Origin of the sequence: Streptomyces sp. NPDC006384, assembly GCF_042870695.1 — a bacterium.
Taxonomy (GTDB): Bacteria; Actinomycetota; Actinomycetes; order Streptomycetales; family Streptomycetaceae; genus Streptomyces.
The window spans coordinates 1-55,845 of sequence record NZ_JBIAHR010000026.1 but is presented as its reverse complement, the minus strand read 5'-3'; the positions used below and the strand labels follow the sequence as shown (position 1 = coordinate 55,845).

Genomic DNA, 55,845 nt, shown 5'->3' with positions numbered 1-55,845 from the left:
CCGGACTGCTCCTGCTGCTCGTCGCCCGGCCGCCGACCGGCCGGGCGGCACAGCCGGGGAACTGCGGTCCGTGGTGATCTTCACCGTCCCCGCCCCCGTCGTGCCGCACGGCGTGACGGTCTCCCGTCGTCTCCCGCCTCGACCGGCTGCGGCCGCCCCGGGCCCGGGCACCGACGGCGCGCCGGGCACCCCTCCCTCCCGGGCACGGGCGTACGCCGTACGGGGTGTTTGCCGCCCTGCCGTCGGGTAACTCCGGAATTCCGGACGCAGGCCCCCGCACGGCCTGCGGCGTCGGCACTGCCGGGCGGTGATTCCAGGAGGCGCGATGTGGAACCGTAAGGGCAGGAAAGGACGCCGGACCGGACGCGTTCCCATGGAACTGTGCGATCTGTGCGCCAAGGTCTTCCCCGAGAACGAGGCCGTGCGCGGCTACGCGCCCGACTCGTCCGCCGCCCACGCCGCCGACGAACGGCTCGACGGGCTGCGGCTGATCACCGCGTGCTGCGACGACCACTTCGACATGGTCAAGGACGGCTACCAGGACCGGCCCTTCGTGGAGGAGGAGCTCTGGGCGGCGAAGCTGAACCGGGCGCTGACCACGGGTCCGCCGGCGCTCTCCATGGACCAGCTCGCCTGCCGGACGGGCCTGCGCGAGCCGCAGATCCGCCGTGCCATCGCCTGGCACAACAAGCAGATGCGGCAGCGGCAGCGTACGGACCCGTGAGCCGGACCGGGTCCCCCGGACGGCGTGCCCGGAGCACGTTTGCCGGGCCGCCGCCGGGTCACTCGGTTCCGCACCGGCGAGCCATCGATGGACGTCCGAGGAGCATCCGTGGACCGGTTCCGGCGCCCCTTCGTCCGCCTGTGGGACCGGTTGGCCGCGTCCGCCCTCGTCCGGCGCGGCCGGGACCTGGAGCTGATGCACCGGGCCATGGGCTTCGCCACGCTGGCCCTGGTCACGCTGGCGCCGCTGCTGATCGTGGTGGCCGCCGCCGACCCGCTGGGACGCGGCGGCTTCGCGTCCTGGCTGGCCGACGGCATGGGGCTGTCCGGCCGGTCCGCGAAGGTGCTGACCGACATCATCAGCCCGCCGACCAAGGTGATCGGCACCACCAGCGTGTGGGGCGGTATCGCCCTCGCCGTGTTCGGCGTGTCCTTCGCCGCGAGCGTGCAGAACGGCTACGAGCGCATCTGGGGGCTGCCGTCCGGCCCGTGGCACCGGGTCTGGCGGCAGCTGACCTGGGTGATCGCGCTGACCGCGTACCTCTACCAGGAGGTGCAGACACGGACCGCCCTGCACGGCTCGGTGCGGATCGCGCTGTCCACGGCGACCGGCGTCCTGTTCTTCTGGTGGGGGCAGCACTTCCTGCTGGGCAACCAGATCCGCTGGCGCGACCTGCTGCCGGGGGCGCTGGCCACCATGGTCGGCCTGATCGGTCTGCGCGGCTTCTCCTACCTGGTCTTCACTCCGCTGATCCTGGACAACACGATCAGTTACGGCACGGTCGGCATCGTGCTCGTGGTCGAGTCGTGGCTCATCGGGGTGGGGTTCGTCGTCTTCGGCGGCGCGATGGTCGGTCACTGGTTCTGCGAGCACCACTGGTGGACCCGCACCATCGACCGGGAACGGGAGTGAGCCCCGGCGCCGCCGCAGGGCGTGCCGGGGCTCAGCGGCGCCCCGACGTCGCGGCGGCGGCGACACCGGCCGCCACGGCGGCCAGCGCCAGCGGGCGGCGGTGGCGGGAGAGCCAGAACTGGAGGCTGCGCGCGTGCGCCTCCTCGTCGAACAGGCCGTGGGCCCCGTGGTCGGTGTCCGCGGCGTCGTCCACCGGCTCGTAGAGGTTGACCGGCCGGGACGGGTCGACGGGGTCGTCGGTCTGCTGCGAGTCGTAGCCGGTGCGGGCCAGATAGCGGTCGAGCAGGCCCGGGGCGAACTTCTGCCCGAGGAGGGTCGCGACGGTGGAGCCGCCGACCCAGTACATGCGCCTGCCCGGCCGGCCGGCCGCGTGCAGCACGGCCTCGGCGGCGACCTCGGGCTGGTAGACGGGGGCGACCGGGCGCGGGTGCCGGGGCAGCCGGCTGAGGACCCAGCTGAACTGGGGCGTGTTCAGGCCGGGCATCTGCACCATGGTGACCCGCACCCCGCTGCGGTCGTGCAGCAGCTCGCAGCGCAGGGACTCGGTGAAGCCCTGGATGGCGTGCTTGGCCCCGCAGTACACCGACTGCAGCGGCACGCTGCGCTCGGCGAGGGCCGAGCCGACCTGCACGATGGTGCCCCGGTCACGCGGCACCATCCGCCGCAGCGCGGCCTGGGTGCCGTGGACGAAACCGAAGTAGGTCACCTCGGTGGCCCGCCTCAGCTCCTCGGGCCGGACCTCCATGACGGGTGCGAAGACGGTCGTGAAGGCGGCGTTGACCCAGACGTCGATCGGGCCGAGCTCGTCCTCGATCCGGGTCGCGGCGGCGTCCACCGCCTCGGCGTCGGAGACGTCCACGACCAGGGGCAGTGCCCGCCCGCCGGCCTCCCTGACCTCCTCGGCCGCCCGCTCGAGCGCGTGCTCGCCGCGCGCGAGAAGCGCCACGGCGGCGCCGCGCGCGCCGAAGGCGCGGGCCGTGGCCCGGCCGACGCCGGCGGTGGCACCGGTGACGACCACCACCTCGGCGCCGTCCGCCCGGCGGTGCCGGCCGCCGCGCCCGTACCGCCCCGCGCCGGTCACTTCTCGCCCCGGCCGGGCAGGTGCCCGGTGGTGCCGCCCGGGCAGTGCTCCGCGTGCGGGACGTTCCTCGCGGGCAGGTGCCGCAGCATGTCGTCGGCGTCGTGGATCATGAAGCTCTCCTGGGCGGGTACGAAGGTCTCTCGGGGATGCCGAAGGTCTCTCGGACATGTGGAGTGCCTTCCCCGGCGGGTCGTAAACCGGGCGGTGCCCGCCCGTCCGGCCGCCCGTGCCCCGTTCCCGCCCGTGCCCGATGCGCGCCCTCAGCGTCGGCGCGGTGCGCGCGCCGGGGGCGGTGCGGTGCTCGCGCGGGTCACCAGCCGGGTGGGTACGAGCGTCGTCCCCCGCTCCGGGCCCTCCTGACGCATCTTGCGCAGCACGGCCCGCACGCACAGCCGTCCCACCTCGGCGAAGTCCTGGTGAACGGTGGTCAGCGGCGGCAGGAAGGAGCCTGCCTCCGGGATGTCGTCGAAGCCGATGACGCTGACGTCCTCGGGCACGCGCCGGCCGTGTTCGTGCAGGGCGCGCAGCAGGCCCAGGGCCATCTGGTCGTTGGCCGCGAAGACGGCCGTGCACTCCTCACGGACGGCGAGTTCCAGGCCGGCGCGGTAGCCGGACTCCGCGGACCAGTCGCCCCGGACGAGGGGCGGCGGAGTGCGGCCCGCCTCGGCGAGAGTACGGCGCCAGGCGTCCGTGCGGCGCTGGGCGGCGAAGGACTCCTCGGGCCCGGCCAGGTGCCACACGGTGTCGTGGCCGAGGCCGAGCAGGTGCCGGACGGCGGCGCGGGTGCCGCCGGCCTGGTCGGTGTCGACGACCGTGTAGTGGTCGCCGGCGTCGGAGTCGACCACGACGACCTGGACGTGGGGCGGCAGGGTGACGGTGGCCGCGTCCAGGAGGTGGACCTCCATGATGACGATCACCGCGTCGACGGCGAGCTCCTCCAGCCGGGAGAACGCGCCCCGCACCTCGTCCTGCGTGGGCACGGCGACGGGCAGCAGCGTCACGGCGTAGCCCTCGCTCGCGGCGGAGGTCGCGATGGCCTCCAGGGTGCGCACGTTGCCCGTGGTGGACAGGGAGAAGGTGATGACGCCGATGGTGCGGAACTCGCCGCGTTTGAGCGCCCGGGCGGCGCTGTTGGGGCGGTAGCCGAGCTCCTTCATCGCCGCCAGGACCTGCCGCCGGGTCTCCTCCGTCACCCCGGCGTAGCCGTTGGAGACGCGGGAGACGGTCTGCGAGGAGACCCCGGCCAGCCGGGCCACGTCCGCCATGGAGGCCGTGCGCCCCCGGACGCGCCGGGACCGCGCGGGTGCGCCCGTCGGGACTTCCTCAGCCGTGCTCACTCCGCGTCAGCCACCTCTCTGTCGCTGTCAGGCCTTGGTGCGCAAAGACCCTTGACCGTCGTCATCGGGGCAGTGTAGACATGCCGCCATCAGATGTTTACGTAAACATAACAGCCGGGGCGTCTTTTCGCGGCATCCGATGTTTGCGTAAACATCGCCAGGTTCCCAGGACGTGGACGAGCGAGGAACGACATGACGACGCTGCAACCGCCGGCCGCCGAGCCGCGGCCGGCACCGCCTCCGCCCAGGGGGAACCGCCGCTCCTGGACGGGATGGGGGTTCCTCGGCCCCTTCGTGGCCGTGTTCGCCCTGGTCTTCCTCGCGCCGATCGCCTACTCGGTCCATCTGAGCCTCTTCCGCGACCGGCTCATCGGCGGGACCACCTTCGTCGGCCTGGACAACTACGCCCAGGCTCTCCAGGACGACCGGTTCTGGGCCTCGCTCGGCCGGGTCTCCCTCTTCCTGGCCGTCCAGGTGCCCGTCATGCTCGGCATCTCGCTGCTGGTGGCGCTGGCCCTGGACAGCGGACGGCTCTACGGCCGGGACTTCTTCCGCATCTCGGTCTTCCTGCCGTACGCCGTGCCCGCCGTGGTGGCCACCCTGATGTGGGGCTTCATGTACGGCACCCGCTTCGGCCTGGTCGGCGACATCAACGACGCGCTCGGCGTCCCGCTGCCCGACCCGCTCTCCCCCGACCTCGTGCTGGCCTCCATCGGCAACATCGTGACCTGGGAATTCGTCGGCTACAACATGCTGATCTTCTACGCGGCGCTGCGCGTGATCCCGCACTCGCTGTACGAGGCCGCGGAGATCGACGGCGCCGGGCAGATCCGCGTGATCACCGCCATCAAGCTGCCGGCCATCCGCGGGGCGCTGGTCATCGCGACGATCTTCTCGATCATCGGCAGCTTCCAGCTCTTCAACGAGCCGAACATCCTGCAGCCGCTGGCCCCCAACGCGATCAGCACCGACTACACGCCGAACTCCTACACGTACTCGCTCTCCTTCAGCGGGCAGCAGCACAACTACTCCGCGACGGTCGCCATCGTCATGGGGCTGATCACCATGGTCATCGCCTACGTCGTCCAGCTGCGCGGCATGCGCAAGGGAGTGTGATCCGGCGATGACCGGTCCTGTCGTCACCGTCTCCGGCCGTCCCGCGTCCGCGCCCTCCGGCGGCTCCCGCCGCGCCGCGCCCAGGCTGCGCGCCGCACGCCGCCGGCACACCCCGGGCCGGCCCCGGCGCAGCGTCCTGCTGACCCTCCTCACCGGCCTGGTGGTGCTCTACAGCCTGGTGCCGCTGCTCTGGCTGGTCATCAGCGCCACCAAGACGCAGGAGGGCCTGTCCGACTCCTTCGGCCTGTGGTTCGACGGGGACTTCGCCCTGTGGGACAACATCACGCAGACGTTCACCTACGACGACGGCGTGTTCACGCGCTGGCTGCTCAACACCGTGCTGTACGTGGTGCTGGGCGCCGGCGGCGCGACCTTCCTGGCGGTGCTCGGCGGCTACGCGCTCGCCAAGTTCCGCTTCCCCGGACGGCGCGCGGTGTTCGCCGTCGTCATCGGCGCGGTCGCGGTGCCGGGTACGGCGCTGGCGGTGCCGACCTTCCTCATGTTCAGCAGGATGGGGCTCACCGACACGCCCTGGGCGGTGATCGTCCCGTCACTGATCTCGCCGTTCGGTCTGTATCTGATGTGGGTGTTCGCCGGTGAGGCCATCCCGACCGAGCTGCTGGAGGCCGCGCGCATCGACGGCGCAGGCGAGGTGCGGACCTTCTTCCGCGTCGCCCTGCCGCTGCTGGCGCCCGGCATCGTCACCGTCCTGCTGTTCACCATGGTCGCGACCTGGAACAACTACTTCCTGCCGCTGATCATGCTCAAGGACCCGGACTGGTATCCGCTGACCCTGGGCCTGAACAGCTGGAACCAGCAGGCCCAGACCGCGGGCGGCGAGGCCGTCTTCCACCTGGTCGTCACCGGTTCCCTCCTCACGATCCTGCCGCTGATCGCCGCGTTCCTGCTGCTGCAGAAGTACTGGCAGTCCGGGCTCGCCGCCGGAAGCGTCAAGGAGTGATCCCGGCGCTCCGCGCTCCGGGTCCCTCCCCCGCACACATCTCCGACCCTCGACGGTGCCGGTTTCGGCCACGAAGAAGTGGAAGCTCGCCCATGCACAAGCACTCGCGCCGCCTGCTGCGCGGCATCGGTCTCGTCTGCGCCCTCGCCCTGGGAGTGACCGCCTGCGGCGGCGAGGACGGTGGATCGAGCGGGAAGCCGGTCTCCCAGGAGGACGTCCGGGCGGCCCTGAAGAAGGGCGGCACCATCACCGTCTGGGCGTGGGAGCCGACGCTCGAGCAGGTGGCGGCCGGCTTCGAGAAGGAGCACCCCGGCGTCAAGGTGAACCTGGTCAACGCGGGCACCAACAACGACCAGTACACGGCGCTGCAGAACGCGATATCGGCGAAGAAGGGCGTGCCCGACGTCGCCCAGATCGAGTACTACGCCATGGGCCAGTTCGCGCTGACCGAGCAGCTCACCGATCTCAAGCGCTTCGGTGCCGAGAAGCTCTCCGCCCGCTACTCCCCCGGCCCCTGGAACGGGGTGAAGGCCGGCGGGGAGGGCGTCTACGCGCTGCCGATGGACTCCGGCCCGATGGCGCTGTTCTACAACAAGAAGGTCTTCGACAAGTACGGCATCAAGGTGCCCACCACCTGGGACGAGTACCTCACCGCCGCCCGCGACCTGCACAGGAAGAACCCGAAGGCGTACATCACCGCCGACACCGGTGACGCCGGCTTCACCACCAGCATGCTCTGGCAGGCCGGTTCGCGTCCCTACACGGTGAACGGCACCGAGGTGAAGATCGACTTCTCCGACGCGGGCGCCGCGAAGTTCACCGGCGTCTGGCAGAAGCTCATCGACGAGAAGCTGCTCGCCCCGGTCACCAGCTGGTCCGACGAGTGGTACAAGGGCCTCGGCGACGGCAGCATCGCGACCCTCGCGACCGGTGCCTGGATGCCCGCGAACCTGGAGTCGGGCGTGAAGAACGCCTCCGGTGACTGGCGCGTCGCCCCGCTGCCGCAGTGGAAGGCGGGCGACAAGGCCGGCGCGGAGAACGGCGGCAGCGCGCTCGCCCTGCCCGAGCTCGGCAGGAACGAGGCGCTGGCGTACGCCTTCGTGGAGTACGCCAACGCCGGCAAGGGCGTGCGGACCCGCCTGGAGAACGGCGCCTTCCCGGCGACCACCGCGGACCTGCGGTCCACGAAGTTCCAGGAGACGAGGTTCCCGTACTTCGGGGGCCAGCAGGCCAACAAGATCTTCGCCGAGGCCGCCGGGAACGTCTCCTCCGACTGGTCGTACCTGCCCTACCAGGCGTACGCGAACTCGGTCTTCAACGACACCGTCGGCAAGGCCTACGTCTCCGGCACCACGCTGGCCGAGGGACTGAAGGCCTGGCAGAAGGCCTCGGCCGAGTACGGCAGCAAGCAGGGCTTCACCGTCGAGCAGTAGCAACCGCACCACGCGATGCGGCGGCCCGCACGGGGCGGCTCGACGCCCGCGCCGCCCCCGCACCGCACGCCCACACCGGAAGGACCGTCATGTTCCCCACCCTTTCGTCCCGCCCGCACAGCGGACCGGACGGCGCGCCCGCGCCCCGGCTCGGCTTCGGCGCCGACTACAACCCCGAGCAGTGGCCCCGGGAGGTGTGGCAGGAGGACGTACGGCTGATGCGCGAGGCCGGCGTCAACGTCGTGTCCGTGGGCATCTTCTCCTGGGCCCGCATCCAGCCGGAGCCGGACACCTGGGACTTCGCCTGGCTCGACGAGATCATGGACCTGCTCCACGAGAACGGCGTCGGCGTGGACCTGGCCACCGCCACCGCCTCGCCGCCGCCCTGGCTGACCACCGCGCACCCGGAGATCCTCCCGGTCACCGACCGCGGGGAGACGCTGTGGCCGGGGGCACGCCAGCACTGGCGGCCCACCTCGCCGGTCTTCCGGGAGCACGCCCTGCGCCTGGTCCGCGAGCTGGCGGCCCGCTACGCCGGTCACCCGGCCCTGGTCGCCTGGCACGTCAACAACGAGCTGGGCTGCCACAACGTCTACGACTACTCGGACGACGCGGCCCGCGCCTTCCGGGACTGGCTGCGCGCCCGGTACACCACGCTGGACGCCCTCAACCACGCCTGGGGGACGGCCTTCTGGTCGCAGCGCTACAGCGACTGGGAGCAGATCCTGCCGCCGCGGCTCGCCGCCTCGCACCCGAACCCGACGCAGCAGCTGGACTTCAAGCGCTTCTCGTCGGACGCGCTGAAGGACCACCTGCGGGCCGAGCGGGAGGTGCTGCGGGAACTCACCCCGGACGTCCCGGTCACCACCAACTTCATGGTGATGCCGGGCATCAAGGGTATGAACTACGCGGACTGGGCGGGCGAGGTGGACTTCGTCGCCAACGACCACTACGTCGTCCCGCGCCCGCAGGACCGCGACGAGCTGTCCTTCTCGGCGAACCTCACCAGCGGCATCGCGGGCGGCCGGCCCTGGTTCCTGATGGAGCACTCCACCAGCGCCGTGAACTGGCAGCCCGTCAACCTGGCGAAGCGGCCGGGTGAGATGGCCCGGGACTCGCTGACCCACGTGGCGCACGGCGCCGACGCGGTCTGCTTCTTCCAGTGGCGTCAGTCGGCGGCCGGCGCCGAGAAGTACCACTCGGCGATGGTCCCGCACGCCGGCGCCGACAGCGACCTGTTCCGCGCGGTCACCGCGCTCGGCGACACACTGAAGACCCTCGCGCCGGTCGCCGGCAGCGAGCGGGAGCCCGCCGGGGTCGGCATTCTCTTCGACTGGGAGTCCTGGTGGGCGAGCGAGCAGGACTCGCACCCCACCTCGCTGCTGGACTACCACCAGGAGGCCCTCGACTGGTACTCCGCGCTGCTCGCCCTCGGCATCCGCGCCGACGTCGTCACCACCGGCGCCGACCTGAGCCGCCACCGGGTGCTGATCGCACCGGTGCTGCACCTGGTCCCCGCCGGCCTCGCCAAGGAGCTCACCCGGTACGCCGAGCAGGGCGGGCACCTGGTCACCACGTACTTCTCCGGCATCGTGGACGAGCACGACCACGTCTGGCTCGGCGGCTACCCGGGCGCCCTGCGGGAGCTGCTGGGCATCCGCGTCGAGGAGTTCGGCCCGCTGCCCGCCGGGCGGACCGTGGAGCTGGACGACGCGACCACCGGCGCCCTGTGGACCGACCGGATCACCGTCACCGACCCCGGGACCGAGGTCCTCGCCCGCTATCGCACGGGCGCTTACGCGGGCCGTCCGGCCGTCACCCGGCGGCCGGCGGGCGGCGGTTCGGCCGCGTACGTCTCCACCCGGCTCGGCGCCGACGGGCTCGCCGCGCTGCTGCCGCGGCTGCTGGAGCCGGCCGGCGTGGCGAGCGACCTGCCCGCCGAGGTGCGCGGCCTGGTCGAGGTCACCGTGCGCCGCGGTCCGGGCGGCCGGTTCGTGTTCCTGGTCAACCGGACCGACGAGACCGTGACCGTCCCGGGGTTCACCGGAGAGGTCCTGGTGGGCGGCACCGGCGACGAGGGCGCCGTCGTCCTCGCACCCAGGGGCGTCGCCGTCCTGCGCACGCCCGCCGGCTGAGCGTACGTCCCGCGCCACCTCTGTCTCCCCGGAGCGGCACGCACCCGCTCCGGGGCCGTCCCCTCCTGCCCGGAACCACGCGGAAGGGGCCACCGCAGCGACCACACCTTCCCGTTGGGAGCACACGATGGCACGACGTACTCGCGGCAGACGCCTCCTCGGAGCCGCTGCGCTCACCGCCCTGGCCACCGGGGCCGCTTCGCTCACTGTCCCCGCGCAGGCCGAGCCCGCCACGGCCGCCGCCTCCGTCACGGTGCGGCCGGACCCGTCGTACCAGCAGGAGGAGTTCGAGGGCTGGGGCACCAGTCTGGTCTGGTTCGCCAACGCCACCGGCGACTACCCGCCCGAGATCCGCGAGAAGCTGGCCCGGCTGCTCTTCGACGACGAGGGCCTCGGCCTGAACATCGCCCGCTACAACATCGGCGGCGGCAACGCGCCGGACGTCAAGGACTACCTGCGCGCCGGCGGCGCGGTCGAGGGCTGGTGGAAGGCGCCCGCGGGCACCACCCGTAAGGACACCGACTGGTGGAGTGCCGACGACCCGGCCGACTGGAACGAGGACGCCGACGCCACCCAGCGCTGGTGGGTCGAGCGCATCAAGGACGACATCGACCACTGGGAGACCTTCAGCAACTCGCCGCCCTGGTTCATGACCGTCAGCGGCTACGTCTCCGGCGGCTTCGACTCCTCCACCGACCAGCTGAAGCCCGATTCGGTCGACGACTTCGCCGCCTACCTGGCGGGCGCGACCAGGCGGCTGGAGAAGGCGGAGGGCATCAAGGTCGACACCGTCGACCCGTTCAACGAGCCCAACACCCCCTACTGGGGCACACGGCTGGGCCCGGACGGCGAACCCGTCGGGGGCCGGCAGGAAGGGGCCCACATGGGCCCCGAGCTGCAGCGCAAGGTCCTCCGGGCCCTCGCCCCCGCGCTCAAGAAGGCAAGGGTCAAGGCAGACATCTCCGCGATGGACGAGACCAACCCGAGCACCTTCGCCAAGAACTGGAGCGCCTACTCCCCGGCCGACCGCGACCTCGTCGGCCAGATGAACGTCCACACCTACGGCACCGCTCAGCGCACCACCGTGCGCGACCTCGCGAAGGCGGCGGACAAGCCGCTGTGGATGAGCGAGGTCGGCGGCGACTGGGGCGACGGGCAGGACTTCGAGGACATGCGGCCCGGCCTCGGCCTCGCCCAGCAGATCGTCGACGACCTGCGCGAACTGGAGCCCCGCGCCTGGGTGTTCTGGCAGCCCGTCGAGGACTACGACAACATGAAGCCCGGCGGCGAGTCCGCGAAGGGCGGCAACTGGGGCAGCATCCAGATCCCGTTCGGCTGCACCGCCGAGGACACCCTGGAGACCTGCCCGATCCGGACGAACACCAAGTTCGACACGGCGCGCAACTTCACCCGCTTCATCAAGCCCGGCGACCGGCTCATCAGGACGGACGACACCTCCAGCGCCGCCGCCGTCACCCGCGACGGCAGGGGTGCCTCGCTCGTCCACGTCAACCGCACCACCGCGCCGCGCACGGTCACCCTCGACCTGTCGAAGTTCCGCGACGTCAGCCGGGGGGCCACCGTCACCCCGGTCGTGACCAGCGCCGACGGCAGGCTCGCGAAGCAGGACCCGATCCGGGTCGCCGGCCGCACGGCCGCCTTCACCGTGCCCGCGCAGTCCGTGACCTCCTTCGAGATCAAGGGCGTCTCCGGCGTCGCGAAGGACGCCCCGGCCCTGCGCAAGGGCCACACCTACACGCTGACCGGTGTGCAGAGCGGCAAGACCGTCACCGTCGCCGGCGACGGCACGGGGCTGGTCCTCGGCGCCGGCACCGGCACGGCGGCGCAGCGGTGGCGGCTGAGCGCGGTCCGCCCCGGCGACGGCGTCCGCGACCGGTACGTCTTCACCCGGCCCGGCGACGGCACGCGGCTGGCCGTACGCGACGACGTCCCGGTGGCCGAGCCCGACACGGGCCGGCCCGATGCGGCCGCCGAGTGGCTCGCGTCGACCACCGGCGACGGCACCTGGACGCTGGTCAACGCCGGTACCGGGCGCCTCCTCGAGGTCGGCGGCCAGGCCACCCACGAGGGCGCCGCGGTCACGACGTGGCCGCCCAACTCCGGCGCCAACCAGCGGTGGACGGTGACGGACGTGTCCGCCGGCTGACCCCTCCTCCTGCACGACCGGCCCTGCCCGCACCGCCGGCGGCGGTGCGGGCAGGGCCGTGACCAGGCATGTGACCACAGAAGGAGACGGCATGACCATCGACCCCCGCGAGCTCGACGTGCGCCGCAGGATGGCGGCGCGGGAGCTCTACTCGGACGGCGCGCCGGGCCTGGAGGGCCTGGCCGAGGAACGTCTGCGGGGCAAGGAGCTGGCCGACGCCTACAACCGGACCGCCGCCCGGGACGAGGAGGGCCGTAGGGAACTCCTGAAGGAGATGCTGGCCTCCGTCGGCACGGGCGTGTGGATCGAGCCGCCGCTGCACGTGGCCTACGGCAGCCGTGTGCACCTGGGCGACGACGTGTACGCCAACTTCGGCCTCACCCTCGTCGACGACGTGGAGGTCCTCGTCGGCGACCGGGTGATGTTCGCCCCGCACGTGACCGTCAGCACCACCGGCCACCCCGTCCACCCGGATCTGCGCAGGGACGGCACGCAGTTCTCGGCGCCGGTGCGCATCGAGGACGACGTGTGGATCGGGGCCGGTGCGCTGATCATGCCCGGGGTCACCGTCGGCCGGGGGTCGGTGGTCGGCGCGGGCAGCGTGGTGACGGCCCATGTGCCGCCCATGGTGGTCGTCGCGGGGACCCCGGCACGGGTGCTGCGCGAGATCACCGACGCGGACCGGGAGTGGAGCCACCGTCCGCCCCGGACCCTGCGCCGGGACGGGAGCTGAGCGCGTCCGCCGGGCGGGGAGAGGCGCTCCGGGGACCGGCGGGGCCGTCGGCTCCCTGACTCCCTCGGCGCCGGGGCAGGGGACGGAGACTCAGCGGCGGCGGCCGCGCGCCGACAGGCCGCCGCCGACACCGGCGACGTGCAGGGCCAGCAGGGCGAGGCCGATGAGCATGACGTTGGTCGAGGTGAAGACGTCGTTGGTCGAGATCTCCGCCGCGTTGATCAGCCAGGCGAGGAGAAACAGGACCGCCGCGATGATGGCGAGCACGGTGTGACCCCCTTCGGATCGGCGGCACCGGGCCGGTGCCGTGTCACGCGTATGCCCCCGACAGGGCGGCTGACACGGCGGTACGCGGGGCGTGTTGCCGGGAACGGAGCCACGGCGGGCGGGCCGGGCACCGGCCCCGCGGGCCCGCCCCGGCGCGCGGCAGGGCGGCGGGGGGCGGCACCGGGTCTCACGCGCCCGGCGCTACCAGCACTTCTTAGGTTAGGCTAACCTTCAGCTTGTGAGATCTGGTGAAGACGCAGCCGGTACGCCGCGCCTGCGCGGTCATGAGCTGTCGGCCACGGGGGTGACCGTGGCGTACGACGGCGTCGATGTCGTGCACGACGCCGCGGTCGGGCTCAGGCCCGGTGAAGTGACCGTCCTGGTGGGCCCGAACGGCAGCGGGAAGTCGACGCTGCTGCGGACGATCGCCCGCCTCCAGCGGGCCCGCACCGCCACGCTCAGCATCGACGGCACCGTCGACGGACTGGCGCTGACGGCCCGTGAGTTCTCGCGGTACGTCGCCCTGCTGACGCAGAGCCGTCCGACGCCGGGCGGGCTGACCGTGCGGGACGTCGTCGAGTTCGGCCGCTATCCGTACCGCGGACGCTGGGGCCGGCCGGACCCGGACGGTCCGGCCGCCGTCGACCGGGCGCTCGCGCTCACCGGGGTCGACGGCCTCGCCGACCGCGGTGCCGACCACCTGTCCGGCGGTCAGCTGCAGCGGGTGTGGCTCGCGAGCTGCCTCGCCCAGGAGACCGGCGTACTGCTGCTGGACGAGCCGACGACCTACCTCGACCTGCGCTACCAGGTCGAACTCCTCGACCTGATCCGCGACCTGGCGGACGATCACGGCATCGCCGTCGGCGTCGTCCTGCACGACCTCGACCAGGCCGCGGCCGTCGCCGACCGGATCACCCTCCTCGAGGCGGGCCGGATCGTCGCCGACGGTCCGCCCGAGGACGTACTGACGCCGGAGCGGCTGACCGCCGTCTACGGCATCCGCATCGACGTCGACACCGACCCCCTCACCGGCCTGCTGCGCACCCGCCCGGTCGGCCGCCACCACATACGGACCGAAAGGCTCGGCACCACCTCATGAGACGCCTCCTGCTCACCGCGGCCGCCACCACCGCCGCGGCGCTGACCCTCGCCGCCTGCGGCACCACCGAGCCCGCCGCCGACAAGACGGAGAAGAAGGCCTCCGGGGCCATCACCCTCAAGGACGGCAAGGGCGCCGAGGTGAAGCTCCCCGGCCCGGCCGCCAAGGTCGTCGCCACCGAGTGGAACGTCGTCGAGAGCCTCGTGTCGCTCGGTGTCGACCCGGTCGGCGTCGCCGACGTCAAGGGCTACAAGACCTGGGACACCTCCGCCCCGCTGAAGAACGAGCCGAAGGACATCGGCACGCGGGGCGAGCCGAGCATGGACACCGTCGCCGCGCTCGCCCCCGACCTGATCATCGCCACCACCGACCTGCCGCCGGCCGCCGTGAAGCAGCTGCGCTCGGTCGCCCCGGTGCTGGAGGTCAAGTCCGCGGACGGCGCCGGCCAGATCGACCGGATGCTGGGCAACGTCGACCTCATCGCCCAGGCCACCGGCACCACGGACCGGGCGAAGAAGGTCCGCGAGGACTTCGAGACGAAGATCGCCGAGGGCAAGAAGGCCCTGGCCGGTGCGGGGCTGGCCGGCAAGGAGATCGCCTTCACCGACGGCTACGTCACCTCCGGCCAGGTCTCCGTCCGCCCCTACACGGCGACGTCGCTGATCGGCGAGGTCAACGAGGCGATCGGCCTGAAGAACGCCTGGAAGACGAAGGGCGACGAGGTCTACGGTGTCGCCGCCACCGACGTCGAGGGCCTGACCGCCCTGCCGAAGGACGTCCGGTTCGCCTACATCGGCAACGACAAGGACCCGAACTCCACCCCGTTCACCGGCGCGCTGGCCCAGAACTCGGTGTGGAAGTCCCTGCCGTTCGTGAAGGCGGGCGCCGTGCACCGGCTGGACGACGGCATCTGGATGTTCGGCGGCCCGGCCTCCATGTCCGCGTACGTCGACTCCGTCGTCGCCTCGCTGACGAAGTAGCGCGGTCATGGCCGTCACCGCAACGAAACCCGCCGTCCGTCCGTCGCCGGCTCCCGCGCCCCGGTCGGGTGCGGCCGCGGTGACGGCCGGGCTCGTCCTCCTGGTCGCCGTCCTCGCGGTCGTCGACATCACCCAGGGCACCGCCGCCGTCGGACCGTCCGAGGTGTTCCGTGCCCTGACCGGGCGGGCGGACCCCGGCGACGCGTCCGTCGTCGTCGCCTCCCGGCTGCCCCGCATGGCCGCCGGCCTCCTGGTCGGCGCCGTGCTCGGCACGGCCGGTGCCGTGCTCCAGGCGGTCAGCCGCAACGTGCTGGCCTCCCCCGACACCCTCGCGGTGAACGCCGGTTCGTACCTGGCGCTCGGGCTGGTCGGCGTCACCGGCGTCTCGCTGCCGATGCTCGCCTCCTCCGGTGTCGCCTTCGCGGGCGGGCTGGCGGCGGCGGCAGTCGTGCTGGGCCTGTCCGGCCTCGGCACCGGCACCGTCCGCCTCGTCCTGGCCGGCACCGCGCTGATGCTGGGCCTGAACTCCGTGACCGAGGGACTGCTCCTGCTGTTCCCCCAGGAGACGGAGGGCCTCTACCAGTGGAACCAGGGCAGCATCGCCCAGAACGGCTTCGACGGCGTCCTGCAGATGCTGCCGGTCGCCCTGATCGGCCTCGTGGGGCTGCTGCTGACCGCCCGCCGGGTCGACGCGCTCGCCCTCGGCGACGACGCGGCACGCGGGGTGGGCGTCCCGGTGCGGGCCACCCGCGTCACCGTCGTCGTCCTGGCGGCGCTGCTGTCCGCCGCCGCGGTCACGCTGGCCGGCCCCATCGGCTTCGTCGGCCTGTCCGCGCCCGCCCTGGTCCGCCCCCTCGCCCGCCGCTTCCGCGGCTTCGCCCGCTCCCGTGCGGCGCTGCCGGCGGCGGCGCTCACCGGCGCGGCCCTGGTGCTCGGCTCGGACGTGCTGCTGCGGGCCCTGATGCCGGACGACCTGTCGGTGGCCGTGCCCACGGGCGTCGTCACCAGCCTGGTCGGTGCCGTCTTCCTGGTCGCGATGGCCCTGCGGCTGCGGGACACCTCGGGTTCCGGCGCGCCGGACCGGCTGCGCATCCCGAGCCGGACGGTCTTCCTGGCCACGGTGGCCGTCCTCGTCGCCGTGCTGGCCGCCCTGGTGGTCGCCGCCGTGCTGGTGGGCGACACCAAGCTGCTGCTGGGCGACGTCGTCAACTGGGCACAGGGCCGGGCCGGACGGACCGTCTCCTTCGTCCTGGACACCCGGGTGCCGCGGGTGCTGGCCGCGCTGTGCGCGGGTGCGGCGCTCGCCCTGTCCGGCACGCTGGTGCAGGCCGTCACCCGCAACCCGCTCGCCGAACCGAGCGTCCTCGGCGTCTCCGGCGGCGCCGCGCTGGGCGCCGTCCTCCTGGTGACGACCTCGCCCGTCGCCGGCGGCTGGAGCGTCGCCGGTGCCGCCTTCGCGGGGGCCGCCGTGACCGCGGTCGTCGTCTTCGGGCTCGCCGCGCGGGGCGGCTTCCAGCAGAACCGGCTGGTCCTGGTCGGCATCGGCGTCGCCGCCGCGACGACCGCGATGATCAGCCTGCTGATCGTGCTCACCGACCCGTTCAACGCCACCAAGGCGCTGACCTGGCTGTCCGGTTCGACGTACGGGCGCACCATGCCGGACGTGCTGCCCGTCGCCCTGGTGCTGGCGGCCGGCGCGGCCGTGGCGGTGGCCCGGCGCACGGAGCTGGACCTGATCTCGCTGGACGAGGACACGCCCCGTCTGCTCGGCCTGCCGCTGGGCGCCGGACGCCTCGGCTTCCTGGTGCTGGGCGTCCTGCTCAGCGCGACCGCCGTGGCCTGCGCGGGCACCATCGGCTTCGTGGGCCTGGTGGCGCCGCACGCGGCGCGCGCCCTGGTGGGCCGGCGGCACGTGCGGGTCGTCCCGGTGGCGATGCTGCTGGGCGCCTCCCTCGTGTGCACCGCCGATCTGCTGGGCCGCACGGTCATCGCCCCCGCCCAGCTCGGCGCGGGCCTGATGACGGCGGTGATCGGCACGCCGTACTTCCTGTACCTGCTGGTGCGCGGCAGGCGGTAGGCGCGGACGCCGCGAGGGACACGCCCCCGCCGGGGGCGGGGGGGGGGGGGGGGGGGCGGGGGGGCGGGGGCCGGGCGGGGGGGGGGGGGCGGGGCCGCGGGGGGGTGCGGGGGGGGGGGCCGCGGCCCCCCCCCCCCGGGCCCCCCCCCCGCCCCCCCCCCCCCCCCCCGCCCCGCCCCCCGCCCCCCCCCCCCCCCCCCCCCCCGACTGCTCTGCGCGGGCTCCTCCGGCTGTGTGGCGGGGCCGCGTGACCGGAGCCGGGCCGGGCGGCCTGCCGCCGGAGCGCGTCCGCGTTCACCCACCCTTTCGAACACGCAAACGGTTCGGTACCGTCACGCGCCCGGGCGGCCCGGACCCGCCCGTTCGGCGGTGTGATCCGCGCGAACACGGGCAGCAGCCCTGGCATGCGCCGGGCGATCATTACGGCGCAGAATTCGCTTAGGCAAAACGTGGTGCAGCAACAGAGAGGCAGCAGCGTGACGGACGCGAAGCCTGACGACCGGTCCGGCCCCCTGAGCCGGGGGAAGATGCCGAGCACGGTCGCGGCACTGCCGCGGCAGGTGCGCGAGGAGCTGGTCCACCGGCTCCGCCGCAACAAACGGGCCTTCCGCGAGGAGGACGTCCAGGTCGTCGAGAAACCCCTGCTCAAACGCGCGGTCGGGGCGTCGGCGCTGGGCAACTGCATGGAGTGGTTCGACTTCGGCGTCTACAGCTACCTGGCGGCCACCATCGGCAAGGTGTTCTTCCCCGGCGCCTCCCCGACCGCCCAGCTCATCTCGTCCTTCGCCACCTTCGCCGCGGCGTTCGTGGTGCGCCCGCTCGGCGGGCTCGTCTTCGGGCCTCTCGGGGACCGCATCGGACGGCAGAAGGTGCTCGCCACCACCATGATCATGATGGCGGCCGGCACCTTCGTCATCGGCCTGATCCCCAGTTACGCCACCATCGGCATCGCCGCACCGGTCCTGCTGCTGCTCGCCCGGATGCTCCAGGGCTTCTCCACCGGCGGTGAGTACGGCGGGGCCACCACCTTCGTCGCCGAGTACTCACCCGACCGGCGGCGCGGCTTCCTCTCCAGCTGGCTGGACTTCGGCACCTTCGTCGGCTACGCCCTCGGCTCGGCGCTGGTGACCGGCCTGAACCTGTGGCTGACCGAGGACCAGATGCTCTCCTGGGGCTGGCGGCTGCCGTTCCTGATCGCCGGTCCGCTCGGCGTCATCGGCCTGTACATGCGGCTCAAGCTGGAGGAGTCCCCCGCCTTCCAGCAGCAGCTCGACGAGCACGAGAAGAGCCTCGCCCAGGAGTCGGTGGGCACCGAGTTCAAGACCATCGTCAAGAAGCACTGGCGCCCGCTGCTCGTCTGCATGGGCATCGTGCTGCTCTACAACGTCACCAACTACATGGTCACCGGCTACCTGCCGACCTACCAGACCGAGACCCTGGACCGCTCCAGCGGTTTCGCCGACGTGCTGGTGCTGATCGGCATGGTGTGGATCGTCGTCCTGATCACCTTCCTGGGCCGGCTCAGCGACCACGTCGGCCGCCGCCCGCTGTACGCCGTCGGCGCGGCCGCCATGATCGTCCTCGCGGTGCCGGCGTTCCTGCTGATCAAGTCCGACGGCACCGTGGCGCCCGTCCTCGGGGTGCTGCTGCTGTCCACCCTGCTGGCCTGCTTCGCCGCGCCCAGCGCGGCCACCCTGCCCGCCCTGTTCCCGACGGCCGTGCGCTACGCGGCCATGGGCATCGGCTTCAACTTCGCGGTCGCCGCCTTCGGGGGCACCACACCGCTGTTCACCGAGGCGCTGGTCAGCATCACCGGCGACGAACTGATGCCGGCCTACTACCTGATGGCGGCCGGAGCCATCGGGCTGGTGACGGTCAGGTTCCTGCCGGAGAGCGCCCAGGTGCCGCTGCACGGCTCGCAGCCCATGGTCGGCTCCCGGAGCGAACAGCGGGAGCTGATCAGCACCTCCGCCGACCTGTACACCTTCGCCAAGGAGCGCTCGGCGAGCCGGTGACCCCTCCCCGGCGCCGGCACGCCGGAAGCGCCGGCGGAGCCGGCTCGGAGGAACTCGCCGGCGGCCGGGCGTCCCGGCGGTCCTACGCTCCCCCGCTCCCCGTCTCCCCCGGCTCGCGGTCCGAGGCCGGCCACACGTAGGGCAGGTCGTCCGGGACGCCCGGGAACAGTACGGCGTACGCGTCCGGGTCCTTGCGCACCAGCGCCGACCGGTGGCTGCGGTGGAAGGCGTCGTCGCCGAGCCAGGGCGGCAGTTCCCCGGCCTCGGCGAGCTCCCGCTGGCCGCGCACCGCGGTGCCGGGCCGGGCGACGGCGAGTCCGGCGACGAGCTGGGCGGCGCAGCCGTCCTGGTGTCCCCGGTCGCGCCAGACCCGGCAGATCTCCAGGCCGTAGCGGACGAGGGCCTCCTCGTAGCCGGTCCACATGCGCACCGCGGGGTGCCGGCTCCAGCCGTAGCCGGGCACGGTGAGGGCGCGCAGCACCTGGAGCGCCTCGACCCGCTGCTTGCCCAGCCGGCGGCGGTCCAGGACGAGCGCCGACTCCCGGAAGCCGGGGTGGGGCAGAAAGGTCTGCACGGGGCGTCCTTTCCGGTCAGCCGGGGAACTCGCCGCGCCGGAGCAGGTCCCGGCGGCGTTCGGCGTAGGCGAGGTCGTCGCGCCACAGGCGGCCGGCGGCGGCCCGCATCAGCGGGCGCAGGGCCGGTGCCAGGCGTCGGGCCGCGCCGAACCCGGGCCGGTCCGAGGTGGCCAGCACCGCCTCGGTGACCGCGGTGCGCGGTCTGCCGCGGTCGTCGGGGCCGAGCGGTGTGGCGTGGCTCTCCACGACGGACCCGGTGCCCTCGCCGTCGGTGATGCGCATGACGACGGTGCGCGGTCCGGGTGCGGTGAACTCGGCGCGCACGGGGACGACGAGGCGCCCGGTGATCCGGAAGGAGACGTCCACGAGGAAGCGGTCGTCGCCGCCGGTGCCGTCCGGGGCCCGTACGACGGTGAGGTCCACGAAGGAGTACGGGTGGAACCAGGCGCCGTGCCACGGGTCGAGGCGGTTGGCGACGACGTCCTCCGGCTCGCAGACGCCGGTGCCCCGCCAGACCGATGCCAGCGCGGTCGCCGGGTCCGGCCGGGCGGGCACCGCGGGGGCCGGGGCCGGCGGCTCCTGCCCCACGGTGTCCAGCCGCACCCACACCAGGACGCCGTCGTCGTGGACCGGGAAGGGCTCCCAGCCGGCGAACGGGGTGCCGTCCAGGGCGAGTCCGTGCCAGCGGCACACGAGCGTGCCGCACCGCACCGGGCTGCCGGCCAGCGGGGCGCCGAGGTGCGGGCAGACGCCGGGGCCGCCGACCAGGCGTCCGCGCGCGTCCCGCCAGACGACGACCTCGACGCCGGCGACCGTGGTGGCCAGCGGGCGGCCGGGGCGCACGCCGGCGGTGGCGCCGACGACGTACCAGTTGCCCGAGGGGCGGGACAGCGCGCGTTCGAGGGCGTCGGCGACGAGGGCCGGCCGGGCCTCGCGCCAGGTGGGGCGCTGCCGCGGCCACGGGACGGGGCGGCGGCGCAGCCGCAGGGGGTACCGGCCCCGGCGGGGGCGGGGTTCCTGGTTCATCGGGCCTCCGTGAGGTGTCGGGTGCCCCGGGAGCCGAGCCGCGCGGCCAGCACCCGGGCGATCCCGTCGGCGGCGACGGCCGCGCGTCTGCGGCGGGAGACCACCGCGCGCCGGTGCAGCACCGCGTACCCGCCGTCCGCGATGGCGTCGAGGATGGCGCGGTAGAGCACGTACGCCGTGCGGATGCAGGGCCGGGCGACGGGGTCCAGCATGGCGAGGCCCGGCGCGGCGTCGCGGTAGACGGTGCGGGTGAGGTCCTCGGCGGCCCGCAGGGCGGCGGTGATGCGCCGGTCGTGGCGGCCGGTGCGCCGGCTCCAGTGCAGCAGGGGCCGGTCCACGCCGTGGGCGGCGAGCAGGTCGGCGGGGAGGTAGACGCGGCCCCGGTCGAGGTCCTCGCCGACGTCCCGCAGGAAGTTGGTCAGCTGGAAGGCGACGCCCAGCGCGGCGGCGTGCGGGGCGGCCTCCTCGCGCGGGGTGACGGTGCCGAGCACGGGCAGCATCTGCAGGCCGATCACCGCGGCCGAGCCGTGCATGTAGGCGCGCAGGTCGTCGTAGGTGGCGTAGTCGGTGACGGTGAGGTCGCTGCGCATGGAGGCCATGAAGTCGGTGAAGTGCGCCGGGTCGATGGCGTGGCGGGCGGCGGTGTCGGCGACGGCGAGGACCACGGGCTCCCCGGCGGGACGGCCGCCGGCCAGGGCGTGCCGCAGGCGTTCCTCCAGGCGGGTCAGCGCGGCGGCGCGCTCGGCGGGTGCCGCGTCGGCTCCCAGGTCGTCGACGATGTCGTCGGCCCACCGCGCGAAGCCGTACAGGGCGTGCACGGCGGGTCTGCGGCCGGCGGGCAGGAGGCGGGTCGCCAGGAAGTAGGTGCGTCCGTGGCGGGCGTTGAGGCTCCGGCACCGGGTGTAGGCGGCGCGCAGCACCGGGTCGGTGATGCCGGCGGCGTCCAGTTCGCGGCGGGTCATCGGCGGCCGCTTTCCGGGGGTGTGCCGGTGATGCGGGCGGCGGCGAGCTTGCCCGAGATCAGCACCGTCGGCACGCCGACGCCCGGGGTGGTGCCGCAGCCGGCGAGGACCGCGTTCTCCGTGCCGCGCACCAGGTTGCGGGGGCGGAAGGGACCGGTCTGGGCGAAGGTGTGGGCGACGGAGAAGGGGGTGCCCGCGGCGTGGCCCTGGGCGGTCCAGTCGGCGGGCGTCACCAGGCACTCCTCCTCGACGGCGGCGGCGAGACCGGCCAGTCCCCGGCGTTCGAGGGTGGCGAGCAGGTGGTCGCGGTAGCGGGGCGCGAGGTCGCTCCAGGCCTCGGCGCCCGGGCCGATGTCGGTGTTGGGGCAGGGGGCGAGGACGTAGTGCAGGTGGCGGCCTGCGGGGGCGAGGGCGGGGTCGCCGGCGGTGGGCCGGGTGATGAGCAGGGAGGGGTCGGTCATCAGGGTGCCGGTGCGGGTGAGTTCGTCGAAGGTGCGCCGCCAGGCGGCGCCGAAGGACAGCGTGTGGTGGGCGAGGTGCGGCCAGGTGCGGGTGGTGCCGGCGTGCAGGACGACGGCGGACGGCGCGTGGCGCAGCCGCAGCGGGCGGCGCGGGCGGCGGCCCAGCAGCCGGTGGGCGACGGGCAGGTCGGGGGTGAGGACGACGGCGTCGCAGGGGATGCGCTCGTCGGCGGTGACGACCGCGGTGATGCGGCCGCCGGACCGTTCCAGGCGGGTGACGTCCCGTCCGAGGCGCAGGTCGGCACCGGCGCCGGTGGCGGCGGCGGCCATGGCGCGGGGCAGGGCGTGCATGCCGCCGCGCGGGAAGTACACGCCGGCCACGGTGTCCATGTAGGCGATGACGGCGTAGGCGGCCAGGGCGCGGGCCGGGGCGACACCTGCGTACAGGGCCTGAAAGGAGAAGACCCGCTTGAGGCGTTCGTCGGTGAGGAAGCGGCCGATGCGCGCGTCCAGCCGGCCGAATCCGCCGAGGGCGGCGAGCCGGGCCAGGTCGGGGGTGAGCAGGCCGAGCGGCGAGTCGAAGTTGGCGTCGATGAAGCGGCGCATCTGTACGGCGTGCAGATGCTGGAGCCAGGTGCGCAGCCGGCGGTATCCGGCCGCCTCGCGGGGGCCGGCGAAGCGTTCCACCTCGGCCTCCATCGCGGCGGCGTCGGTGTGGACGTCCAGGGTGGCGCCGTCGGCGAAGCAGGCCCGGTAGGCGGGGTGCAGGGGGATCAGGTCCACGCGGTCGCGCAGCCGCTCGCCGACGGCCGCGAACGCCTCGTCGGCGAGGTGGGGCATGGTGAGGACGGTCGGGCCGGTGTCGAGGTGGTAGCCGCCGAGTTCGCGCCGTCCGGCACGGCCGCCGGGCAGCGGGTCGCGTTCCACGACCGTCACCCGGCGTCCCGCGCCCAGCAGGTGCAGGGCGGCGGACAGGCCCGCGAGTCCGGCGCCGACGACCACCACGTGGTCGGTGCGTCCGGGCACCGAGCGCGTCACCGCCGGGCCTCCCCGGCGGGCTGCGGGGCCCACGGCCCCGGCCTTCCGTGGCCGGCCGTGCTGGGGCGCATCGCGGTCCTCTCGTCGTCGGGAGCGGCAGCGGGCCGGGCCGGCCGCCGGGGTGCGCGCGTCACGCGGGGGCGCTCCGGCCGGGCCGGTGCCGCGGGCGGCATGACGCCGCGACATGCCTTCCCCCGCCGGGCGCGGCACGATGCCGCCTTGGTCCGTTCATGTACGGCCGTCACCCGCCCGGCGGGCAGCCGCTCCGGGGCGGCCCGCGCGCCGCGTCCGCGCGGGCGGCGCGGTGGCGGAATACTCCGCCGGGACCGCGCCGCCGTGTCCGCGCCGTCCGGCACGACGGCGGTGCGGGACGGGTGACGGGTGGGCGGGGGCGGGCGGCGGACCGTGGGGACGAACGGGCGGACGGAAGGAGGCGCGTCGTGGCCGACGCGGACATCGTCGTCGTGGGTGCCGGGGCGGCGGGCCTGTCCCTGGTGCACCGGCTGCCGGACGGCAGGGGCCGCCGCCCCGCCCCGTCCGTCGTCCTCGTCGAGGCGCCCGCCGGGGAGTTGAGGCCGCCGCGCCGCACCTGGTGCTTCTGGGAGGCGGGCCCCGGCCGTTTCGACGCGGCGGTGACGGCGTCGTGGCAGTGGCTGCGGGTGCACGGCCGGGACGGGGCCGTCGTCCGGCGGAACATCGCCCCGGCGCGCTACAAGATGATCCGCTCGGACGACTTCGAGGCGCTGGTGGACCGTGATCTGAGGGGCCGTCCGGGTCTGCGGCGGCTGGAGGCGGCCGTCGACGACGTGACCGTGCTGCCGGAGGGGACCGTACGGGTGACGGGCACCGGCCCGGCCGGCACCCGCCTCGCGCTGGACGCCCGCTGCGTCTTCGACTCCCGCCCGCCGCTTTGGCCGCCCGCCGCCCGCACCCGGCTGCTGCAGCACTTCCGCGGCTGGTTCGTCCGTACCGCGCGGCCGGTCTTCGATCCGTCGACAGTCGACCTGATGGACTTCCGCACCCGGCAGCCGGCGCGCGGCCTGTCCTTCGGCTACGTGCTGCCGACCGGCCGGCACACGGCGCTGGTCGAGTACACGGAGTTCGGGCCGGCCCCGCTGACGGCCGGTCAGTATGACAGCGCCCTGGACGACTACGCGCGCCGGGTCCTCGGGCTCGGCGGCCTGGAGGTCCTGTCGACGGAGCAGGGGGTGATCCCGATGACCGACGCGCTGTTCGAGCGGCGGGCCGGCGGTTCGGGTGCCGTGTTCCGGATCGGTACGGCGGGCGGGGCGACGCGTGCCTCCTCCGGTTACACGTTCGCCGCCGTGCAGCGGCAGTCGGAGGCCGTCGCCCGTGCCGTACGGGCGGGCCGCGATCCGGTGCCGCCGCCCCCGTACCCGGCGCGGGCGCGGCTAATGGACGCGGTGCTGCTGCGGGCGCTGGACACCGGCCGGGTCGACGGACCGGACCTCTTCTTCCGGCTGTTCGACCGCGTCCCCGTCTCGCGGCTGCTGCGCTTCCTCGACGGGCGCACGCGGCTGCACGAGGACCTCGCGGTCGGGGTGCGCACCCCCGTCCTGCCGATGCTGCGCACGGCCGCCGAACTGCCGTGGCTGCCCCGCCGCACCCCCGCCACCGTCCCCCTCCGCTGAACCGCTTTCAGGCCCCCTCCCGTCCCCCTCCAGGAGCCTTCGATGTCCTTGCTGCGCGACGCCGCGCTGACCGCCGCCTTCGACCACGGTGCCGGGCGTTACGACCGGCTGGTCGCGCTCAATCCGGGCTACCACGCCCAGTTGCGGCGCTCCGCCCGCCGGCTCGCCCTGGCCGGCGGCGGTGCGGTGGCCCGCCGGGTGCTCGACCTGGGCTGCGGCACGGGAGCGTCCACGGCGGCGTTGGCCGCCGTCTTCCCCGACGCCGAGATCACCGGGGTCGACGCGTCGGCGGGCATGCTGGACGCGGCCGGGGCCAAGCCGTGGCCGTCGCGGGTGCGGTTCGTCCACGCCCCGGCGGAGGAACTGCGCTCCGCCGGCCTGGAGGGCCCCTTCGACGCGGTCTTCGCCGCCTACCTGTTCCGCAACCTGGCCGACCCCGACGCCGTCCTGCGCTCGGTGCACGCGCTGCTCGCGCCGGGCGGCCGGCTGGCGGTGCACGAGTACGCGCTCGGCGGGCGCCGCGCCGACCGGCTGGTGTGGTCCGCGGTGTGCCGGGGCGTCATCGAGCCGCTCGGGACGGCCACCGGCGACCGGGCCCTGTACCGGCATCTGCGGCACAGCGTCGCGGAGTTCGACACCGCGCCGCGGTTCGCCGACCGGCTGGCGCGGGCCGGTTTCGAGCGGGTCCGGACGCTGCCGCTGCCCGGATGGCAGACCGGCATCACCCACACCTTCCTCGGCCGGCGGGCCGGCGGCCCGGCGGGAGCCGCCCGGTGAACCGGCCCGGCCGTACGGCGGGTCCGGGGCGCGACCGGCTCGCCCGGGCCGTCCCGGCCCGGCCCGGGCGGGACCGGGTCACCGGCGAGCCGCCGTCCGTGGCGGTGATCGGCGGCGGCATCGCGGGGCTGGCGGCGGCGACCGTGCTCGCCGAACGGGGGGTGCGCGTGGTGCTCCACGAGCGGGAGCCGGTGCTCGGCGGGCGCCTCGCCGGATGGCCCGTCACCCTGTCCGACGGCACCCGCGCGACGATGAGCCGCGGCTTCCACGCCTTCTTCCGCCAGTACTACAACCTGCGGGCCCTGCTGCGCCGCACCGACCCCGCCCTGGACATGCTGACCGGGCTGCCCGACTATCCCCTGCTGCACAGCGGCGGTCTGCGCGACGGCTTCCGCCGGGTGCCGCGCACTCCCCCGTGGAGCGCCCTCGGCTTCGCCCTCCTCAGCCCCAGCTTCCGGCCGCGCGACCTGCTCGCCCTGCGGCCCGCCGCCGCCCTGCCCCTGCTCGACGTGCGTCCCCGCCGCGTGTACGAGGAGCTGGACCACGTCAGCGCCCACGACTTCCTGGACACCCTGCGGTTCCCCGCGGCCGCGCGGCATCTGGCCTTCGAGGTGTTCTCCCGCAGCTTCTTCGCCGATCCGCGGCGGCTGTCGGCGGCGGAGATGGCCCTGATGTTCCACATCTACTTCCTCGGTTCCAGTGAGGGCCTGCTCTTCGACGTGCCCCGGGAGCCCTTCCCGCAGGCGCTGTGGGACCCGCTCGCCGGGTATCTGGACCGGCTCGGCGCCGAGGTGCGGACCTCCTCGCCCGTCGACGCCGTACGTCCCGTCCCGTCCGGTGGGCACCGGGTGAGCGCCGGTGCCCGGACGCGGACGTACGACGCCGTCGTCCTCGCCCTGGACACCGACGGTCTCAGAGGGCTGGTGGCGCGCTCCCCCGGGCTGGGCGACGCCGCCTGGCGGGAGCGGGTGGCGCGGCTGCGGACGGCGCCGCCGTTCCTGGTCTCCCGGCTGTGGCTGGACCGGCCCGTCGCGGCCGGCCGTCCCGGCTTCCTCGGCACCAGCGGCTACGGCTGTCTGGACAACGTCAGCGTGCTGTCCCACTGGGAGGGCGAGGCGGCGCGCTGGGCCGCCCGCACCGGCGGGTCCGTCGTCGAGCTCCACGCCTACGCGCTGCCGCCGGAGGCGGTCCGGGACGTCGAGGAGAAACGCCTCGTCGGCCAGTTGCACCGGGTCTACCCCGAGACCCGCCGGGCGCGTGTCCTCGCCGAACGGCACGAGTGGCGGGCGGACTGCCCCCTGTTCGGCGTCGGCACCCACGGCGACCGTCCGACGGTGCGCACGCCCGACCCCACGCTCGTCGTCGCCGGGGACCTGGTCCGTACGGGCCTGCCGGTGGCGCTGATGGAGCGGGCGGCCACATCGGGGTTCCTCGCGGCAGGCGCCCTGCTGGAACGGTGGGGGGTACGCGGCGAGACGCTGTGGACGGTCCCCGTCCGCGGCCGCTCCGTCCTGCTGCGGGCCCTGGCACGCAGGTACGGGACGCGCTGACCCGTCCGGCGCCGGACGCGCCGCGTGCGGCGCCGCCGCTACGTTCCGGACCTCCCCGCGGACCGGTCCGCCCGTCCGCCCGTGCCGAGCGGGCCGGTCGGGTCCGTGCCGCCCGCGGCCTCCAGCCCGGGGAGGTCGCGGCGGGTCGCCCGCATCACCACGGCGGGCAGGACCGGGCGTGCCGCCTGGGCCAGGCGCAGCCACCGGGGGACGTACACGGCGGTGCTGCGGCGCTCCACGGCGCGGACCACCCGGGCGGCGACGAGGTCCACCGGGAGGGTGCGGCGGGCCGGGGCGGGCAGGTGGGCGCGCAGTTCGCGCAGGACCGCGTACCGGTCGGCGTCGCGGATCATGGCGGTGTCGATCCAGTTGAGGTAGGCGATGCCCACGGCGACCCCTCGGTGCGCCACCTCGGCGCGCAGCGCGTGGGCGAACGCCTCCACGCCCGCCTTGGAGGCGCAGTAGGCGCTCATCATGGGGGCGGCGCCGAGGGACGCGGTCGAGGCGATCTGGAGGCTGTACCCGGCCGTGCGGAACAGGTCCGGCAGGAAGGCGCGCGCGGTGTTGGCGCTGCCGGTCAGATTCACGTCGACGACGCGGCGCCACTCGTCCGGGTCGGAGCCGGCGAAGGGGCCGCCCACGGCGATGCCGGCGTTCGCCACCACGACCGAGGGCGGTCCCAGGCGGGCGCGCACCTCCTCGGCCGCGGCGCCGAGCGCGGCGGCGTCGGTGACGTCGGCGTCCAGGGCGAGCGCCGGGGCGGGCAGGGACGCCGCCAGGGCGTCCAGCCGGGGCTTCTCGTGGCCGAGCAGGGCGAGCCGGGCGCCCCGGTCCGCGCACGCGCGGGCGAGTGCCGCGCCCAGGCCGCGGGCGGCGCCGGTCACCACGACGGTGCGGTCGCGCAGAGGGCTGCCCGTCACCGGGTGTCCCTCCCCTGCGGGGCCGGGCCGGGGCCGGTCATCGCCGGTCGCCCGTGCGGTCGCGGCCGGTGAGGGCCCGCTGGAGGCGGGTCGGTCCGGCCAGCCGGTGCCGGCGCAGGGCGGCGCGGGCGGCATTGGCGCCGGGCGCGCCGTGCACGCCGCCGCCCGGGTGGGCGCCCGCGGAGGCGAGGAAGAGGCCGGCCACCGGTGTCTCCGGCCGGCCGGTGCCGGGCACGGGGCGGAAGAAGAGCTGCTGGTGCATGGCGGTGGTGCCGCCGTTGATGGCGCCGCCGTGGAGATTGGCGTCCATCGACTGCAGCGTCGGCGGGGCCAGGACGCGGCGGGCCCGGATCAGGGAGCGGAAGCCGGGGGCGAAGCGCTCCACCTGGCGTTCGACCCGGTCGGCCATGGTCTCCTGCTCCCCCGGGTCCCAGCTGCCGGTGATGCCGTCGTCGCCCGCGTCGCCCCGGACGTCCTGCGGGACGTGCGTGTACGCCCAGGCGGACTCGGTGCCCTCCGGGGAGCGGGTGGGGTCGGAGGTCGTCATCTGGCCGAACAGGGCGAAGGGACGGTCGGGGACCTGCCGCATCGCGATCTGCGCGGCGAACCGGGTCAGTTCGTCGAGGCCGTCGGCCAGGTGCACGGTCCCGGCACCGGCCGCCCGGGCGCACTGCCAGGGCACGGGGCCGTCCAGCGCCCAGTCCACCTTGAAGGTGGCGAAGTCCCACTGGAAGCGCTCGAGGTCGGCGAGGACCTGGCCGGGCAGGTCCCCCGGGTCGAGGAGGGTCCCGTACAGGGCGGGCACGGACACGTCCGCGAGGACGGCCCGCCGGGCGGCGACCGTCTCCCCGCCGGCCGTGCGCACGCCCACCGCGCGCCGGCCGCGGACGACGACGTGGTCGACGCGCTGCCCGCAGCGCAGGGTGCCTCCGCGCGAGCGCAGCCGGCGGACGAGGGCGTCGGTGAGGGCGCCGGAGCCGCCGGCCGGCACGGGGAAGCCGTAGGTCTGGCCGAGCATCGACATCAGCCAGCCGAAGCCGCCGCTTCCCGCGGCCTCGGGCGCGAGGTCCGCGTGCAGGGCGTTGCCCGCCAGGAGCAGTCTGCCGCCCTCGCCGCGGAACTCCTCCTCGCCCAGGCGGCGTACCGGCAGCACCAGGGTGCGGGCCAGCCGGAGGCCGCCCGCGCCGCGCAGGCGCAGGGCCAGCCGGGCGGCGGCCCGCACCGGCGGGAAGGGCGTGAACAGGGCGTCCAGGATGTCGGCCCGGTAGCGGTCCCAGACGTCGTGCAGGCGGTGCCAGGCGGCGCCGTCCCCGGGGGCGAAGACGTCGAGGGAGGCCGCGGTGGTGCCGACGTCCCGGTCGAGGACCGCGCAGGTGCCGTCGGTCAGGGGGTGGGCGAGCACGTGGGGGGCGTGGGACCAGCGCAGTCCGTGTTCCTCCAGGTGCAGCCCGGACAGGACGGGGGAGGCCGCGGCGAGCGGGTAGAAGGAGCTGAACAGGTCGTTCACGAAGCCGGGGGCGACCTCGCCGTCGTGGCGCACCGCCCCGCCCGGTCCGGGCTGTTCCTCCAGGACCTCCACGCTCCAGCCGGCGTCCGCCAGGAGGTTCGCCGCGACCAGTCCGTTGGGTCCGGCGCCGATCACGACCGCGTCAGGCATGGCCGGCCTCCGTTCCGGCCGCCGGGGCGGAGTCGGGCCGGCTCTGTTCCCCGGCGCCGTCCTCGCACAGTCTGGCCAGCCGGGCGAGCATGGCCCGGTGCCGCAGCTGGATCGCCGCCTCGACACCCATGTTGTGCAGCAGCCCGCCGGCGCCGCGCAGGGGGTGTTCGTCCACGATCACCAGGCACTGCTCGCCCCAGGGGCGGAGCTCGATGGCGATCCGTGCCGTGCCGAGCGGGCCCGCGATCGCCTCCAGTTCCAGGACGGAGCCTTCCTCGCAGCGACGGACGACGGTCTCGTTCCTGAGGCAGACCGGCCCGAGGCGGACCTCGTAGCCGAGCGCCGCGCCGACCTGCGGCCACTGTCCCCGCTTGGGGGCGGCGGACGACGTCCCCACGACCCAGTCCGCGTACCGGGTCCCGTCCGCGAGCACGTCCCACACCGCCTGCGGGGTCGTCTTGATCAACCGATGCCGAACCGCCACGCGCGCCTCCGTGTCCGAGAGCTTCGCCAGGACTGCGCACCGAGTGCCCCGTCCGCGCCCGGACAACCGGAACGGCCGGGAGGTCGGAGAGGCGCGGACGGCCGGGGCCCACGGTGCCGTCGAGGAGCGCCACCAGGACGAGCGCGCCGCCGAAGGCGCGTGGGCGCGGTGCGGGGGCACCACGCTGGCGCGGGAAGGCACGGGTACGTGCCGGAGCACCGTCCGGAGAGGGTGTGCCGCGGCCGACTCGGGGATCCCGGCCACGGCACACCCGGCCGTGCCGGACGCGGGAGGACGCACGCCCGGCACGGCCTGCGTCTTCCCCGGCCGGTCCCGGTGACACTGCGCCGGGCGGGTGATCGTCGCGGCCGGCGGGGCGCGGACCGTCCGCACGATGTCCCGCCGCGGCACGCGCTCCGCCCCGCCGCGGGATGCGGCGGGGCGGAGCGCGTCACGGACTGCGTCGCGGACGGCCCGTCAGCTCGGCGTTGTCGCCATGAGTCTCTCGAACGAGGCCATGCAGTCCGGGCAGTGCCGTGCCCGTTCGCCGTCGGATGCCTCGATACGTTCGCGGAGCCTCTGTCCGCACAAGGTGGCCGCGGCCTGTTTGGCCATCACGTGCCACACCAACGCTCCGCCCGTCTTCTCCGGGCCCACGCACATTTCGTACATGACCGGCCTCCCAGCCTGGACGCCGCTGACACCCTCCAGGAGACACCGGATCGGCCGCCGCCAGTAGCGAGGGAGGGCTGTTCGGGTGACGGCCGCTTCGTTCCTCCGGGTCCGCGACGCACCCGGACGGATACAAACGGTCAGCCGTTCGGCCCCACTCCGGTGGGTGTGTGACGTGGCGTCGACTCGGCCGGACGTGTCTGCGGTGCTCTGGTCCGATGGCGACACAGACCGAACCGACCGCGCCGGTCCCGGCGGCACGACGCCGCCGCAGAGGCCGGGTGCTCGTCTCCTGGCTGACCACGACCGACCACAAGCGCATCGGCCACCTGTATCTCATCACGTCGTTCGGGTTCTTCCTGGCCGCCGGGGTGCTGGCGATGCTGGTCCGGGCGGAACTGGCCCGTCCCGGGCTGCAGTTGCTCTCCCACGAGCAGTACAACCAGGCGTTCACGATGCACGGCACGATCATGCTGCTGCTGTTCGCCACCCCCACCTTCGCCGGGTTCGCCAACGCGATCATGCCGTTGCAGATCGGCTCCCCCGACGTCGCCTTCCCCCGGCTGAACATGCTCTCGTACTGGCTGTTCCTCTTCGGCGGCCTGATCGTGCTGAGCAGTTTCCTCACCCCGCAGGGCGCCGCCGACTTCGGCTGGACCGCCTACACCCCGCTCAGCGGCGGCGAGCGCACCCCCTACCTCGGCGGCGATCTGTGGATCACGGGACTGGCGCTGTCCGGCTTCGGCACCATCCTCGGCGCGGTCAACTTCATCACCACGATCATCTGCATGCGCGCCCCCGGCATGACGATCTTCCGCATGCCGATCTTCGTCTGGAACGTGCTGCTCACCTCGGTGCTCGTGCTGCTGGCCTTCCCCGTGCTGGCGGCCGCCCTGCTGGTGCTGGAGGCGGACCGCCAGTTCGGCGCGCACGTCTTCGACGCCCGGTACGGCGGGGCGATCCTGTGGCAGCACCTGTTCTGGTTCTTCGGCCACCCCGAGGTGTACATCCTGGCGCTGCCGTTCTTCGGGGTCGTCACGGAGATCCTCCCGGTCTTCGCGCGCAAGCCGATCTTCGGTTACGTGGGCCTGGTCGGCGCCACCCTCGCCATCGCCGGGCTGTCGGCCACCGTGTGGGCGCACCACATGTTCGCCACGGGGGCCGTGCTGCTGCCGTTCTTCTCGTTCCTGACGTATCTCATCGCCGTGCCCACCGGGGTAAAGTTCTTCAACTGGATCGGCACGATGTGGAAGGGGTCCCTGTCCTTCGAGCCGCCGATGCTGTGGGCGGCCGGCTTCCTGGTCACGTTCCTCTTCGGCGGCCTGACCGGGGTGATCCTCGGTTCGCCGCCGCTGGACTGGCACGTCACCGACTCGTACTTCGTGGTCGCGCACTTCCACTACGTGCTGTTCGGCACGATCGTGTTCGCGATGTTCGCGGGTTTCAGCTTCTGGTGGCCGAAGATGACGGGCCGCATGCTGGACCACCGGCTGGAGAAGGTGCACTTCTGGACGCTGTTCGCGGGCTTCCACACCACGTTCCTGGTCCAGCACTGGCTGGGTGTCGAGGGCATGCCCCGCCGCTACGCCGACTATCTCGCCGCCGACGGCTTCACCGTCCTCAACACGGTCTCCACCGTCGGCGCGTTCCTGCTGGGCCTGTCCACGCTGCCGTTCCTGTACAACGTGTGGAGGACCGCCAGGTACGGCACGCCGGTCGGGGTCGACGACCCGTGGGGGTACGGCCGTTCCCTGGAGTGGGTCACCTCGTGCCCGCCGCCGCGCCACAACTTCCACGCCCTGCCGCGCGTGCGCTCGGAGTCACCGGCCTTCGACCTGCACCACCCGGCCCTCACCCGACTGGACCAGGCGGAGAGCAGCGGACGGCGCGACGCCGTGGAGCCGGGCTCCTGACGGCGTACGGCCCCTCGGCCGCCGTGCGCCCGGGTGAGCGGTGGTGCGAGGGGTACTGGGGCGTCGACGAGGATCCGGGCACCCGGATCCGGCGAGTACTCCCGGACAGGAGCACGCTCATGTCCCCGTCCCCCGACGACAGCCTCCGGATCCACTTCATCGGCAACGCGACGGTGCTGCTCCGGTACCGCGGGCTGAGTCTGCTGACCGATCCGAACTTCCTGCACCGCGGGCAGCGCGCCTACCTCGGTCACGGCCTGACGAGCCGGCGCCTGACCGAGCCGGCGCTCGACCCGCGCGACCTGCCGGACCTGGACGCCGTGGTGCTGTCCCATCTGCACGGCGACCACTGGGACCGGGTGGCCCGGCGGCATCTGTCCCGGTCGGTGCCGATCGTCACCACTCCGCACGCCTCCCGCCGGCTGCAGGGCGTGCACGGTTTCCACCGGGCCGTGGGGCTGCGCACCTGGCAGCGGGAGACCGTGTCGCACGGGGACGCCCGGGCACGCGTCACGGCGCTGCCCGGCCGCCACGCGGGCCACCCGGCGCTGCGGCGGCTGCTGCCGCCGGTGATGGGCAGCCTGCTGGAGTTCGGGCCGGCCGGCGGCCCTGTGCTGCACCGGCTGTACGTGTCCGGGGACACGCTGCTCTTCGAGGGGCTGGACGAGATCGTCCGGCGCTTCCCCGACGTGGACCTGGCGGTGCTGCACCTGGGCGGTACCACGCTGCCGGGCGGCTTCGTGGTGACCCTGGACGGCCGTGCGGGCGCGGAGCTCGCACGGCGCCTGGACCCCCGGCTGATCCTGCCGGTGCACTACGACGACTACACGGTCTTCCGCTCACCGCTCGACGCCTTCCTCGCCGAGGCCGGCCGCCGGGGGCTCGCCGACCGGATCGTGCACTGCCGCCACGGTCAGCGGGCGGTCCTCGCCCCGGGCGGCGGACCGCCGGCCGTGACGTAGCGCGGCTAGCCGGCCGTGCCGCCGGCGCTCCGGTGCACCTGCTCCTCCAGGCGCCGCAGGCTGGTGTCGAGGGCCTCGGCCACCGCCCGCTCGCCCGGGTCGTGGCTGTCGTCGAAGAACGACAGGTGCACGGTGACCTCGCTGGTCCCGCCGTCGAGGCCCGCCACCTGCAGCCAGCCGGCGTAGGAGCCCTGGTCGCGGGTGCCCCACTCCAGCCGCATCTGCTCGGGCCGGGCGCTCAGCAGCGCGGAGGTGTCGTGGCCGCCGCGGTCCTCGTGCACGGTGACCGCGGGCGGTTCCCCGGCCTCCACGTGCAGGTCCCGCGGGAGCCAGGTGTCCAGCCGGCCGACGTCCGCGACCTGGTCGAACACCTGCTCGGGCTGGGCGGGCATGGTCCGTGAACGCTCGTACTCGGTCATGGGGCACCACTCCTCGGCGCTCGGGTCCGTACGACGGACCGCGTGCCCGGTCTGCCGGGACCGAAGCGTCCGGCGCACGCTCCGCCCGGCGGGCGCGGCTCCGTGCGCGGTGCCAGACTGCTGCGCAGGGCGCCCCGGCGCGGCGTCCGCTCGACGAGGGGAGACGAGGTGTCGACGTCGGAGGCGAACGACGCGCTCCTGGAATTCCTCGCCGATCCGGGTCACCTGACGCTCGACCTGGCCGGCGCCGTGGCCCGCTGCTCCAAGGCCCTCGGGCTGCAGCACGCCGTGCTCTACCTCGTCGACCTCCAGCAGCGGCATCTCGTCCCCCAGACCGACGTGGCCTCGCCGATACCCGTCGACGGGTCGCTGGCGGGCTGGGCGTACCGTACGCAGGCGCTGCGGGTGGAGGAGTCGGAGGCCGGCGGCATCACCGCCTGGTTCCCGCTGCTGGACGGCGCGGAGCGGCTCGGCGTGCTGGCCGTGCACCAGACGGCGCTCACCTCGTCCTCGCTCTCCCGCGGCAGGGCCCTCGCCTCGCTGCTGGCCATGATGATCACCTCGAAGCGGGCGTACGAGGACTCCTACGTACGGCGCACCCGCACCCAGCGGATGCACCTGCCCTCCGAGATGCTGCGGGCCTTCCTGCCGCCGCGCACCATCGGCAACGCCCAGGTGGTGTCGACGGCCGTCCTCGAGCCCGCCTACGAGATCGGCGGCGACGCCTTCGACCACTCGCTCACCGAGACGACGCTGCACGTCACGGTCCTCGACTCGATGGGGCACGACCTCGCCTCCGGTCTCACCAGCGCGGTGTCGCTGGCGGCCTGCCGCAACGCGCGGCGCAACGGCGCCGATCTGCCCGAGCTGGTGGAGATCGTGGACGAGGCGCTCTCGCGCTGGCTGCCGGACAAGTTCTGCACGGCGGTCATCGCCCAGCTGGACCTGGCCACGGGCCTGCTGCGCTGGTGCAACTGCGGTCACCCGCCGCCCATCCTGATCCGTGACGACCGGCTGATCACCGACGCCATGGAACGGGACGCGGACCCGCCGATGGGCATGCCGTCCCTCCTCGCGGCCCGGCCGCGCCGGATCCACGAGATGTCCCTGGAGCCCGGGGACCGTGTGCTGATGTACACCGACGGGGTCACCGAGGCCCGCACCCGGGAGGCCGAGCTGATGGGCCTCGAACGGTTCGCGGACTACGTCATCCGGGCCACGGCCGGCGGTGAGCTGGCGCCGGAGTCCATGCGGCGTCTGATCCACTCGATCCTGGACACGCAGGAGGGCCGGCTGCGGGACGACGCGACGCTCCTGATGTTCGAGTGGCGGCACCGGGCCGGCTGACGCCCGTGGCCCGCCGCGCGCGTCACACGGCGTGCCCGTGGGCCCGCAGCCAGCGGTGCACCGTCTCCTTGTCCGACGGGCTGATGCGGACCGGGCTGTCGGTCCAGGGGCCCTCGTCCTCGGTGAAGCCGGTGTCGGTGATCCGCGCGGTGACCCAGGTCGCCAGGTCCTGCGCGGCGCGGTCGGGCAGCGCGCCCCGTTCCCAGCCGGCGCGTGCCTCCCGCTCCGCGGCCCGGTCGTGCCGCCCGGTCTCCTCCAGCCACGCCTCCACCAGCCGCTCGACGGTACGGCGCTCCGCGTCGCCCTGTTCGTTCCCTCGGTTGCCGTTCATACCGGCCGGGTGCCCGCGGCCGGCCGGGTGCGCACCGTGCCGGGAGACCCGGTGCGCCGTCGTGTCGCCCGTGCCGCGCCGGGTACCCGCGAAGGGGTGACGGCCGGTTCGCCGTGGACGGCGGCAACCCGGAGAGACGACCCGGAGAGGGGACACCGATGACGCAGCCCGCCGACGATCACGCTCTCGATCAGCGCGCCGGCGTTTCCGAGCTTCGTCCGACGGCGGGGGACGTACGGCCCGCCCCCGTCGACGGCCTGGGTACCGGGGAGCTCCCGGTCGACCTCAACCAGGCCATCCTCCAGACCGCCAAGCAGGTGGGCGCGATCCTGAAGAAGGCGGGGCACCCGTTCGCGCTGGCGGGCAGCGTGGCCGTGTACGCGCACGGCTGCACCCAGAACCTCCGGCACGACGTCGACTTCTGCATCCGGCCCGACGACGCGGAGGCCGTCGCCGGCACGCTGCGAAAGGCCGGCGTCGAGGTCCGCACGCCCCCCGAGGACTGGCTGCTGAAGGCCGACTGCCTGGGGCAGCAGGTCGACCTCATCTTCGAGCTGGCGCACCGGCCCGTCACCTCGCGGATGCTGGAGCGGGCCGAGGAGCTCTCCGTCGACTCGGTGCTCATGCCCGTCCTGTCGCCGACCGACCTGCTGCGCGGCCTGCTGGCGTCCTTCTCGGAGCACCACTGCGACTTCGGGGCGGTGCTGCCCGTCGCCCGCACCCTCCGGGAGAAGGTCGACTGGGACGAGCTGCGCCACGACTGCGGGGACGCCCCGTTGCCCGCCGCGTTCTTCTACGTCCTCGAACGGCTGGAGATCATCTCTCCGGCCCCGTCCACCGAGGAGGAGCACCGATGAGCGACCCCGTCGGACATCAGGGGCCCGCCGCGAGCGGTCCCGCGCCCGCCGCCGGGAACATCGAGTACCGCGTAGCCCACCTGCACGACCGGCTCGCCGCCGAGGAGCTCGGCGAGCTGGGGGTGCGGGCCGAGATCCGGGCCGGGGCCGTGGCGGTGACCGGCACGGTGCCCTCCGCGCAGTGCCGGGAGACCCTGCTGCGGATCGTGCGCGAGGAGCTGGCCGGGGTCACCGTGCACAGCGACGTCGTGGTGGCCGACACCACCCGTCCCGACCATGCGGAGGAGCTGTGATGGTACGCGTCGCCGCCGTCGGGGACATCCACATGGGCCTGGAGAGCCAGGGGCTGCTGCGTCCCGCCTTCGAGACGCTGCCCGACTGCGCCGATCTGCTGCTGCTCGCCGGTGACCTCACCCGGCACGGCACTCCGGAGGAGGCGCGGGTGGTGGCCCGGGAGCTGAGCGGCCTGCCGGTGCCGGTGGTGGCCGTCCTCGGCAACCACGACCACCACGACGAGCAGCCGGAGAAGGTCACCGCCCTCCTCCGGGACGCCGGTGTGACGGTTCTGGAGGGCGAGGCGACGGTCGTGGAGTGCGCCGGCACCCGCGTCGGTGTCGCCGGGACCAAGGGGTTCGGCGGCGGCTTCGTGGGCCGCAGCGCCGGCGAGTTCGGCGAGCCGGTGATGAAGGAGTTCGTCCGCACCACGCGCCGTTCGGCGGACAGTCTGCACGCCGCACTGGAGGAACTGGACGACGCGGGCTGCGCGGCACGGGTCGCGCTGACCCACTTCTCCCCCGTCGCCGACACGCTCGCCGGCGAGCCGCCGGAGATCCATCCGTTCCTCGGCAGCTATCTGCTGGCCGAGGCGATCGACACGGCAGGCGCGGACCTCGCCGTGCACGGCCACGCCCATCTGGGCACCGAGCACGGCATGACGGCGGGCGGGGTGCGGGTGCGCAACGTGGCCCAGCCCGTGATCCGCCGGGCCTTCAACGTCTACCGGCTGACCCCGGCGGCCTGAGCGCCCGCCCCGGACGGGGTCAGGGCCGTCCGGGGCGCTCCCCGGTGGTCCGCCCCAGGCAGGTGACGTCCGCGGGGTCCGGGCCGGCCGCCTCGACGACATGGAAGCCCATGCGGTCGTAGAAGGCGCGGGCCGGGGTGTTGGCCGTCGCCATCACCAGGTGGACGGCCGGCACGCCGCGCTCGCGCAGCGCCCGCCAGAACGTCCGCATGAGCTCCCGGCCGAATCCGCGGCCCTGCCACTCGGGCAGCAGGTCGATGTGCAGATGGGCCGGGTAGGCGGCCAGCTCGGGGACGATCATGCGCTCGGGGTCGTGCAGCAGGGCGGCCATGAGTTCGTCCGGGGTGCCGGGCGTGCCGTCCGGTGCCGGGTAACGGTCCGCGTGGCGGGGCAGCCACTCGGTGCGGAACTCCCTGGCGAAGCGCGGGGTGTCCGCCGTCCCGAGGATGTATCCGACCGCCTGTCCCCGCCCGTCGTCCAGCACGAAGGCCAGGTCCGGGTCGAGGTGGACGTAGGGGGCGGCGAAGAGGACGGGCAGGACGGAGGGGTCGGCGTAGACGGGCCGGCTGTCGCGGCCGTTGTGGGCGGTGCGGATGCAGATGTCGTCGAGGGCCGGGGCGTCGGCGGGACGGTACGGGCGTACGGCTGCGGTCGGGGTCACCGCAGCATCCTGCCTTTTTGGGAGCGCTCCCACAAGGGGCCTGACGTCTGTGGTGCCCGGACCGTCCGGCTCTCGCGCCGGTCCGTCACCCGCGGACGCTGCGCCGAATGCGCCGGACCGGCACCGCCGCCGAGGACGTGTCGCCGCCGCTCCCCCACCGCCTGTGACCTGCGCGGAATCCGTGGTGCCCGGTGCCGTCGGCCGCCGGTCGCGCGCCCGGCGCCGAATGGCGCCGCCCGGCCGGGGCACCTGATGATCCCTGTAGACATCCCACACCTGGCACCCCTGGAGTGAGCACCATGAGTCTTCTGCGTATGGCCGGCCGGCCGATGCTCGCCTCGATGTTCGTCGCCGGCGGCCTGCAGTCCCTGCGCAGTCCCGAGAGCGTGGCGCCGCTGGCCGAAGCCGTCGTGCGTCCCGTGACGGAGCGCGTGAGCGTGCTGCCGGACAGCACCGAACAGCTCGTACGGCTCAACGGCGCCGTGCAGGTGGTGGGCGGGGTCATGCTCGGCCTCGGCCGCTTCCCCCGGGTGGCCGCGCTGGCCGTCGCCGCGACCCTGGTCCCCACCACACTGGCCGCGCACCGCTTCTGGGAGGCGGAGGACCCGGGCGAGCGGGCCCAGCAGCGCATCCACTTCCTGAAGAACCTGTCCATGCTGGGCGGTCTGCTGATCGCCGCCGACGACACCGGGGGCGCGCCCTCGCTGATGTGGCGCGGCCGGCACGCCGCCAAGGGCCTGCGGCACGAGGCCCACACGGTGCAGCGCTCGGTCCGGGCCGCGGCACGCCCCGCGACGGCCGCCGGTGGCGTGCGGGCACGGCTGGGCTGCTGAACGGGCGTTAGCGCGGCGCGCGCCGGGGGACCCGGGGCCCGTGGCGGCCGGTCCCGTGGCCGCCACGACCTGACTGGAGGTGGAACGTGGGACACGGAGGAAACGTCATCGACGAGCTGACGACCGACCACCGCGAGGTCGAGGAGCTCTTCGGGAAGATCGAGGCGCTGCCGCCCGGCCACAAGGACCGCAAGCTCTACGCCGACCAGGCGACGATCGAGCTGGTGCGTCACTCGGTGGCGGAGGAGGCGTACCTCTACCCCGCCGTCCGCGAGCACGTGGCGAACGGGGGCGCCCTCGCCGACAAGGAGCTGGAGGACCACGCGGAGGCCGAGCAGATCATGAAGGATCTGGAGGGCTGCGGGGCGGACGACCCCGAGTTCGACCGGTTGATCGGCAGGCTGATGAGCGAGATCCGTGCACACGTCGCCGACGAGGAGGGCAATCTCTTCCCCCGGCTGCGCGAGGCGTGCCCGGCGCACGCCCTGGACGAGCTGGGCGACAAGGTCCGGCAGGCGAAGAGGACGGCGCCGACGCGGCCGCATCCGTCCGCACCGGACAAGCCGCCGATGAACAAGCTGCTGGCGCCGGGTGCGGGCATGGTCGACCGGGTCCGCGACGCGCTGACGGGCCGGGGCAGGTCCGGCTGACCGGGCGTACGGACCACAGACGTGGGGGGGGGGGGGGGGGGGGGGGGGGGGGGGGGGGGGGGGGGGGAGGGGGGGGGGGGGGGGGGGGGGGGGGCGGGGGGCCGGCCCGCCGCCCCCACCAGTGGGTGGGGGGGGGGGGGCATCCCCCCCCCCCCCCCCCCCCCCCTCTTCTCCTTGCGTCTTCTCCTTCAGGCCCACCGCTCCCCCGCGCGCTCCGGGGCCGCTGTCGGTACGGGTTCGGGGCGGTCCCGGAAGGAGGCGACGGTGCGTTCCAGGCCGTCCTGCCAGGTCACACCCGGCAGCCAGCCGAAGATCTCGCGGGCGAAGCCGGTGAGGGGGCGGGGCGGTGCGGGCCGGCCGTCCTCGGGGGTGACGAAGGCGAGCGGCGAGTCCGAGCCGGTCAGTCCGATCACGTGCCGTGCGATCTCCAGGGCCGTCGGAGCCTCGTCGCCGCCGATGTCCACGGGCCTGACCGAGTGGCCGGCAGCGACGCGCAGGACGCCGTCGGCCATGTCGTCGACGTAGCACAGGGGGAACCTGTGGCCGCCGTCGCCGGCCACGGTGACCGGCTGTCCCGCGAGGGCCTGCTCGATCATGGCGGCGGGTGTTCCGGCGCCGTCGGACCGCATGCCGGGGCCGTAGCCGCCGAACAGCCGCACGATGCCGGCGTCCGAGCCGTGGGCGCCCGCGTGCGCGGTGACCAGGGCCTCGGCGAACCGGACGGCCTCGGTGCGGGCACTGTGCGGGAGGGCCGGGCCGGTGCCGGGTCCGGGGGCCGCGGGGTCCGGGCCGTCCGGGTGGGCCGGCGGTGAGGAGGCGAGCAGGAACCGTGCGCCGTCCCGGTGCGCGACGGCCAGTGCGGCGCGGGTGCCGAGGCCGCCGGCGTCGAGCAGCTCCATGGGCCGGTCCGGCCCGGCGGCGGGGCAGGAGGCGGGGCCGGCCAGGTGCAGGACCAGGTCGTACGGGCCGGTGAGGCCGTCCGCACAGCCGGGCTCGCGGATGTCCCGTTCCAGGAAGCGGAAGCCGGGGCGGCCCGCCAGGTGGGCCACCTTCTCGGCCCGTCCCGTGGAGAGGTTGTCGACGCAGTCGACTTCGGCGCCCGAATCCAGCAGGCGGGTGCACAGGCGGGAGCCGAGGAACCCGGCACCGCCGGTGACCAGGACGCGGCCCCACGGCACGCGGGGCCCGTCGGACGTGCTGAACGCCGCCATCGGCATCATGAGGACGACCGTCCTTCCTCCGCGCTGCACCGGCGGAACGCGTGTCGAGCGCGCCCCGGGTGCCCCGCCGAGTCGCGTTCATGCTCCGACGCCGACCGCCGTCCCCGGGTGCGTGTCCCCCTGCGGGGGCGCCCCGTGCAAGGCCGGCCGGAGCGGAAGCCCGCGCTGTGGCCGCCGTCACCGCGGCGCGGGCCGGGGCCCGCGCCGCCCGTTCCCTGTGTGCAACGACACTCGCGGCGTCAACCGGCCCTGTGGTGAAGGGCTTTGGCGCCTCGGGCGCCGGTGCCGGACTGCCGGCCGGCACCGACTCGGCCGTCCCTTCTGCCACGATGGTCCGCGCCGTGTCCCGGCTCCCGGAGTGGCCGCGCAGCGCAGCCGGTGTCCCACTCCCCCCTCTCCGTTCCCTTCCGACCCACCTCTGTCCCTTCCGGGTCCCGCGACCCGTCTTCGAGTGGCGCACCTGTGTCTTCCTCTTCTGTCCCCGCCTCACCGGCCCCCGCGCCGCCTCGCGCGCCGGCCCCCTCCGAGGCCGCGTCCCGCTCTCCGTGGCGCTCCCTGCGGTACCGCAGCATGCGCTGGTGGTCCGTCGCGAACTTCGTGTCGAACGCCGGCACCTGGATGCAGCTCACGGTGCAGAACCTCCTGGTCCTGCAGATCACCGGGTCCGCCGCGACGACGGGCCTGTCGATGTCCGTCCAGGCCGCGCCCGCGCTGCTGATCAGTGTGTTCGGCGGCGCGGCCGTCGACCGCTGGCCGCGGAGGCTGACCGCCGCGGTCAGTCAGGCCCTGCTCGGCACGGTGGCCTTCACCACGGCCCTGCTGGTGGCGCTGGACCGGCTCGACGTCCCCACCCTGATGGTGCTGGCCGCCGTCACCGGTGTCATCGCCACCGTGGACGGCCCGGCCTGCTCCCTGCTGGGCAACGACCTCGTCCCGCCGGAGGACGTGCCGTCGGCCATCGGGGTGGGCGCGCTGGTGCACCAGGCGGGCCGGCTCACCGGCGCGGCACTGGCCGGCGTGACGGTCGGCTTCCTGGGCACGGCCGCCGCGTACGCCGCGAACGGGCTGTCCTTCCTGTTCGTGGCCTCGGTCATCCCCTTCCTGCGCCCCGCGCGCGGGGCGGTCCGGAAGGCCGGGGCGGCGGTGCGCGGCGCGCGGCGCCGGCGTGACGCGGACGGCGGCATGAGCGTGCGGGAGGGCCTGGTCTTCTTCGCCCGCCGGCCCCGGCTGCTGGCGCTGGCCGGCGTCACCGGCGTCAGCGCCGTCTTCGGGCGCAACTACCAGCTCACCCTGGCGGTGCTCGTCACCGGGCCGCTCGCGGGCGGCGCCGGTTCGTTCGGGACGGTCTCCACGGTCCTGGCGGCCGGCGGCATCGTCGGCGCGGTGCTGGGGGCCAGGCTGCGCCGCCCCTCGGTGCGGGTCGTGGGCGCGCTGGCGGCGGCGGGCGGCCTGCTGCAGGTGGCGGCGGGACTGTCGCCGTCGCTGGCCGTCCTGCTGGTGATGGTGCTGCCGATGGCGGTGGTGGAGTCCGTCTCCGACACCGCGGGCACGGCGGTCCTGCAGACCGACCCGCCGGAGCATCTGCGGGGCCGGGTGCTCGGAGTGTGGGGCAGCGTCGGCACGGTGTGGAGCCTCGGCGGGCCCCCGGCGCTCGGTCTGCTCATGGAGCTGGCGGGGGTGCGCGGTGCGCTGATGGCGGGCGGCCTGATCATCGCCGGCACCATCGGCGCGGGCCACCTCCTGCGCCGCCGCTCCACGGCGCCCGTGGCCGTACGCGCCGCGGACAAGGACGCCCCGGCCGGGACGGTACTGGGAACGGCCGCCTGAGCCCGCCCGGAACGGGCGGGAGCGGTGCCGGGCTCAGGCGGCCAGGGCCCGTCCCGGCTTCAGCCGGGCGAGGAGCTGCTCCCGGTGGAGCTGCGCCACCGACGCGAGCAGGTCGGGGTGGCGCAGGAGCGCCGCCGCCCGCCGGTCACGGTCGTCGGGCGCGAGCAGACGCCGGAACTCGGCGGGCGTCCCCGCGCCGGGGCCGGCCCCGGCGAGCTCCGTCACGGCCAGGGCGGCCAGTTCCGGATCGGACAGCAGACAGGCCGCCCAGCTCGTGACGACCTCGTCCACCCAGGTCCGCCAGGCGTCCGTGTCCGGGCCGGCGGCGGGCGTGGCGTCCGCGCCGGTGATCCAGTCGAGCCGGGCGGAGCCCCCGGGACCCGCCACGGACATCAGCGCGGCGTCCATCGGGGTGGGGTAGCGCAGCCGGGCCGCGGCCGTCACGGCCTGCCGCGCCTGCACCTCGCACAGAACCGAGGCCAGCGCGCCGCCGGACGCCGGGTAGGCGCACGTGAGCCACTGGGTGGTCGCCGCGATGACGGGGGAGAGATCTGCTTGCACTGCCGGACCGTCCGAACTGCTCTTCTCGGGGACAGAAGGGCTCCTCCCCGCGAGGGCGGGGGTCCCGGGACGGGAAAGCCCGCGGAAACGGTAGCCCGCGGCCCACGAGGCGGGACATGGTCCGGGTCTCGTCCGGCACGTGGTCTCGGCCACACCCGCTCCCCCGCCCCGCCTGTCCGGCCGTGCGTCACCGGCGCTCACCCGGCGGTGCCCGCGCCCTCTCCCGGTGCGCCCGGATGCCGCCGGGTACGGGCCCGGCAACGGGTCACCGTCCCCCGCGCCCTCCCCGGACCGGGCCCGGACTCACCAGTTCCCGCAGGCGAGGGCGGGGCGGCGTACGGCTTCCGCGGCGTCCCGCAGGTGCAGGGCGACGCTGATCAGGGCGCGCAGGGCGGACGGGCGCAGGGTCTGGGCGCTCTCGGCGGCCAGCACCAGCAGGCAGCCGGCGGCCTGCTCGACCACCGGCACGGAGAACGCGAAGTCGTCGCCGTCGGCCCCGCGGAACGCGCGCCACGGCGTCGCCGCGCCGTCGATGGACTTCTGGACCGCCTGCTCGAGATGCTGTGCGGCCTGCTCGCACACGGGAGCCGGCAGCACGATGGTGCGATGGAATGCTGAACTGTTCATAATCCCACTGCTCCCCCGCTACCGGGGGGTCCGATCGACACGCAGAGCGTTTTTCACCAGGTCGGCGGGTCCCGCGCGGGCCGGCACGCGCAGGCCGCCCCGGCCGGGTGGGCGGCCTGGGCGGCCTGTGCCGCGGCGGACGCCGGCTGCGGACGCCGGGCGGCCGACGGTGTCAGCGCGTCACGACGTGCCGTTCGTTCGGGACGCAGTGGGTCATCGTCAGGCCCTCGACGTTCCGCGGCGGGTTCTTGCCGAGGTTGGCCAGGCGCTCGCGGTCCTCGTCGGTGAGGTCCTGGCTCGCCAGCGGCTCCAGGTGCGAGACGTCCTGCGGGCTGATGCCGAGGCCCTCGCCGACCCGCAGGCCGAGGTCGTTCTCGACCAGCAGGAAGTGCCACACCATGCGCTCCTGCACCGGCCGGTCGCACTGGGAGAGCAGGTTGACGAAGTTCGCCACCAGGTCGTCGCGCTCCCACTCCTCCATGAGCAGGTAGCGCTGCCCGGCCTGGAGGTAGTCGTTGGTGCGCGGGATGCGCTTGCGGGTGAGCCGGCCGCGGATCTCCGGCCCCTGCTCGTCCTCGGTGGGGTACTGCGCCTCGCGCAGGCCGCCGGTGATCGACGGCTCGTAGTTGACGATCGGGTTCTCGCCGCCGCCGTCCACGTGGTACGTCATCTGGCCGTCGCGCTGGTTGGTGCGGACCTGCGCGTTCTTGGCCTGGTTGACGGGGAGCTGGAGGTAGTTGGGGCCGACCCGGTAGCGCTGGGTGTCGCTGTAGGAGAAGGTGCGGCCGACGAGCATCTTGTCGTCGGAGAAGTCCAGGCCGTCGACGAGGACGCCGGTGCCGAAGGAGATCTGCTCGTTCTCCGCGAAGAAGTTCTCCGGCATCCGGTTCAGCACCATCCGGCCGACGGGCCTGGGCGGGAAGTCCTGCTCCGGCCAGGTCTTGGTGTCGTCCAGCGGGTCGAAGTCCAGCTCCGGGTGGTCGTGGTCGTCCATCATCTGGACGAGCAGCTCCCACTCGGGGTACTCCCCGCGCGCCACGGCCTCGTAGAGGTCCTTGGTGGCGTGGCCGAGGGAGTCGGCCTGGACGTTGGCCGCGTCCTGTTCGGTCATGCTGCGCACGCCCTGCTTGGGCATCCAGTGGTACTTGACCAGCTTGGTCTCGCCCTCGGCGTTGACCCACTTGTAGGTGTTGACGCCGAAGCCCTGCTGGTGGCGGTAGTCCGCCGGGATGCCGCGCGGGCTGAACAGGTTGACCAGCATGTGCATGCTCTCCGGCGTCTGCGACATGAAGTCGAAGATGCGCCGCGGCTGCTGCTCGAAGGTGACCGGGTCCGGCTTGAGGGCATGGATGACGTCCGGGAACTTGATCGCGTCCCGGATGAAGAAGACGCCCAGGTTGTTGCCGACGAGGTCCCAGTTGCCGTCCTCGGTGTAGAACTTCACGGCGAAGCCGCGGGGGTCGCGGGCGGCCTCGGAGGAGTCGCGTCCGCCGATGACGGTGGAGAAGCGGACGGCGACGTCGGTGCGCTTGCCCTTCTCCTGGAAGAGCTTGGCCCGGGTGTAGCGGGAGACCGGCTCCTCGCCCCACTTCCCGTACGCCTCGAAATAGCCGTACGCGGTCACGCCGCGGGCGTGCACGACACGCTCGGGGATGCGCTCCCGGTCGAAGTGGCTGATCTTCTCCAGGAACTGGTAGTTCTCCAGCGTGGCGGGGCCACGGGCGCCGACCGTGCGCTGGTTCTGGTTGTCGTGGACGGGGTGTCCCTGCCGGTTGGTGAGCACCTTCCGGTCGTCGCCCGGGGCGGGCCCCTGGCTCGATACGTCCGTCATTCTCGTGGGCTCCTTCGACTCGTGGCCGGCGTCGGACGCGGCCCTGAGCTGCGAGGCGGCCGTCGGCCGCGCACCTGGGCGGCCCGGGTACCCGGCCGCGCACTGTCCGTCACACCTCAGTTTGCGCAGCTTCGGTGACGGTGTCGTGCGGGCCGGTGCGACAGGGCGAGGCTCCCGCCGCCGGGGTTCTCGCGGTCGCTCGCGAAGGGCCGGGGGAACGCGAACGGCCGGTCCGCCAGGACCGGCCGTCTCCCCCGTGGAGGCCGCACGGAGCGCGACCGGTCCCCCGTTCCGGTCGTGCCCCCTCGGCCCGTCGAACCTACGTGGGCGGGTCGCCGTTGTGAACCGTCGCGGTGCCCGCCGCCGGGCCACGGGGACTCACTCGTGCACAGATGAGTCCGGATGGCCCGGTTCCGTCCCGTGCAGCCGGGGCCGGCCGAGCTCCCCGGCCGCCAGATGGGCCAGCACCACCTCGTACAGGTCGCTGCCGCCGGCGAGCAGCTCGCGTTCCAGCACGGGTTCCGCGCTGCGGACGTGCTCGCGCACGGTCTGGGCGTGGACGCCGAGCGTCCGGGCGGCCCGTTCGGCGTTGCCGCCGGCGCGGATCCAGGTGCGCAGCGTGCGCCGCAGGTCGCGGGGGTCGGACGCCAGCCGGCTCAGCAGGTCGCCGGCCCACACGCGCAGCGCGGGTCCGGCCAGCAGGTCGGCGAGGCGGGACGGACCGGGCCCGGGGGCGTCCTCTTCGGGGAGCGCCTCGAGTCCTGCCTCGGCGTTCAGCGCGAGGTGGACGGCGGCGCGGGCGGTCAGGTCGGTGAAGTCGGTGCGCAGCAGTGTCTCGACGCGGTCCATGCGGGCGCGGACGGTGTTGCGGCTGACGCCGAGGATCCTGGCCGTGTTGACGGCGGTGAACTCCAGGCCGAGCCGGGTGGTGGCGAGCAGTTCGGCACGGGTGTGGTGGGGCAGCGTGTCGAGCGGGCACAGGACGCGGGCCGACCAGCGGCGCAGCACGGCCGGGTCCATCAGGCGCTCGGGGCGGGTCCGCTCGGCGTACACGGCCGCCCGCTCCGGCCGGAAGCGGGCCACGGCCAGGGCGCTCACGGCCTGTCCGTACGCGGTGGCGGTGCGGGCGAGGCCGTGCCGGGCGCTGCCGCCGAGGAAGACGCCGGGAAGCCGGCCGACGAGCGCGCGCAGCGCCTCACCGGCCGTCTCGCGGGGCGACACGACGATGATGTGCCCGTCCACGGCCGGGCAGCGCACCACCAGGGCCTGCCGGTCCGTCGCCGACACGCACTCCTCGACGAGGCGGTCACGCTCCTCGGGGGCGCTCTCCATGACGTAGACACAGGCCGCGTCGGTGTCGAGGAGGCCCGGCCAGAGCCCGGCGGCCACGCGGCGCGCGGAGACGGTGTCCTCGACCATCAGCAGTTGCAGGATGGCCAGGCGCAGGTCGGCGGTCGCCCGCCGCAGCCGGTGCGCGGCGACGGCGGACTCCTGCGAGGCCAGGAGCAGGCCGACGACCTGGGCGGTGTGCGTGACGATGTCCGTGGCCCGCCGGTCGAAGGGGCTGTCGCGGGCGACCACGAGGACGGCGGACGGCGCGGGGCCGGCGCGCTCCACGCGTACCAGTCGCAGGTGGCGGCCCCGGTCCTCCAGGGCGGCGGAGGCGATCCGGCCGGCGGTGACGTCCGCGACCAGGTTCTCGTCCACCTGCGCGGGGGTGCCGGCCGGCAGGCGGCCGGTGGCGTCCCGCAGTGTCACGTCCGCGTGCACGGCCCCGGCGAGCCAGGTCACGACCCTGCCCACGTCGCGTCCGGCCGGCCGCAGGTGCTCCAGCAGCTCCCGGGCCCAGTCGTCGTGCCCGCCCGCCCCCGCGTCCCGCCGCGGTGCCCCGTCCTCCCGGCCCGCCACGTCGGCCCGCTCCTCGTCCTCGTCCGCCTTCGGCCCCGGCCGGGGACGTTACCTCATACGGGCCGGCGGGGCGGAGCGCGCGGCGGGCGGGTGCGCGGGCGGCATAAGCTCGGTGAATGGCGAAGTACTTCGACGTGCACCCCGACAACCCCCAGCCGCGCAGCATCGCCCAGGTCGCCGACAGCGTCCGCGCGGGCGCGCTGATCGCGTACCCGACGGACTCCTGCTACGCGCTGGGCTGCCGCCTGGGCAGCCGCGACGGGACCGACCGCATCCGGTCGATCCGGAACCTGGACAGCCGGCACCACTTCACGCTGGTGTGCCAGGACTTCGCGCAGCTCGGCCGGTTCGTGCAGATCGACAACGACGTGTTCCGGGCGATCAAGGCGTCGACCCCGGGGAGCTACACGTTCATCCTGCCGGCGACGAGGGAGGTGCCGCGCATGCTGCAGCACCCGAAGAAGAAGACGGTCGGCGTGCGCATCCCCGACCACGTGGTCACCCAGGCGCTGCTGGCCGAGCTCGGGGAGCCGCTGCTGTCCAGCACCCTGCTGCTGCCCGACGAGGAGGAGCCGATGACGCAGGGCTGGGAGATCAAGGACCGGCTCGACCACGTGGTGGACGCGGTGATCGACTCCGGGGACTGCGGCACCGAGCCGACCACGGTCGTCGACTTCTCCGGCGGGGAGGCGGAGATCGTGCGCCGGGGCGCGGGGGACACGGCCCGGTTCGAGTAGCACGCCGCCCTCGTACGGAGGCGGCGCGTCCGCCCGGAGCGGCCGGCCGGGGACGGGGCGGCGGTCCCGCTCGTCCGGCCCGGCCGCCCGGTGCCCGTACGGGTCACCAGCGGCCCGGCTCGCTGCCGGTGACCGGCGCGGAGGGGGTGCCGTCGACTCCGGCGGGCACCTCACCGGCGAGCATCACGCGGTGCATGATCCGGGGATGGCCCAGGCGGGCGTCGCCGCTCGGGACGAGAAGGCACCGCCGGCGGTTCAGGCGGTGCCCTCCTCCGCCTGGTCCCGCAGGAAGGCGCTCAGCTGGTGCACCAGACCGCCCTCGCGCACCGATCCGGGCGGGGTCCCGCCGGCCGCCTCGTGCAGCCCGAGTCCGCCGGTCCACAGCCGCCGGCCGGCCCACTCCTCGTCCACGCGCAGCTGCACCTGTACGTCCACCTGGCCGAGACTCGCCTCCGGTCCGGCCCCGTAGAGGACGGCGGTGACGCGGCGCAGCGGATGGACCTCGAAGCCCTCGACGAACTGGGAGTTGCGCCAGTCGAGGAACGCGCCCTCGCCGTCGGGGCCGACCCGCACGTCGATCTGTCCGTCCTCCAGGTGCACCAGGAAGGGCCGGCCGCCGCGGTTCTCGACGCTCACCCGGACGCTGAAGTAGGTCAGCCCCTCGGCGGCGTCGTCGCGGCCACGCGGCGGTTCGGCCCGCTCAAGACGGTGGACGCGGACCCGCAGACCGGCGTGTTCGTCGTATTCCTGCCAGTCACCGACCACGTTCGGCTCGTACACAGCACACCTCTCGACTTCCCGAAGCTGCTTCCTATCCGTGTGCTCAGCGCACTGTCAAACGAGCGGAATGCGCCATGGCCAGGCGGTTCGTCCCCTTTGATCGGTGATCAAGCGTTGCGCAGCGGCTATCCGCCGCGCCCCCTCCGGGTGATCACAGCGAGCGTGCCGCACATCACGTTCCGCACCCGCCTGCGGCCCGGCCGCGCGGCCGCCCGGATGCCCGCCGGACACCACCTGAGCATAATGTCCGCATATACGATGACTTGTTTTGGATTGGGGGCGATCGGGAATGGCCCTGTCAGTGCTTCGGACACCAGGCACGTCCGTGGGGGCCGGAACGCTCCGGCGCCCCGGTGTTCTGTCCACCCGGCACCCCTGCTGAGGGAGGTGCGCAGCCATGCGTATCGCCAGCAGAACCAAGCCCCACCCGCACGACGACGCACCCGACACGGCCGCCGCGTTCGAACGGCTCGCCGAGCTGCCCGACGGCCCGGAGCGCAAGGCGCTGCGGGACGAACTGATCCAGGTCTGGCTGCCCATGGCGGAGCGGATCGCCGTCCGCTTCCGCGGGCGCGGCGAGAACCTGGACGACCTCTACCAGGTGGCGGCCCTCGGCCTGGTCAAGGCCGTCGACCACTACGACCCCGGACGCGGCCACGCCTTCGAGGCGTACGCCGTGCCGACCGTGACCGGCGAGATCAAGCGGCACTTCCGCGACCACATGTGGACGCTGCACGTGCCGCGCCGGATCCAGGACCTGCGCAACCGGGTGCGCCGCGCGGCGAAGGAACTGGCGCAGACCACGCCGGGCCGCGCCCCCACGGTCGAGGAGATCGCCGAGCACGCGCATCTGACCACGGCCGAGGTCCGCACCGGCATGGAGGCGCTGGAGTGCTTCTCCGCCCTCTCGCTGGAGGCGGAGATGCCGGGCACCGACGGGTACGCCCTCGGGGACGCGCTCGGCGGCCTGGACCCGGCCTTCGACACGGTCGTCGACCGGGTGGCGGTGCGCCCCTGCCTGGAGGCGCTGCCCGAACGCGAGCGCACCATCCTCTACCTGCGGTTCTTCCGCGGGATGACGCAGAGCCGCATCGCGCAGCAGCTCGGCATCTCGCAGATGCACGTCTCGCGGCTGCTCAGCGGCTGCTTCGACCGGATCCGCGAGGAGATCCTCGCGGAGGCCCACTGAGCAAAGGCGCGGCCGCGGCCCCACCCGGGCGCACGGCCGCGCTCCGCCGCGACGCCGGCACCACCGGCTCTGCCGCCACCGGGCCGCCAGCGGCGTCGTCACCTCCGTGAGGGAGCGCCGGGTATCTGCGTGGGACCGTGCCGGTCGAGGGCGTCCTCCAGGGCGACCCGGATCTGCTCCGGCATCACTCCTGTGCGCCCCCAGATGAGTATCAGTTCCGCGACATTGCGCAGTTTGATGTTCGTATGCTGGGAAACTTCCTTGAGTACGAGCCACCCCTCGTCCGGTGCCATCCGGCCGAGTACGACCATCATCCCGATCGCCTGGTCGACGACGGCGTGCGAGACGACCGCCTCCTTCAGCTGCCGGACCTCCTCCTGCAGCCGGAAGATCTGGTCCGGGCCCCCGTCCGTGGGCATGGTCACCTCCGGATCCGGCGTGTCACCGCCACCTGTGCCGCACGGTCCGCCCGTGCCGCGCGGTACCGCTCCGACGCCTCCATGGTCACCACATGCGCCGCCGGGCGCCACTGGGCCGTCCGGGGTGCGCGGGCCACCGTTTCGGCGTCGCCGCCGGGGTACTCGGCAGGCGCCCGCCGCTGTTCCGGCCGGACACTGGTGTGGAACCGGTGGCTGCCGGTGGACGAGACCAGGACGCGACTGCCATGAACCACGACACCTCCTCCCCCGCCGGCGCGGAGAGCCGCCTCTCCACCCACTCCGTGTTCGGGGCCCCGTGCTGGGTGAGCCTGACCAGCCGCGACCTCGAGGCCACCGAGAAGTTCTACTCCGCCGTCCTGGGCTGGCGGTGGCGTCCCGCCAAGCTGGGCGACCCCTTCCGGATCGCCCTGGCCGACGGGGTGCCGGTCGCCGGGATCGCCGCCGTCGCCGGAATGTGGCAGATGGCGGTGGCCTGGACGCCGTACTTCGCCGTGCGCAGCGCCGACGACGCCGTCTCGCGGGCGCAGGAGCGCGGCGGTACGGCCGCGGTCGGCCCGATCTCCCTGCCGCCCGGCCGGGCGGCGCTGCTCGCCGACCGCGACGGCGCGACCTTCGGGATCTGGGAGGGCGAACTCTTCACGGACTGGGAGACCTGGCGCTCCTCCCGTCCCGCCTTCATCCGGCTGCACACCCGCGACGCCTTCGACGCCGCCATCTTCTACGGCGAGGTCTTCGACTGGGCGTCGGGGGCCGAGGGCTGTTGCGAGGTCCGGTACGAGGGCGACGAGGTCGTGCTGCGCAGCCAGGGCGACGTCGTGGCGCGCATCGAGTCGGGTGCCCTGGGGGCCGCTCCGGACCCGGCCGTCCGGCCGCACTGGCAGGTGCACTTCGCGGTCGACGACGTCACCTCCTGCGTGCGCGCCGCCGAGCTGCACGGGGGCGGCGTACTGGCGACGGGTGAGACCGAGGCCGTGCTCCGCGACGGGGACGGCGCGCAGTTCACGGTGACCGCGCGCCGTCCCGGGGACTGAGCCGGCCGGGTGCACGCTCTCACCGGCCGGTGCGGGACGGCCGGGAGAGCAGCACCAGGCTGCGCGACTCGACGGTGAGCACGGTGCCCGCCTTGTGCTCCGCCTCGTCCGGGGGTCCCTCCGGCTCGGCGGTGTCGACGAGGGTCGTCCAGCGTTCGCCGTAGGTGACGTCGGGCAGCCGGAAGTCCGTCGGCTCCCAGTGGCTGTTGAGCAGCAGCAGGAAGGAGTCGTCGACGACCCGGCGGCCGCACGGGTCGGGTTCGGCGATGGCGTCGCCGTTGAGGAAGACGCCGACGGCGTGGGCGTCGGAGCGCTGCCAGTCGTCGTCGGACATCTCCCGGGCGTCCGGCAGCAGCCACACCAGGTCGGGCAGCGGCTGGTCGGCGTTGGTCACCGTCTCGCCGCGGAAGTAGCGGCGCCGGCGCAGCACGGGGTGGGTGGTGCGCAGGGCGATGAGGCGCCGGGTGAAGTCCAGCAGGCCGCGCTGTTCGTCGTCCAGCCGCCAGTCGATCCAGGAGATCTCGTTGTCCTGGCAGTAGGCGTTGTTGTTGCCGCGCTGGGTGCGGCCCAGTTCGTCGCCGTGGCAGAGCATCGGGATGCCCTGGGAGAGCAGCAGCGTGGCGAGGAAGTTGCGCTGCTGGCGGCCGCGCAGCTCCAGGACCGCCGGGTCCTTCGTGCGGCCTTCGGCACCGCAGTTCCAGGACCGGTTGTGGCTCTCGCCGTCCCGGTTGCCCTCGCCGTTGGCCTCGTTGTGCTTGTCGTTGTACGACACGAGGTCGCGCAGGGTGAAACCGTCGTGCGCGGTGACGAAGTTGACACTGGCGCGGGGCCGGCGCCGGCTGTGCTGGTAGAGGTCGGACGAGCCGGTCAGCCGGGACGCGAACTCGCCGAGCGTGTGCTCCTCACCCCGCCAGAAGTCCCGTACGGCGTCCCGGTACATGCCGTTCCACTCCGACCACAGCTGGGGGAAGTTGCCCACCTGGTAGCCGCCCTCGCCGAGGTCCCAGGGCTCGGCGATCAGTTTGACGCGGCTGATCACCGGGTCCTGCTGGATGAGGTCGAAGAACGCCGACAGCCGGTCCACCTCGTGGAACTGCCGGGCCAGGGTGGCCGCCAGGTCGAAGCGGAAGCCGTCGACGTGCATCTCGGTCACCCAGTACCGCAGCGAGTCCATGATCAGCTGGAGCACGTAGGGGTGCCGCATCAGCAGGCTGTTGCCGGTGCCGGTGGTGTCGTAGTAGTGCTGCCAGTCGCCGTCGACCAGGCGGTAGTACGAGGCGTTGTCGATGCCGCGGAAGGAGAGGGTGGGGCCCCTCTCGTTGCCCTCGGCGGTGTGGTTGTAGACCACGTCGAGGATGACCTCGAGGCCGGCCTCGTGCAGGGTCTTGACCATCGACTTGAACTCGGTGACCTGCTGCCCGCGGGTGCCGAGGGCGGCGTAGCCGTTGTGCGGCGCGAAGAAGCCGATGGTGTTGTAGCCCCAGTAGTTGGACAGGCCCCGGTCCGTGAGGACGCCGTCGTGCACGAACTGGTGCACCGGCATCAGCTCGACGGCGGTCACGCCGAGGGAGGTCAGGTGGTCCACGACCGCCGGGTGCGCCAGCCCGGCGTAGGTGCCCCGCAGTTCCTCGGGGACGTCGGGATGGGTGCGGCTGATGCCGCGGACGTGGGCCTCGTAGATCACGGTCTCGGAGTAGGGGCGCCGGGGCGGGCGGTCGTCGCCCCAGTCGAAGAAGGGGTCGGTGACGACGCCGAGCATGGTGTGCCCGGCGCTGTCGGCCGGGTCGGGCCTGCCCTGGGCGCGCTCGAAGAGGGACGGGTGGTTGTCCGCCATCCCGTCCACGGCGCGGGTGTAGGGGTCGAGCAGGAGCTTGGCCGGGTTGCAGCGGTGGCCCACGGCCGGGGCCCACGGACCGTGGACCCGGTAGCCGTAGCGCTGCCCCGGGCCGACGCCGGGCAGGTAGCAGTGCCAGACGAAGCCGTCGACCTCGGGCAGCGGGACGGTGCTGTGGGTGCCGTCCTCGTCCACGAGGACGAGGTCGACGCGTTCGGCGACCTCGCTGAACAGGGCGAAGTTGGTGCCCTGCCCGTCGTACGAGGCTCCCAGCGGATAGGGGTGCCCGCCCCAGACGGGCGACCCCTTCCAGTTCGGCCTGGGCCGGGTCACCGGGCCTCCTCCAGAACGCCGTGGGTGGTGCTGGCCGGTCCGGCCACCCTGCCCACCGGCATGATCTCTCGCGGCACTTCCAGCCCCTCCTGGGTGATCGGCTCCGGTGCCGTCGGCACCAGCGGTACGCGTTCGCCGGCGCGGGCACGCTGCGAGAACCAGATGACCTTCGCCCCGGTCTCGGTGGCGCAGCACCCCCAGCCGTCGCTGTTGGCGGCGAGGTGCTGCAGACAGGTGCGCAGGTCCTGGTCGGGACGGAGCGCGTGGTCGTTGCCCCCTACGGCCGTGATGAGGTGGTGGCGGTTCCACCACATCTCGATCGACGTGTGCTTGTCGCTCGCGTGCTCGTCGATCGCCCGCAGCAGCATCTCGGCGCCGGAGCAGACGGGTTCGACGAGGTTCTCCAGGTCCCAGAACCTGAGGTGAGCGGCCAGGATGCGCCTGACCTGTCCGACCCGTTCCGGGCTCACTTCCACGTCGAGGTGGTAGTAGCAGGGCACTGCGGTCTTCATCGTCGTGGCTCCTCACCGCGAAAGCTCTCGCCTCTCCGCGTCCCGTGGGGGACGGGCTCCCCGTGCACGAAGCGTGAGCACTGGTCGCTTCTGAGTCACTCCAGAGTGGGAGCGGTAGTCCATTCGTGCAACACGAGCGGCGGGTGGCCGGGTCCCGGCGGGAAAAGCCGTTGAAGATCCAACAAGACGGCGGGTGACCGTGCGTGCACCATGTGTGAAGAACTAGATCGTCCGTACCGGACCGTCCCGGAAGGTGACCGGCCATGCTGCTTCCTGCGAAGACAGAAGTCGCCCGGCAGCTGCGGCGTTACCGCGCCTGGGAACGGATGATGCTCGCGTCCCCCGCGGACGTGCGCGTCCGGGCCACCTTCGAGGACTCCGGCTACACGCTGTGCGTGCTCATGGGCAAGCGGTGCGCGCGCGAGGCGGCGGACGCCGCGGAACGGTATCTGCGGACGAACCTGGTCACCTATCTGCAGGAACAGAGCGAGCGGCCCCGTACCGCCCGAGCGGCCCGGCGTGGCCCGCCGGCGGCGGACCGGCTCTCCCCGTCGGGGCGGAAAACCCCCTCCGGCGCGGCTTGACCCCTTCGGCCGGGCGCCCAGCCCGGCCTCGAGCACGGCGGAGGTGAGAACGGATGAACACGGCCGTGGAGATCGGGCGTATCCCGGTACGGGACGTCCACCCGGTGGTGGAGGGCGGCAATCGCCCGGCGAAAGCGGTGGCGGGAGAGACGTTCGAGGTCACCGCGACCGTGTTCCGGGAGGGGCACGACGCGGTGGCGGCCAACGTCGTGCTGAAGGATCCCGAGGGCCGGCCCGGTCCGTGGACGCCGATGCGGGAGCTGACGCCCGGGAGCGACCGCTGGGGCGCGGAGGTCACCCCGGGGGCTCCGGGCCGCTGGACCTACCGGGTGGAGGCATGGAGCGATCCGGTCACCACCTGGAAGCGCCACGCCGGGATCAAGGTGCCGGCGGGCATCGACACCGGTCTCGTGCTGGAGGAGGGGGCCGAGCTGTTCCGGCGGGCCGCCGCGGGGGTGCCGAAGGGGTCCGGACGGGCCGTGGTGCTGGCGGCCGCGGCCACGCTGGGCGACGACACCCTGCCGGTGGCCACCCGGCTGGCGGCGGCGTTGACGCCGGAGGTGGACGCGGTGCTGGCCCGGCACCCGCTGCGGGAACTGGTCACCACCTCCGAACCGCTGCCCCTG

General features: G+C 74.0%; 52 protein-coding genes and 1 pseudogene. 29 read left to right on the top strand and 24 right to left on the bottom strand.

The window, feature by feature from the left end:
- Positions 1-325 precede the first annotated feature (325 nt).
- The gene (locus ACFYOJ_RS29365) at positions 326-724 is read left to right on the top strand and encodes a hypothetical protein (protein WP_356556247.1); all 399 of its coding nucleotides are present in this window, start codon (positions 326-328) and stop codon (positions 722-724) included.
- A 108-nt stretch (positions 725-832) separates the two neighbouring features.
- A complete protein-coding gene (locus ACFYOJ_RS29360) occupies positions 833-1,636 on the top strand; it encodes a ribonuclease BN (RefSeq protein ID WP_356556249.1) in 804 nt (267 codons plus the stop codon).
- Between the two features lie 31 nt (positions 1,637-1,667).
- Here ACFYOJ_RS29360 and ACFYOJ_RS29355 read toward each other — a convergent pair whose 3' ends face one another.
- Together ACFYOJ_RS29355 and ACFYOJ_RS29350 are read right to left on the bottom strand one after the other, a co-directional pair.
- A complete protein-coding gene (locus tag ACFYOJ_RS29355) occupies positions 1,668-2,717 on the bottom strand; it encodes an SDR family oxidoreductase (protein WP_356556251.1) in 1,050 nt (349 codons plus the stop codon).
- Positions 2,718-2,977: 260 nt separating this feature from the next.
- Positions 2,978-4,054, bottom strand: a complete 1,077-nt coding sequence (locus tag ACFYOJ_RS29350) for a LacI family DNA-binding transcriptional regulator (protein ID WP_356556253.1) — start codon at positions 4,052-4,054, stop codon at positions 2,978-2,980.
- 192 nt (positions 4,055-4,246) lie between these two features.
- On the opposite strand from ACFYOJ_RS29350, the gene ACFYOJ_RS29345 reads away from it, so the two are divergent.
- The 6 genes from ACFYOJ_RS29345 to ACFYOJ_RS29320 all read left to right on the top strand — a co-directional run bounded on the left by ACFYOJ_RS29345 (position 4,247) and on the right by ACFYOJ_RS29320 (position 12,599).
- The gene (locus tag ACFYOJ_RS29345; RefSeq protein WP_356556255.1) at positions 4,247-5,170 is read left to right on the top strand and encodes a sugar ABC transporter permease; all 924 of its coding nucleotides are present in this window, start codon (positions 4,247-4,249) and stop codon (positions 5,168-5,170) included.
- 7 nt (positions 5,171-5,177) lie between these two features.
- Positions 5,178-6,131, top strand: coding sequence for a carbohydrate ABC transporter permease (locus ACFYOJ_RS29340; protein ID WP_356556256.1), 954 nt, complete (start codon positions 5,178-5,180; stop codon positions 6,129-6,131).
- Positions 6,132-6,223: 92 nt separating this feature from the next.
- Positions 6,224-7,564: an extracellular solute-binding protein gene (locus ACFYOJ_RS29335; protein ID WP_356556258.1), complete on the top strand. Its 1,341-nt coding sequence runs from the start codon at positions 6,224-6,226 to the stop codon at positions 7,562-7,564.
- A gap of 89 nt (positions 7,565-7,653) precedes the next feature.
- Complete coding sequence (locus tag ACFYOJ_RS29330) at positions 7,654-9,699, top strand: beta-galactosidase (RefSeq protein WP_356556259.1); 2,046 nt, start codon at positions 7,654-7,656, stop codon at positions 9,697-9,699.
- A 127-nt stretch (positions 9,700-9,826) separates the two neighbouring features.
- The gene (locus tag ACFYOJ_RS29325) at positions 9,827-11,866 is read left to right on the top strand and encodes a glycoside hydrolase (RefSeq protein ID WP_356556261.1); all 2,040 of its coding nucleotides are present in this window, start codon (positions 9,827-9,829) and stop codon (positions 11,864-11,866) included.
- A gap of 91 nt (positions 11,867-11,957) precedes the next feature.
- Positions 11,958-12,599, top strand: a complete 642-nt coding sequence (locus ACFYOJ_RS29320; RefSeq protein ID WP_356556263.1) for a sugar O-acetyltransferase — start codon at positions 11,958-11,960, stop codon at positions 12,597-12,599.
- A gap of 90 nt (positions 12,600-12,689) precedes the next feature.
- Here ACFYOJ_RS29320 and ACFYOJ_RS29315 read toward each other — a convergent pair whose 3' ends face one another.
- Positions 12,690-12,866 (bottom strand): hypothetical protein, encoded by a 177-nt coding sequence (locus ACFYOJ_RS29315; protein WP_356556264.1) that lies wholly within the window; start codon positions 12,864-12,866, stop codon positions 12,690-12,692.
- Between the two features lie 238 nt (positions 12,867-13,104).
- On the opposite strand from ACFYOJ_RS29315, the gene ACFYOJ_RS29310 reads away from it, so the two are divergent.
- From ACFYOJ_RS29310 to ACFYOJ_RS29295, 4 genes are all read left to right on the top strand, one after another.
- Entirely contained in the window at positions 13,105-13,965 is an 861-nt protein-coding gene (locus ACFYOJ_RS29310; protein WP_356556266.1) for an ABC transporter ATP-binding protein, read from the top strand.
- Positions 13,962-14,945, top strand: a complete 984-nt coding sequence (locus ACFYOJ_RS29305) for an iron-siderophore ABC transporter substrate-binding protein (RefSeq protein WP_356556268.1) — start codon at positions 13,962-13,964, stop codon at positions 14,943-14,945. Before ACFYOJ_RS29310 ends, ACFYOJ_RS29305 begins: the two co-directional genes overlap by 4 nt.
- Before the next feature lie 7 nt (positions 14,946-14,952).
- Positions 14,953-17,022, top strand: a complete 2,070-nt coding sequence (locus ACFYOJ_RS29300; RefSeq protein WP_356556270.1) for an iron ABC transporter permease — start codon at positions 14,953-14,955, stop codon at positions 17,020-17,022.
- Positions 17,023-17,549: 527 nt separating this feature from the next.
- Complete coding sequence (locus ACFYOJ_RS29295) at positions 17,550-19,037, top strand: MFS transporter (protein WP_356556345.1); 1,488 nt, start codon at positions 17,550-17,552, stop codon at positions 19,035-19,037.
- A gap of 82 nt (positions 19,038-19,119) precedes the next feature.
- Here the strand turns inward: ACFYOJ_RS29295 and ACFYOJ_RS29290 are convergent, their stop codons facing one another.
- The 4 genes from ACFYOJ_RS29290 to crtI are packed head-to-tail and all read right to left on the bottom strand — an operon-like array spanning position 19,120 to position 23,099.
- Entirely contained in the window at positions 19,120-19,611 is a 492-nt protein-coding gene (locus ACFYOJ_RS29290; RefSeq protein ID WP_356556272.1) for an MSMEG_6728 family protein, read from the bottom strand.
- A 16-nt stretch (positions 19,612-19,627) separates the two neighbouring features.
- Positions 19,628-20,638 carry a DUF5914 domain-containing protein gene (locus ACFYOJ_RS29285; RefSeq protein ID WP_356556273.1) on the bottom strand — a complete coding sequence of 337 codons (1,011 nt, stop codon included), beginning with the start codon at positions 20,636-20,638 and terminating at the stop codon, positions 19,628-19,630.
- Positions 20,635-21,600, bottom strand: a complete 966-nt coding sequence (locus ACFYOJ_RS29280; RefSeq protein ID WP_356556275.1) for a phytoene/squalene synthase family protein — start codon at positions 21,598-21,600, stop codon at positions 20,635-20,637. Before ACFYOJ_RS29280 ends, ACFYOJ_RS29285 begins: the two co-directional genes overlap by 4 nt.
- Positions 21,597-23,099 (bottom strand): phytoene desaturase family protein, encoded by a 1,503-nt coding sequence (gene crtI / locus ACFYOJ_RS29275; RefSeq protein ID WP_356556277.1) that lies wholly within the window; start codon positions 23,097-23,099, stop codon positions 21,597-21,599. The genes ACFYOJ_RS29280 and crtI overlap by 4 nt, the downstream gene beginning before the upstream one ends.
- 440 nt (positions 23,100-23,539) lie before the next feature.
- Between crtI and ACFYOJ_RS29270 the strand changes: the two genes are divergently transcribed.
- Genes ACFYOJ_RS29270 through ACFYOJ_RS29260 form a run of 3 tightly spaced genes read left to right on the top strand, consistent with a single transcriptional unit; the run spans position 23,540 to position 27,078 of the window.
- On the top strand, positions 23,540-24,751 hold the full coding sequence (locus tag ACFYOJ_RS29270) for a lycopene cyclase family protein (protein WP_356556279.1): 1,212 nt from the start codon (positions 23,540-23,542) through the stop codon (positions 24,749-24,751).
- Between the two features lie 42 nt (positions 24,752-24,793).
- Complete coding sequence (locus tag ACFYOJ_RS29265) at positions 24,794-25,528, top strand: methyltransferase domain-containing protein (RefSeq protein ID WP_356556281.1); 735 nt, start codon at positions 24,794-24,796, stop codon at positions 25,526-25,528.
- Positions 25,525-27,078: an FAD-dependent oxidoreductase gene (locus ACFYOJ_RS29260; protein ID WP_356556282.1), complete on the top strand. Its 1,554-nt coding sequence runs from the start codon at positions 25,525-25,527 to the stop codon at positions 27,076-27,078. The genes ACFYOJ_RS29265 and ACFYOJ_RS29260 overlap by 4 nt, the downstream gene beginning before the upstream one ends.
- Before the next feature lie 38 nt (positions 27,079-27,116).
- On the opposite strand, the gene ACFYOJ_RS29255 is transcribed toward ACFYOJ_RS29260, so the two are convergent.
- Genes ACFYOJ_RS29255 through ACFYOJ_RS29245 form a run of 3 tightly spaced genes read right to left on the bottom strand, consistent with a single transcriptional unit; the run spans position 27,117 to position 30,139 of the window.
- On the bottom strand, positions 27,117-27,998 hold the full coding sequence (locus tag ACFYOJ_RS29255) for an SDR family oxidoreductase (protein ID WP_356556283.1): 882 nt from the start codon (positions 27,996-27,998) through the stop codon (positions 27,117-27,119).
- A 37-nt stretch (positions 27,999-28,035) separates the two neighbouring features.
- Complete coding sequence (locus ACFYOJ_RS29250; protein ID WP_356556284.1) at positions 28,036-29,655, bottom strand: NAD(P)/FAD-dependent oxidoreductase; 1,620 nt, start codon at positions 29,653-29,655, stop codon at positions 28,036-28,038.
- Positions 29,648-30,139 carry an SRPBCC family protein gene (locus tag ACFYOJ_RS29245; RefSeq protein WP_356556286.1) on the bottom strand — a complete coding sequence of 164 codons (492 nt, stop codon included), beginning with the start codon at positions 30,137-30,139 and terminating at the stop codon, positions 29,648-29,650. The genes ACFYOJ_RS29250 and ACFYOJ_RS29245 overlap by 8 nt, the downstream gene beginning before the upstream one ends.
- Before the next feature lie 890 nt (positions 30,140-31,029).
- Here ACFYOJ_RS29245 and ctaD point away from each other — a divergent pair.
- Together ctaD and ACFYOJ_RS29235 are read left to right on the top strand one after the other, a co-directional pair.
- A complete protein-coding gene (gene ctaD, locus ACFYOJ_RS29240) occupies positions 31,030-32,724 on the top strand; it encodes a cytochrome c oxidase subunit I (RefSeq protein ID WP_356556288.1) in 1,695 nt (564 codons plus the stop codon).
- A 119-nt stretch (positions 32,725-32,843) separates the two neighbouring features.
- Positions 32,844-33,686: an MBL fold metallo-hydrolase gene (locus ACFYOJ_RS29235; protein WP_356556290.1), complete on the top strand. Its 843-nt coding sequence runs from the start codon at positions 32,844-32,846 to the stop codon at positions 33,684-33,686.
- A gap of 5 nt (positions 33,687-33,691) precedes the next feature.
- On the opposite strand, the gene ACFYOJ_RS29230 is transcribed toward ACFYOJ_RS29235, so the two are convergent.
- A complete protein-coding gene (locus ACFYOJ_RS29230; RefSeq protein ID WP_356556291.1) occupies positions 33,692-34,105 on the bottom strand; it encodes an SRPBCC family protein in 414 nt (137 codons plus the stop codon).
- Between the two features lie 168 nt (positions 34,106-34,273).
- Here ACFYOJ_RS29230 and ACFYOJ_RS29225 point away from each other — a divergent pair, with 168 nt between their 5' ends.
- A complete protein-coding gene (locus tag ACFYOJ_RS29225) occupies positions 34,274-35,452 on the top strand; it encodes a PP2C family protein-serine/threonine phosphatase (RefSeq protein ID WP_388598241.1) in 1,179 nt (392 codons plus the stop codon).
- A 22-nt stretch (positions 35,453-35,474) separates the two neighbouring features.
- On the opposite strand, the gene ACFYOJ_RS29220 is transcribed toward ACFYOJ_RS29225, so the two are convergent.
- A complete protein-coding gene (locus ACFYOJ_RS29220) occupies positions 35,475-35,783 on the bottom strand; it encodes a hypothetical protein (RefSeq protein WP_356556295.1) in 309 nt (102 codons plus the stop codon).
- Positions 35,784-35,941: 158 nt separating this feature from the next.
- On the opposite strand from ACFYOJ_RS29220, the gene ACFYOJ_RS29215 reads away from it, so the two are divergent.
- The 3 genes from ACFYOJ_RS29215 to ACFYOJ_RS29205 are packed head-to-tail and all read left to right on the top strand — an operon-like array spanning position 35,942 to position 37,661.
- Positions 35,942-36,640, top strand: coding sequence for a hypothetical protein (locus ACFYOJ_RS29215; RefSeq protein WP_356556297.1), 699 nt, complete (start codon positions 35,942-35,944; stop codon positions 36,638-36,640).
- Complete coding sequence (locus tag ACFYOJ_RS29210; RefSeq protein ID WP_356556299.1) at positions 36,637-36,933, top strand: BON domain-containing protein; 297 nt, start codon at positions 36,637-36,639, stop codon at positions 36,931-36,933. Before ACFYOJ_RS29215 ends, ACFYOJ_RS29210 begins: the two co-directional genes overlap by 4 nt.
- The gene (locus ACFYOJ_RS29205) at positions 36,933-37,661 is read left to right on the top strand and encodes a metallophosphoesterase (RefSeq protein WP_356556301.1); all 729 of its coding nucleotides are present in this window, start codon (positions 36,933-36,935) and stop codon (positions 37,659-37,661) included. The genes ACFYOJ_RS29210 and ACFYOJ_RS29205 overlap by 1 nt, the downstream gene beginning before the upstream one ends.
- A gap of 19 nt (positions 37,662-37,680) precedes the next feature.
- Here the strand turns inward: ACFYOJ_RS29205 and ACFYOJ_RS29200 are convergent, their stop codons facing one another.
- Positions 37,681-38,322: an N-acetyltransferase gene (locus ACFYOJ_RS29200; RefSeq protein WP_356556303.1), complete on the bottom strand. Its 642-nt coding sequence runs from the start codon at positions 38,320-38,322 to the stop codon at positions 37,681-37,683.
- Between the two features lie 299 nt (positions 38,323-38,621).
- Here ACFYOJ_RS29200 and ACFYOJ_RS29195 point away from each other — a divergent pair, with 299 nt between their 5' ends.
- Positions 38,622-39,155, top strand: coding sequence for a DoxX family protein (locus ACFYOJ_RS29195; RefSeq protein WP_356556305.1), 534 nt, complete (start codon positions 38,622-38,624; stop codon positions 39,153-39,155).
- 86 nt (positions 39,156-39,241) lie between these two features.
- Positions 39,242-39,805 carry a hemerythrin domain-containing protein gene (locus ACFYOJ_RS29190; protein WP_356556307.1) on the top strand — a complete coding sequence of 188 codons (564 nt, stop codon included), beginning with the start codon at positions 39,242-39,244 and terminating at the stop codon, positions 39,803-39,805.
- Positions 39,806-39,993: 188 nt separating this feature from the next.
- On the opposite strand, the gene ACFYOJ_RS29185 is transcribed toward ACFYOJ_RS29190, so the two are convergent.
- Positions 39,994-41,025 (bottom strand): NAD-dependent epimerase/dehydratase family protein, encoded by a 1,032-nt coding sequence (locus tag ACFYOJ_RS29185; protein WP_356556308.1) that lies wholly within the window; start codon positions 41,023-41,025, stop codon positions 39,994-39,996.
- A 462-nt stretch (positions 41,026-41,487) separates the two neighbouring features.
- Here ACFYOJ_RS29185 and ACFYOJ_RS29180 point away from each other — a divergent pair, with 462 nt between their 5' ends.
- Positions 41,488-42,852, top strand: coding sequence for an MFS transporter (locus ACFYOJ_RS29180; RefSeq protein ID WP_356556310.1), 1,365 nt, complete (start codon positions 41,488-41,490; stop codon positions 42,850-42,852).
- A gap of 33 nt (positions 42,853-42,885) precedes the next feature.
- On the opposite strand, the gene ACFYOJ_RS29175 is transcribed toward ACFYOJ_RS29180, so the two are convergent.
- From ACFYOJ_RS29175 to ACFYOJ_RS29160, 4 genes are all read right to left on the bottom strand, one after another.
- Complete coding sequence (locus ACFYOJ_RS29175; RefSeq protein WP_356556312.1) at positions 42,886-43,413, bottom strand: hypothetical protein; 528 nt, start codon at positions 43,411-43,413, stop codon at positions 42,886-42,888.
- Positions 43,414-43,716: 303 nt separating this feature from the next.
- Positions 43,717-44,040: a hypothetical protein gene (locus ACFYOJ_RS29170; RefSeq protein WP_356556314.1), complete on the bottom strand. Its 324-nt coding sequence runs from the start codon at positions 44,038-44,040 to the stop codon at positions 43,717-43,719.
- 172 nt (positions 44,041-44,212) lie between these two features.
- A complete protein-coding gene (locus ACFYOJ_RS29165; protein WP_356556316.1) occupies positions 44,213-45,871 on the bottom strand; it encodes a catalase in 1,659 nt (552 codons plus the stop codon).
- 378 nt (positions 45,872-46,249) lie between these two features.
- Positions 46,250-47,779, bottom strand: a complete 1,530-nt coding sequence (locus tag ACFYOJ_RS29160) for a helix-turn-helix domain-containing protein (RefSeq protein ID WP_356556318.1) — start codon at positions 47,777-47,779, stop codon at positions 46,250-46,252.
- Positions 47,780-47,895: 116 nt separating this feature from the next.
- Between ACFYOJ_RS29160 and ACFYOJ_RS29155 the strand changes: the two genes are divergently transcribed.
- Positions 47,896-48,516 carry an L-threonylcarbamoyladenylate synthase gene (locus ACFYOJ_RS29155; protein ID WP_356556320.1) on the top strand — a complete coding sequence of 207 codons (621 nt, stop codon included), beginning with the start codon at positions 47,896-47,898 and terminating at the stop codon, positions 48,514-48,516.
- A gap of 103 nt (positions 48,517-48,619) precedes the next feature.
- On the opposite strand, the pseudogene ACFYOJ_RS29150 reads toward ACFYOJ_RS29155, so the two are convergent.
- Both ACFYOJ_RS29150 and ACFYOJ_RS29145 read right to left on the bottom strand, forming a co-directional pair.
- A pseudogene (locus tag ACFYOJ_RS29150) lies at positions 48,620-48,739 on the bottom strand (TauD/TfdA family dioxygenase); the annotation flags it as partial.
- Positions 48,740-48,771: 32 nt separating this feature from the next.
- Positions 48,772-49,296, bottom strand: coding sequence for a hypothetical protein (locus ACFYOJ_RS29145; RefSeq protein WP_356556322.1), 525 nt, complete (start codon positions 49,294-49,296; stop codon positions 48,772-48,774).
- 397 nt (positions 49,297-49,693) lie between these two features.
- On the opposite strand from ACFYOJ_RS29145, the gene ACFYOJ_RS29140 reads away from it, so the two are divergent.
- Positions 49,694-50,485, top strand: coding sequence for an RNA polymerase sigma factor SigF (locus tag ACFYOJ_RS29140; protein ID WP_356556324.1), 792 nt, complete (start codon positions 49,694-49,696; stop codon positions 50,483-50,485).
- Positions 50,486-50,583: 98 nt separating this feature from the next.
- Here ACFYOJ_RS29140 and ACFYOJ_RS29135 read toward each other — a convergent pair whose 3' ends face one another.
- Together ACFYOJ_RS29135 and ACFYOJ_RS29130 are read right to left on the bottom strand one after the other, a co-directional pair.
- Positions 50,584-50,904 (bottom strand): ANTAR domain-containing protein, encoded by a 321-nt coding sequence (locus ACFYOJ_RS29135; RefSeq protein ID WP_356556326.1) that lies wholly within the window; start codon positions 50,902-50,904, stop codon positions 50,584-50,586.
- A 2-nt stretch (positions 50,905-50,906) separates the two neighbouring features.
- Positions 50,907-51,158, bottom strand: coding sequence for a hypothetical protein (locus ACFYOJ_RS29130; protein WP_356556327.1), 252 nt, complete (start codon positions 51,156-51,158; stop codon positions 50,907-50,909).
- Between ACFYOJ_RS29130 and ACFYOJ_RS29125 the strand changes: the two genes are divergently transcribed.
- The gene (locus ACFYOJ_RS29125) at positions 51,150-51,956 is read left to right on the top strand and encodes a VOC family protein (protein ID WP_356556329.1); all 807 of its coding nucleotides are present in this window, start codon (positions 51,150-51,152) and stop codon (positions 51,954-51,956) included. The two genes, ACFYOJ_RS29130 and ACFYOJ_RS29125, sit on opposite strands and share 9 nt — an antisense overlap.
- A gap of 19 nt (positions 51,957-51,975) precedes the next feature.
- Here the strand turns inward: ACFYOJ_RS29125 and glgX are convergent, their stop codons facing one another.
- Together glgX and ACFYOJ_RS29115 are read right to left on the bottom strand one after the other, a co-directional pair.
- Complete coding sequence (gene glgX / locus ACFYOJ_RS29120) at positions 51,976-54,123, bottom strand: glycogen debranching protein GlgX (RefSeq protein ID WP_356556331.1); 2,148 nt, start codon at positions 54,121-54,123, stop codon at positions 51,976-51,978.
- Complete coding sequence (locus tag ACFYOJ_RS29115; protein WP_356556333.1) at positions 54,120-54,635, bottom strand: pep a2; 516 nt, start codon at positions 54,633-54,635, stop codon at positions 54,120-54,122. The genes glgX and ACFYOJ_RS29115 overlap by 4 nt, the downstream gene beginning before the upstream one ends.
- Before the next feature lie 263 nt (positions 54,636-54,898).
- Here ACFYOJ_RS29115 and ACFYOJ_RS29110 point away from each other — a divergent pair, with 263 nt between their 5' ends.
- Complete coding sequence (locus ACFYOJ_RS29110) at positions 54,899-55,219, top strand: DUF5133 domain-containing protein (RefSeq protein WP_356556335.1); 321 nt, start codon at positions 54,899-54,901, stop codon at positions 55,217-55,219.
- A gap of 53 nt (positions 55,220-55,272) precedes the next feature.
- A partial coding sequence (locus ACFYOJ_RS29105) for a maltotransferase domain-containing protein (protein WP_356556337.1) occupies positions 55,273-55,845 on the top strand: 573 nt, incomplete at its 3' end.

Bases quoted from the DNA above. Each gene is read 5' to 3' on its own strand.
- ACFYOJ_RS29335 (WP_356556258.1), top strand. From the start codon at position 6,224: ATGCACAAGCACTCGCGCCGCCTGCTGCGCGGCATCGGTCTCGTCTGC.
- ACFYOJ_RS29205 (WP_356556301.1), top strand. From the start codon at position 36,933: ATGGTACGCGTCGCCGCCGTCGGGGACATCCACATGGGCCTGGAGAGC.
- ACFYOJ_RS29250 (WP_356556284.1), bottom strand. From the start codon at position 29,655: ATGCCTGACGCGGTCGTGATCGGCGCCGGACCCAACGGACTGGTCGCG.
- ACFYOJ_RS29365 (WP_356556247.1), top strand. From the start codon at position 326: ATGTGGAACCGTAAGGGCAGGAAAGGACGCCGGACCGGACGCGTTCCC.
- ACFYOJ_RS29285 (WP_356556273.1), bottom strand. From the start codon at position 20,638: ATGAACCAGGAACCCCGCCCCCGCCGGGGCCGGTACCCCCTGCGGCTG.
- ACFYOJ_RS29305 (WP_356556268.1), top strand. From the start codon at position 13,962: ATGAGACGCCTCCTGCTCACCGCGGCCGCCACCACCGCCGCGGCGCTG.
- ACFYOJ_RS29195 (WP_356556305.1), top strand. From the start codon at position 38,622: ATGAGTCTTCTGCGTATGGCCGGCCGGCCGATGCTCGCCTCGATGTTC.
- ctaD (WP_356556288.1), top strand. From the start codon at position 31,030: ATGGCGACACAGACCGAACCGACCGCGCCGGTCCCGGCGGCACGACGC.
- ACFYOJ_RS29235 (WP_356556290.1), top strand. From the start codon at position 32,844: ATGTCCCCGTCCCCCGACGACAGCCTCCGGATCCACTTCATCGGCAAC.
- ACFYOJ_RS29330 (WP_356556259.1), top strand. From the start codon at position 7,654: ATGTTCCCCACCCTTTCGTCCCGCCCGCACAGCGGACCGGACGGCGCG.
- ACFYOJ_RS29110 (WP_356556335.1), top strand. From the start codon at position 54,899: ATGCTGCTTCCTGCGAAGACAGAAGTCGCCCGGCAGCTGCGGCGTTAC.
- ACFYOJ_RS29220 (WP_356556295.1), bottom strand. From the start codon at position 35,783: ATGAACGGCAACCGAGGGAACGAACAGGGCGACGCGGAGCGCCGTACC.
- ACFYOJ_RS29155 (WP_356556320.1), top strand. From the start codon at position 47,896: ATGGCGAAGTACTTCGACGTGCACCCCGACAACCCCCAGCCGCGCAGC.
- ACFYOJ_RS29125 (WP_356556329.1), top strand. From the start codon at position 51,150: ATGAACCACGACACCTCCTCCCCCGCCGGCGCGGAGAGCCGCCTCTCC.
- ACFYOJ_RS29300 (WP_356556270.1), top strand. From the start codon at position 14,953: ATGGCCGTCACCGCAACGAAACCCGCCGTCCGTCCGTCGCCGGCTCCC.
- ACFYOJ_RS29215 (WP_356556297.1), top strand. From the start codon at position 35,942: ATGACGCAGCCCGCCGACGATCACGCTCTCGATCAGCGCGCCGGCGTT.
- ACFYOJ_RS29170 (WP_356556314.1), bottom strand. From the start codon at position 44,040: ATGAACAGTTCAGCATTCCATCGCACCATCGTGCTGCCGGCTCCCGTG.
- ACFYOJ_RS29140 (WP_356556324.1), top strand. From the start codon at position 49,694: ATGCGTATCGCCAGCAGAACCAAGCCCCACCCGCACGACGACGCACCC.
- ACFYOJ_RS29340 (WP_356556256.1), top strand. From the start codon at position 5,178: ATGACCGGTCCTGTCGTCACCGTCTCCGGCCGTCCCGCGTCCGCGCCC.
- ACFYOJ_RS29185 (WP_356556308.1), bottom strand. From the start codon at position 41,025: ATGATGCCGATGGCGGCGTTCAGCACGTCCGACGGGCCCCGCGTGCCG.
- ACFYOJ_RS29115 (WP_356556333.1), bottom strand. From the start codon at position 54,635: ATGAAGACCGCAGTGCCCTGCTACTACCACCTCGACGTGGAAGTGAGC.
- ACFYOJ_RS29230 (WP_356556291.1), bottom strand. From the start codon at position 34,105: ATGACCGAGTACGAGCGTTCACGGACCATGCCCGCCCAGCCCGAGCAG.
- ACFYOJ_RS29210 (WP_356556299.1), top strand. From the start codon at position 36,637: ATGAGCGACCCCGTCGGACATCAGGGGCCCGCCGCGAGCGGTCCCGCG.
- ACFYOJ_RS29325 (WP_356556261.1), top strand. From the start codon at position 9,827: ATGGCACGACGTACTCGCGGCAGACGCCTCCTCGGAGCCGCTGCGCTC.
- ACFYOJ_RS29265 (WP_356556281.1), top strand. From the start codon at position 24,794: ATGTCCTTGCTGCGCGACGCCGCGCTGACCGCCGCCTTCGACCACGGT.
- ACFYOJ_RS29320 (WP_356556263.1), top strand. From the start codon at position 11,958: ATGACCATCGACCCCCGCGAGCTCGACGTGCGCCGCAGGATGGCGGCG.
- ACFYOJ_RS29135 (WP_356556326.1), bottom strand. From the start codon at position 50,904: ATGCCCACGGACGGGGGCCCGGACCAGATCTTCCGGCTGCAGGAGGAG.
- ACFYOJ_RS29345 (WP_356556255.1), top strand. From the start codon at position 4,247: ATGACGACGCTGCAACCGCCGGCCGCCGAGCCGCGGCCGGCACCGCCT.
- ACFYOJ_RS29280 (WP_356556275.1), bottom strand. From the start codon at position 21,600: ATGACCCGCCGCGAACTGGACGCCGCCGGCATCACCGACCCGGTGCTG.
- ACFYOJ_RS29165 (WP_356556316.1), bottom strand. From the start codon at position 45,871: ATGACGGACGTATCGAGCCAGGGGCCCGCCCCGGGCGACGACCGGAAG.
- ACFYOJ_RS29295 (WP_356556345.1), top strand. From the start codon at position 17,550: ATGCCGAGCACGGTCGCGGCACTGCCGCGGCAGGTGCGCGAGGAGCTG.